This is a genomic window from Klebsiella sp. 10982, from assembly GCF_048589245.1.
GTDB classification, from domain to species: domain Bacteria; phylum Pseudomonadota; class Gammaproteobacteria; order Enterobacterales; family Enterobacteriaceae; genus Klebsiella; species Klebsiella quasivariicola.
Genome location: NZ_JBMAXV010000031.1, coordinates 1 through 56,123 on the forward strand (window position 1 = coordinate 1; position 56,123 = coordinate 56,123).

At 54.4% G+C, this 56,123-nt stretch carries 58 protein-coding genes and 3 tRNA genes (1 of these 61 running past the window's edge); 39 read left to right on the forward strand and 22 right to left on the reverse strand.

All coding sequences use genetic code 11. The features are described from left to right. The 3 genes from ACKLKD_RS20105 to ACKLKD_RS20115 all read right to left on the reverse strand — a co-directional run. A partial coding sequence (locus tag ACKLKD_RS20105) for a FimD/PapC N-terminal domain-containing protein (RefSeq protein WP_420061984.1) occupies positions 1-660 on the reverse strand: 660 nt, incomplete at its 3' end. A 49-nt stretch (positions 661-709) separates the two neighbouring features. Next, a complete protein-coding gene (locus ACKLKD_RS20110; RefSeq protein ID WP_025712599.1) occupies positions 710-1,390 on the reverse strand; it encodes a molecular chaperone in 681 nt (226 codons plus the stop codon). A gap of 50 nt (positions 1,391-1,440) precedes the next feature. Beyond that, complete coding sequence (locus ACKLKD_RS20115; RefSeq protein ID WP_025712600.1) at positions 1,441-1,983, reverse strand: fimbrial protein; 543 nt, start codon at positions 1,981-1,983, stop codon at positions 1,441-1,443. Positions 1,984-2,632: 649 nt separating this feature from the next. On the opposite strand from ACKLKD_RS20115, the gene ACKLKD_RS20120 reads away from it, so the two are divergent. After that, entirely contained in the window at positions 2,633-2,986 is a 354-nt protein-coding gene (locus ACKLKD_RS20120; RefSeq protein ID WP_025712601.1) for a DUF4156 domain-containing protein, read from the forward strand. 43 nt (positions 2,987-3,029) lie between these two features. Here the strand turns inward: ACKLKD_RS20120 and yjeJ are convergent, their stop codons facing one another. The 3 genes from yjeJ to ACKLKD_RS20135 are packed head-to-tail and all read right to left on the reverse strand — an operon-like array spanning position 3,030 to position 7,316. After that, positions 3,030-3,890 carry a YjeJ family protein gene (gene yjeJ / locus ACKLKD_RS20125; protein WP_025712602.1) on the reverse strand — a complete coding sequence of 287 codons (861 nt, stop codon included), beginning with the start codon at positions 3,888-3,890 and terminating at the stop codon, positions 3,030-3,032. 26 nt (positions 3,891-3,916) lie between these two features. After that, the gene (locus ACKLKD_RS20130) at positions 3,917-6,037 is read right to left on the reverse strand and encodes a peptidase domain-containing ABC transporter (RefSeq protein WP_080897633.1); all 2,121 of its coding nucleotides are present in this window, start codon (positions 6,035-6,037) and stop codon (positions 3,917-3,919) included. Continuing rightward, complete coding sequence (locus tag ACKLKD_RS20135) at positions 6,030-7,316, reverse strand: HlyD family secretion protein (protein WP_087805743.1); 1,287 nt, start codon at positions 7,314-7,316, stop codon at positions 6,030-6,032. The genes ACKLKD_RS20130 and ACKLKD_RS20135 overlap by 8 nt, the downstream gene beginning before the upstream one ends. Before the next feature lie 378 nt (positions 7,317-7,694). On the opposite strand from ACKLKD_RS20135, the gene ACKLKD_RS20140 reads away from it, so the two are divergent. Next, the gene (locus ACKLKD_RS20140) at positions 7,695-8,270 is read left to right on the forward strand and encodes a winged helix-turn-helix domain-containing protein (RefSeq protein WP_025712605.1); all 576 of its coding nucleotides are present in this window, start codon (positions 7,695-7,697) and stop codon (positions 8,268-8,270) included. A gap of 159 nt (positions 8,271-8,429) precedes the next feature. On the opposite strand, the gene epmB is transcribed toward ACKLKD_RS20140, so the two are convergent. Continuing rightward, positions 8,430-9,458, reverse strand: a complete 1,029-nt coding sequence (gene epmB / locus ACKLKD_RS20145; RefSeq protein WP_042929404.1) for an EF-P beta-lysylation protein EpmB — start codon at positions 9,456-9,458, stop codon at positions 8,430-8,432. A gap of 41 nt (positions 9,459-9,499) precedes the next feature. Between epmB and efp the strand changes: the two genes are divergently transcribed. The 4 genes from efp to sugE all read left to right on the forward strand — a co-directional run bounded on the left by efp (position 9,500) and on the right by sugE (position 11,037). Continuing rightward, positions 9,500-10,066, forward strand: a complete 567-nt coding sequence (gene efp, locus ACKLKD_RS20150; RefSeq protein ID WP_004206421.1) for an elongation factor P — start codon at positions 9,500-9,502, stop codon at positions 10,064-10,066. A gap of 73 nt (positions 10,067-10,139) precedes the next feature. Beyond that, positions 10,140-10,271 carry an entericidin A/B family lipoprotein gene (locus ACKLKD_RS20155; protein WP_002885511.1) on the forward strand — a complete coding sequence of 44 codons (132 nt, stop codon included), beginning with the start codon at positions 10,140-10,142 and terminating at the stop codon, positions 10,269-10,271. Between the two features lie 158 nt (positions 10,272-10,429). Next, complete coding sequence (ecnB, locus tag ACKLKD_RS20160) at positions 10,430-10,576, forward strand: lipoprotein toxin entericidin B (RefSeq protein ID WP_002885518.1); 147 nt, start codon at positions 10,430-10,432, stop codon at positions 10,574-10,576. 143 nt (positions 10,577-10,719) lie between these two features. Next, positions 10,720-11,037: a quaternary ammonium compound efflux SMR transporter SugE gene (gene sugE, locus ACKLKD_RS20165; protein WP_025712608.1), complete on the forward strand. Its 318-nt coding sequence runs from the start codon at positions 10,720-10,722 to the stop codon at positions 11,035-11,037. On the opposite strand, the gene ACKLKD_RS20170 is transcribed toward sugE, so the two are convergent. The 5 genes from ACKLKD_RS20170 to frdA form a co-directional block, all read right to left on the reverse strand. Continuing rightward, positions 11,034-11,567, reverse strand: coding sequence for a lipocalin family protein (locus tag ACKLKD_RS20170; RefSeq protein ID WP_025712609.1), 534 nt, complete (start codon positions 11,565-11,567; stop codon positions 11,034-11,036). The two genes, sugE and ACKLKD_RS20170, sit on opposite strands and share 4 nt — an antisense overlap. A 113-nt stretch (positions 11,568-11,680) precedes the next feature. Next, complete coding sequence (gene frdD / locus ACKLKD_RS20175) at positions 11,681-12,040, reverse strand: fumarate reductase subunit FrdD (RefSeq protein ID WP_002885526.1); 360 nt, start codon at positions 12,038-12,040, stop codon at positions 11,681-11,683. Between the two features lie 10 nt (positions 12,041-12,050). Next, entirely contained in the window at positions 12,051-12,446 is a 396-nt protein-coding gene (gene frdC / locus ACKLKD_RS20180) for a fumarate reductase subunit FrdC (RefSeq protein ID WP_002885530.1), read from the reverse strand. 10 nt (positions 12,447-12,456) lie between these two features. After that, positions 12,457-13,191 (reverse strand): fumarate reductase iron-sulfur protein, encoded by a 735-nt coding sequence (gene frdB / locus ACKLKD_RS20185; RefSeq protein ID WP_004177729.1) that lies wholly within the window; start codon positions 13,189-13,191, stop codon positions 12,457-12,459. Next, positions 13,184-14,974: a fumarate reductase (quinol) flavoprotein subunit gene (gene frdA, locus ACKLKD_RS20190; RefSeq protein WP_025712610.1), complete on the reverse strand. Its 1,791-nt coding sequence runs from the start codon at positions 14,972-14,974 to the stop codon at positions 13,184-13,186. Before frdA ends, frdB begins: the two co-directional genes overlap by 8 nt. Before the next feature lie 275 nt (positions 14,975-15,249). Here frdA and epmA point away from each other — a divergent pair, with 275 nt between their 5' ends. Both epmA and yjeM read left to right on the forward strand, forming a co-directional pair. Further along, positions 15,250-16,227, forward strand: coding sequence for an elongation factor P--(R)-beta-lysine ligase (epmA, locus tag ACKLKD_RS20195; RefSeq protein ID WP_025712611.1), 978 nt, complete (start codon positions 15,250-15,252; stop codon positions 16,225-16,227). A gap of 184 nt (positions 16,228-16,411) precedes the next feature. Beyond that, positions 16,412-17,914: a glutamate/gamma-aminobutyrate family transporter YjeM gene (gene yjeM, locus ACKLKD_RS20200; RefSeq protein ID WP_025712612.1), complete on the forward strand. Its 1,503-nt coding sequence runs from the start codon at positions 16,412-16,414 to the stop codon at positions 17,912-17,914. A 37-nt stretch (positions 17,915-17,951) separates the two neighbouring features. On the opposite strand, the gene mscM is transcribed toward yjeM, so the two are convergent. From mscM to rsgA, 3 genes are all read right to left on the reverse strand, one after another. Further along, entirely contained in the window at positions 17,952-21,281 is a 3,330-nt protein-coding gene (gene mscM / locus ACKLKD_RS20205; RefSeq protein ID WP_080897630.1) for a miniconductance mechanosensitive channel MscM, read from the reverse strand. A gap of 23 nt (positions 21,282-21,304) precedes the next feature. Further along, the gene (gene asd / locus ACKLKD_RS20210) at positions 21,305-22,267 is read right to left on the reverse strand and encodes an archaetidylserine decarboxylase (protein ID WP_080897629.1); all 963 of its coding nucleotides are present in this window, start codon (positions 22,265-22,267) and stop codon (positions 21,305-21,307) included. A 160-nt stretch (positions 22,268-22,427) separates the two neighbouring features. Further along, positions 22,428-23,489, reverse strand: coding sequence for a small ribosomal subunit biogenesis GTPase RsgA (rsgA, locus tag ACKLKD_RS20215; RefSeq protein WP_025712614.1), 1,062 nt, complete (start codon positions 23,487-23,489; stop codon positions 22,428-22,430). Between the two features lie 94 nt (positions 23,490-23,583). On the opposite strand from rsgA, the gene orn reads away from it, so the two are divergent. Further along, positions 23,584-24,129 (forward strand): oligoribonuclease, encoded by a 546-nt coding sequence (gene orn / locus ACKLKD_RS20220; RefSeq protein WP_002885538.1) that lies wholly within the window; start codon positions 23,584-23,586, stop codon positions 24,127-24,129. A 43-nt stretch (positions 24,130-24,172) separates the two neighbouring features. Here the strand turns inward: orn and ACKLKD_RS20225 are convergent, their stop codons facing one another. After that, complete coding sequence (locus ACKLKD_RS20225) at positions 24,173-24,904, reverse strand: transporter substrate-binding domain-containing protein (RefSeq protein WP_025712615.1); 732 nt, start codon at positions 24,902-24,904, stop codon at positions 24,173-24,175. A 294-nt stretch (positions 24,905-25,198) separates the two neighbouring features. Here ACKLKD_RS20225 and ACKLKD_RS20230 point away from each other — a divergent pair. The 3 genes from ACKLKD_RS20230 (at position 25,199) to ACKLKD_RS20240 (ending at position 25,566) form a co-directional block, all read left to right on the forward strand. Next, positions 25,199-25,274, forward strand: a tRNA-Gly gene (locus ACKLKD_RS20230). Between the two features lie 68 nt (positions 25,275-25,342). Next, positions 25,343-25,418 (forward strand) — tRNA-Gly (locus ACKLKD_RS20235). A gap of 72 nt (positions 25,419-25,490) precedes the next feature. Next, positions 25,491-25,566, forward strand: a tRNA-Gly gene (locus ACKLKD_RS20240). A 270-nt stretch (positions 25,567-25,836) separates the two neighbouring features. Here the strand turns inward: ACKLKD_RS20240 and queG are convergent. Then, positions 25,837-26,976, reverse strand: coding sequence for a tRNA epoxyqueuosine(34) reductase QueG (gene queG / locus ACKLKD_RS20245; RefSeq protein WP_025712616.1), 1,140 nt, complete (start codon positions 26,974-26,976; stop codon positions 25,837-25,839). Positions 26,977-26,989: 13 nt separating this feature from the next. Here queG and nnr point away from each other — a divergent pair, with 13 nt between their 5' ends. The 9 genes from nnr to hflC all read left to right on the forward strand — a co-directional run bounded on the left by nnr (position 26,990) and on the right by hflC (position 37,232). After that, positions 26,990-28,501, forward strand: a complete 1,512-nt coding sequence (gene nnr / locus ACKLKD_RS20250) for a bifunctional ADP-dependent NAD(P)H-hydrate dehydratase/NAD(P)H-hydrate epimerase (protein WP_025712617.1) — start codon at positions 26,990-26,992, stop codon at positions 28,499-28,501. After that, positions 28,494-28,955, forward strand: coding sequence for a tRNA (adenosine(37)-N6)-threonylcarbamoyltransferase complex ATPase subunit type 1 TsaE (gene tsaE / locus ACKLKD_RS20255; protein ID WP_025712618.1), 462 nt, complete (start codon positions 28,494-28,496; stop codon positions 28,953-28,955). Before nnr ends, tsaE begins: the two co-directional genes overlap by 8 nt. A gap of 16 nt (positions 28,956-28,971) precedes the next feature. Beyond that, positions 28,972-30,327, forward strand: coding sequence for an N-acetylmuramoyl-L-alanine amidase AmiB (gene amiB / locus ACKLKD_RS20260; protein ID WP_025712619.1), 1,356 nt, complete (start codon positions 28,972-28,974; stop codon positions 30,325-30,327). Between the two features lie 10 nt (positions 30,328-30,337). Next, a complete protein-coding gene (mutL, locus tag ACKLKD_RS20265; RefSeq protein ID WP_025712620.1) occupies positions 30,338-32,197 on the forward strand; it encodes a DNA mismatch repair endonuclease MutL in 1,860 nt (619 codons plus the stop codon). Beyond that, on the forward strand, positions 32,190-33,140 hold the full coding sequence (gene miaA, locus ACKLKD_RS20270) for a tRNA (adenosine(37)-N6)-dimethylallyltransferase MiaA (RefSeq protein ID WP_002885652.1): 951 nt from the start codon (positions 32,190-32,192) through the stop codon (positions 33,138-33,140). The genes mutL and miaA overlap by 8 nt, the downstream gene beginning before the upstream one ends. A gap of 92 nt (positions 33,141-33,232) precedes the next feature. Next, positions 33,233-33,541, forward strand: a complete 309-nt coding sequence (hfq, locus tag ACKLKD_RS20275) for an RNA chaperone Hfq (protein ID WP_002885659.1) — start codon at positions 33,233-33,235, stop codon at positions 33,539-33,541. A 75-nt stretch (positions 33,542-33,616) separates the two neighbouring features. Beyond that, on the forward strand, positions 33,617-34,897 hold the full coding sequence (hflX, locus tag ACKLKD_RS20280) for a ribosome rescue GTPase HflX (RefSeq protein ID WP_004146725.1): 1,281 nt from the start codon (positions 33,617-33,619) through the stop codon (positions 34,895-34,897). Positions 34,898-34,962: 65 nt separating this feature from the next. After that, positions 34,963-36,225 carry an FtsH protease activity modulator HflK gene (gene hflK / locus ACKLKD_RS20285; RefSeq protein ID WP_025712621.1) on the forward strand — a complete coding sequence of 421 codons (1,263 nt, stop codon included), beginning with the start codon at positions 34,963-34,965 and terminating at the stop codon, positions 36,223-36,225. 2 nt (positions 36,226-36,227) lie between these two features. Then, on the forward strand, positions 36,228-37,232 hold the full coding sequence (gene hflC / locus ACKLKD_RS20290; RefSeq protein ID WP_025712622.1) for a protease modulator HflC: 1,005 nt from the start codon (positions 36,228-36,230) through the stop codon (positions 37,230-37,232). Between the two features lie 81 nt (positions 37,233-37,313). On the opposite strand, the gene ACKLKD_RS20295 is transcribed toward hflC, so the two are convergent. Further along, on the reverse strand, positions 37,314-37,604 hold the full coding sequence (locus tag ACKLKD_RS20295) for a hypothetical protein (protein ID WP_025712623.1): 291 nt from the start codon (positions 37,602-37,604) through the stop codon (positions 37,314-37,316). A 223-nt stretch (positions 37,605-37,827) separates the two neighbouring features. Between ACKLKD_RS20295 and ACKLKD_RS20300 the strand changes: the two genes are divergently transcribed. The 12 genes from ACKLKD_RS20300 to ACKLKD_RS20355 all read left to right on the forward strand — a co-directional run bounded on the left by ACKLKD_RS20300 (position 37,828) and on the right by ACKLKD_RS20355 (position 49,207). Further along, on the forward strand, positions 37,828-38,025 hold the full coding sequence (locus tag ACKLKD_RS20300; protein WP_002885664.1) for a DUF2065 domain-containing protein: 198 nt from the start codon (positions 37,828-37,830) through the stop codon (positions 38,023-38,025). Between the two features lie 102 nt (positions 38,026-38,127). Continuing rightward, complete coding sequence (locus ACKLKD_RS20305) at positions 38,128-39,426, forward strand: adenylosuccinate synthase (RefSeq protein WP_025712624.1); 1,299 nt, start codon at positions 38,128-38,130, stop codon at positions 39,424-39,426. A 150-nt stretch (positions 39,427-39,576) separates the two neighbouring features. Then, positions 39,577-40,002, forward strand: a complete 426-nt coding sequence (nsrR, locus tag ACKLKD_RS20310) for a nitric oxide-sensing transcriptional repressor NsrR (RefSeq protein ID WP_025712625.1) — start codon at positions 39,577-39,579, stop codon at positions 40,000-40,002. 36 nt (positions 40,003-40,038) lie between these two features. Beyond that, positions 40,039-42,471: a ribonuclease R gene (rnr, locus tag ACKLKD_RS20315; RefSeq protein WP_025712626.1), complete on the forward strand. Its 2,433-nt coding sequence runs from the start codon at positions 40,039-40,041 to the stop codon at positions 42,469-42,471. Positions 42,472-42,551: 80 nt separating this feature from the next. Beyond that, positions 42,552-43,283 carry a 23S rRNA (guanosine(2251)-2'-O)-methyltransferase RlmB gene (gene rlmB / locus ACKLKD_RS20320; protein WP_002885669.1) on the forward strand — a complete coding sequence of 244 codons (732 nt, stop codon included), beginning with the start codon at positions 42,552-42,554 and terminating at the stop codon, positions 43,281-43,283. Positions 43,284-43,407: 124 nt separating this feature from the next. Then, positions 43,408-43,812 (forward strand): DUF2170 family protein, encoded by a 405-nt coding sequence (locus tag ACKLKD_RS20325; RefSeq protein WP_025712627.1) that lies wholly within the window; start codon positions 43,408-43,410, stop codon positions 43,810-43,812. 15 nt (positions 43,813-43,827) lie between these two features. Next, the gene (locus ACKLKD_RS20330) at positions 43,828-44,526 is read left to right on the forward strand and encodes a PspA/IM30 family protein (RefSeq protein WP_025712628.1); all 699 of its coding nucleotides are present in this window, start codon (positions 43,828-43,830) and stop codon (positions 44,524-44,526) included. Between the two features lie 53 nt (positions 44,527-44,579). Continuing rightward, a complete protein-coding gene (locus tag ACKLKD_RS20335; RefSeq protein WP_025712629.1) occupies positions 44,580-45,239 on the forward strand; it encodes a YjfK family protein in 660 nt (219 codons plus the stop codon). 17 nt (positions 45,240-45,256) lie between these two features. Further along, a complete protein-coding gene (locus ACKLKD_RS20340) occupies positions 45,257-45,655 on the forward strand; it encodes a DUF350 domain-containing protein (RefSeq protein WP_025712630.1) in 399 nt (132 codons plus the stop codon). Positions 45,656-45,664: 9 nt separating this feature from the next. Next, a complete protein-coding gene (locus ACKLKD_RS20345; RefSeq protein WP_025712631.1) occupies positions 45,665-46,315 on the forward strand; it encodes a DUF1190 domain-containing protein in 651 nt (216 codons plus the stop codon). Between the two features lie 3 nt (positions 46,316-46,318). Next, the gene (locus tag ACKLKD_RS20350; protein WP_087805745.1) at positions 46,319-47,485 is read left to right on the forward strand and encodes a glutathionylspermidine synthase family protein; all 1,167 of its coding nucleotides are present in this window, start codon (positions 46,319-46,321) and stop codon (positions 47,483-47,485) included. 84 nt (positions 47,486-47,569) lie between these two features. Further along, the gene (locus tag ACKLKD_RS20355; protein WP_087805747.1) at positions 47,570-49,207 is read left to right on the forward strand and encodes an isovaleryl-CoA dehydrogenase; all 1,638 of its coding nucleotides are present in this window, start codon (positions 47,570-47,572) and stop codon (positions 49,205-49,207) included. Here ACKLKD_RS20355 and yjfN read toward each other — a convergent pair. Beyond that, a complete protein-coding gene (gene yjfN, locus ACKLKD_RS20360; protein WP_008807186.1) occupies positions 49,198-49,473 on the reverse strand; it encodes a DUF1471 family protease activator YjfN in 276 nt (91 codons plus the stop codon). The genes ACKLKD_RS20355 and yjfN overlap by 10 nt on opposite strands. Before the next feature lie 137 nt (positions 49,474-49,610). Beyond that, positions 49,611-49,919 (reverse strand): biofilm peroxide resistance protein BsmA, encoded by a 309-nt coding sequence (gene bsmA / locus ACKLKD_RS20365; protein ID WP_025712634.1) that lies wholly within the window; start codon positions 49,917-49,919, stop codon positions 49,611-49,613. A 209-nt stretch (positions 49,920-50,128) separates the two neighbouring features. On the opposite strand from bsmA, the gene yjfP reads away from it, so the two are divergent. Then, positions 50,129-50,845: an esterase gene (gene yjfP, locus ACKLKD_RS20370; RefSeq protein ID WP_080897628.1), complete on the forward strand. Its 717-nt coding sequence runs from the start codon at positions 50,129-50,131 to the stop codon at positions 50,843-50,845. On the opposite strand, the gene ulaR is transcribed toward yjfP, so the two are convergent. Beyond that, entirely contained in the window at positions 50,842-51,597 is a 756-nt protein-coding gene (ulaR, locus tag ACKLKD_RS20375) for an HTH-type transcriptional regulator UlaR (RefSeq protein ID WP_004177697.1), read from the reverse strand. The two genes, yjfP and ulaR, sit on opposite strands and share 4 nt — an antisense overlap. Positions 51,598-51,704: 107 nt before the next feature. Then, positions 51,705-52,769 (reverse strand): L-ascorbate 6-phosphate lactonase, encoded by a 1,065-nt coding sequence (gene ulaG / locus ACKLKD_RS20380; RefSeq protein ID WP_080924686.1) that lies wholly within the window; start codon positions 52,767-52,769, stop codon positions 51,705-51,707. A 364-nt stretch (positions 52,770-53,133) separates the two neighbouring features. Between ulaG and ulaA the strand changes: the two genes are divergently transcribed. The 5 genes in view from ulaA to ACKLKD_RS20405 are tightly spaced (at most 13 nt apart) and all read left to right on the forward strand, a layout consistent with a single transcriptional unit that may run on beyond the window. After that, positions 53,134-54,534: a PTS ascorbate transporter subunit IIC gene (gene ulaA, locus ACKLKD_RS20385; protein WP_025712637.1), complete on the forward strand. Its 1,401-nt coding sequence runs from the start codon at positions 53,134-53,136 to the stop codon at positions 54,532-54,534. A 12-nt stretch (positions 54,535-54,546) separates the two neighbouring features. Continuing rightward, on the forward strand, positions 54,547-54,852 hold the full coding sequence (gene ulaB, locus ACKLKD_RS20390; RefSeq protein ID WP_001577590.1) for a PTS ascorbate transporter subunit IIB: 306 nt from the start codon (positions 54,547-54,549) through the stop codon (positions 54,850-54,852). A gap of 9 nt (positions 54,853-54,861) precedes the next feature. Continuing rightward, positions 54,862-55,329, forward strand: a complete 468-nt coding sequence (gene ulaC, locus ACKLKD_RS20395; RefSeq protein ID WP_008807180.1) for a PTS ascorbate transporter subunit IIA — start codon at positions 54,862-54,864, stop codon at positions 55,327-55,329. A gap of 13 nt (positions 55,330-55,342) precedes the next feature. Continuing rightward, positions 55,343-55,993, forward strand: a complete 651-nt coding sequence (gene ulaD, locus ACKLKD_RS20400; RefSeq protein WP_008807179.1) for a 3-keto-L-gulonate-6-phosphate decarboxylase UlaD — start codon at positions 55,343-55,345, stop codon at positions 55,991-55,993. Between the two features lie 9 nt (positions 55,994-56,002). After that, positions 56,003-56,123, forward strand: the start of a protein-coding gene (locus tag ACKLKD_RS20405; protein ID WP_080924685.1) for an L-ribulose-5-phosphate 3-epimerase. It continues 734 nt past the right edge of the window; 121 of the gene's 855 nt are visible here — the first part of the coding sequence; the start codon lies at positions 56,003-56,005; the stop codon falls past the right edge of the window.

Sequence of the window (56,123 nt, forward strand, 5' to 3'; positions counted from 1 at the left end):
GTTTTTAATACGCCATGGTCCGATATTTAAGCCTGGTAGTAAGTTGACACTATGGTTCTCTTGATCTGATAATCCGTTATCCCGTGCATAGCTACTGGTTCCATTATATCTATAATTTAAATAGAACGCGTTAATACCATTGTCAAATTCATCAGGTGAAACATACCCACGAACCGTTGAGGATACTGCGGCCTGCGGAACACTTAACTCAAGCTTCTGTAAGTTAAAGTTAAAATCAACAGAGGCTTCTGGAATGGAACTGATAATGACGCAACCATTAGCGTTTGTTTTTAATGAAGAGATTGCTTTTACCTTAATACCATAACCACTTAATTCCTCTGTTGATAAGCATGGGTATAGTTTAAGCTCTTCTCCCGCCTCGTTAAGATAGCTTGCTTTTTGTTCTGCCGTAGAAAAGAAATCAACATCTTTGGTATCGACGACGGTACCATTGATGATAATGTCAACCCGGTATTTCCCAGGGGCCTGAGAATTTGCCACTTCAAAAGCCGAAAGGTCCGGACTCACGTCTGAACCGTTTAGATCGGTAAGAAATGCTGGGTTAAAAAATTCTCTTGCATGTAGCTCAGAAGATATGGCTAACACGCCGATACTTATAAGAGCTAAACAGCATGGAGATAATTTGAATTTTTTAATCATTACCTCGTCCTTGGGTTTTATATAATTATATTTTATGCATCAAGCTCAACTAGAAACTGCTTTGATAAAGGTCGCTTTGGCCACCCATGTCATTGATGATTTTCCATTCTACTTTCCCACCGCTACCTGCAGGCAATGAGTAACTTGCTGAGGAGAATGGTGCAACGAAGTTTTTATCTTTCATGACTATTGATTGACCATTCACCTTGATAAACATGAAATTAATGTAAAAAGCTGACGGGTTTTTGACGATAATCTGATTGCCATTTTTTGACCATGATAATTCTTTAGCATGGTTTACTGGCACGTCATCGCTTAGTCCTTTCGGGCGGAAAATGAGCTTAAGTCTGGTACGAACTGCAATTTGCAACGTATTACGATCGGCATCTGTCGTACTGGCTGGGATTGACGTCGTATTAAAAAAGAAAAGTGACTCACGATCGGCAGGCAAAACGCCATCAAGCTTAAAGATCCTGACAACATTTTTTTGTTTACCTTCCAGACGGAAGAGTGGGGGAGTAACTAAAAAGTGAGTCCCAGCATTATTATTATTTTCAATCCACGACTTAATTAGATAAGGAGTACTGTCCAGGTTATCAAGGGATACGCTCGCCTCCTTTTTACCTTCTGCATAAATTATACGAGTCGTTCCGACCTGTACTCCTGCGTAGCAGGCGAGAGAGGTAGAAAAAAGGAGTATAATGGATAGCAATGAATTTAAGATTCGCATAATGCACCATATATAAAAATGCCTCTCATATAAATGAGAGGCATTGATAATTAGTAAGTTACCAGCAGGGTCGCAACGCCATTTGCAGTACCAGCGTCAACGGTGCTTTCAACTTGTGCATAAGTTGCTTTAAATGCAACATCTGCGGCGCCAGCTGTCAGCGGAATTGCAGCAGATTTCTCACCCAGTTTCAGGTGATTGTTGTTGGAATCCATCAGCTGGATGGCAACACCTTTTGCAACACCAGTGTTACCATAACCGGTCAGTTTCAGGTAGTCATTCAGCCCATTGTAATAGTCGCCGTCAAAAGTCACATAAGCGTCGGTTTTGGTAGTCGGGCAACCTGACAGGGAGATAGTGATCGCAGCCAGACCAGAACCGTTACCTGCAGTGGAACCGACGCCAGAGAATGCAGATTTTGGTACAGAGCCGAGAGTAACCTGACCGGTAGAAGAACCAGTATTTTGTACATCGACAGTACATGCGCCATCAGTAATGTCACCGATAAAGTTAATGGTGCCATCGTTAGCGCTAGCATTGAATGCTACAAGGCCGCTTGCGGCGATCAGTGCTGCGATAATACGTTTATTCATTTGAAAATTCCTTATTTCATTTCTAGATGATAGTTTTAAAAACCAGTTAACTTCTAAAAGCGCAGGAGTTTTAAGCATACTGATACAACACACACTTATTTCCCTTTGCCTGCAGTGGACCTTCGCGTTGGCGAGTGTTCCACAGCGCAACGAAAGTAATGCACAATGGGTGAGGTCACGTAATGAATTTGATGTGACTTTTACTACGTGAGAGTGTGAAATTTATCGAATTTATTTGTTCATAGAATACAATGCTTTGATTTATTATTGATGAGGTGGTTTTATTTTGTTTGTATCATTTTATTGATGTATCTTTATTCGCTCAAGAAAGAATAAAATATTTTTGTCATGAACATTAAAAAACAAAGATTATGTGAGTTCTTAATATTTGGTGTTTTGGAAAAAATTCAAAATGCCAGTTTTTAGAGAAATAATATGTTTTACAGTGGGTTATAGCACGAAAAGTATGCCAGGTATCAAGCGATATCGCCTATCTTTATGCTCAGATGGCTGCCATACACTGCGACAGGTGTCCGGAAGGCACACACCGCTCTTTACGATAGATTAATAATTTCAATTTGATCATCTTTTTAGTATAAGTTGTAGATGTGAGGCTAGTGTGCCCAACTAAATGATTATGGGGAGCAACATGCAGGTGAAATATTTTGCAGTGATAATTGGGGCTTCGCTACTGCTGGCAGGATGCAGTTCGAGCAGTGATTTGACCGCAGGAGGGGAGGCGGTACGCTTCGTGCAGGAGAAACCAGGTACTGAATGCCAGTTGTTAGGTACCGCGACGGGGAAACAAAGCAACTGGCTCTCTGGGCAAAACGGTGATGAGGGTGGCTCGATGCGGGGGGCTGCAAATGCCCTGCGAAATCACGCTGCCGCGATGGGGGGGAACGTGATTTATGGGGTGAGCAGCCCAACTCAAGGGCTACTTTCCAGTTTCGTACCTACGGATAGTGAGATGAATGGTCAGGTTTATAAGTGCCCAGACTAATCGTTTCGATTTGGCTCTCCTTCTTCGAAGGAGAGCTTTTCCCTTAAATCTCAAGTTTTGCCTGTTGCTCAATAAAAAATGTCTTTAATGGATGCAGACAGGCTTCCAAACTATCCATGTTGCCAACAGTCGGAATAACTTTACTGAATATCTCGCACAAGGAATACTTTTCATTTACTACCCTTAATTTTGGACACTGTTCATTGATGCGTATAGTGATACTATTTTCTGCTTCAGAAGGATGAACTGCATTCGTTTTAATTACGGCTCCGGAGAGAATTTTTTTACCATTTTCGGTTTCATAACAATAAAGTACCGCGAGATGGTGAGAAAATAGATTCTGTTTCCATAATTCGTGTTCAAAATATTCATAGTTAAAACGAGTATCTTCCATAATTTGCACTGCATACAGCATCACAAAATCTGTAGTGGAATCTATAAGGTTGAGAAAATCTTCGGCATCAGCGTGTAAAAATGCCTGGCGTATTGCAAGTAGAAGTACCTCCGCTTGCGTGTCATCAATTGTGATAATTTCAATTTGCTCTGATTGAAGCATGGCGATCAGCGTTGAGTCCGATTTTCCTGGTTTGAGCGTTAATGACGCGATTCTTCTCTCAGGTTCAGGCATCTGTACTTCGTTAGTATCTATTTCTGGAATGTTTTTTATACAAATCTCTGCCTGCTCATGCAGCTGATCCCGATAGGTTTCACCATGTTCTAACAATCGATGAGCTACCCTGTGTAATTGATTTCTTAAAATAATTAACAAATCAGCTAATGTCGTATATTGTAAATAATATGTTCGACATGTGTTGTCTTCTTTTTTGATTTTCAGCGCCAGAGCAAGAAAATTATCATTTTGCTTTATGATTGCGGTGTTAAAACCTAGCACAGTACTTATCATATGGTTATCCTTTTCCATTATTAAGTTTATGATGCTTGCTTTCCATACTGAGAAAGATCAATTATCCGGTCTGCAGACGCTATCGTTGAAGGACGATGCGCGACAATGACTCGGGTTATGCTTAGACTAGCAATAGATTGGTTTATGGCAGCTTCATTCTTCAAATCAAGATGACTAGTTGCTTCATCCATAAACAAAATACTCGGTTTGCGGTAAAGCGCTCTGGCAATCAAGAGTCTTTGTTTTTGGCCGCCTGAAATCCCCAGTCCTAACTCACCTATCATTGTTTCATAACCCATTGGCATTTTCATGATTTCATCATGAATATTACTGCGTCGGGCACACTCAACAATTAACTCTTCATCCGCATTATCTTCAAATCCGCTGATGTTATCGCTAATTGACCCTGAAAAAAGACGATCTTCTTGTAGGACGCATGCAGTCCCCAAACGGTAGTTATTAAGCCCTATTTTATAAATGTCAAGATTATCGGCAATTACTTCACCTGACGTTGGAGATAACAAACCACACATCACTTTCAGTAAAGTCGTTTTACCGACACCTGAAGGTCCAACAAGCGCAATAGATTCTCCTGGCTCAACCTGCAGGTTAAAGTTAGAAAAAATAGGTTGCGAGAACGGGTCATATTGATAACTGAGATTTTTGATCTCCAGCTTCACTCCACTATTCTCATCGAAAACTCGACGTGCTGGGAGCTCTTTCTCGGGTTCGCTGAAAACAATCTCAGATAGTCTCTCGTTATGTAATGATAACATTCGCAGTTGCATAAAGAGATCTATCAAGTTAGATGCTCTTTGAGAAAACTGCCCACGATAAGAGTTAAACGCCATAAACATACCTAACGTCATGTTGTTATCAATCACCATAATGGCGCCTAACCATAGGATAGCAACTTGATCTATAGATGATATGAAGGTGTTTATGCCACTGAACATCATATCAAAGCGAGTTTGTTTAATTCCTGCATTACATGCATCAATGTTAATATTAAGCCAATGCTGCGAACGGCGCTCTTTTAAATTAAGAGCTTTAATCGTTGATATTCCATAAAGTGACTCCATGAAATGAGAGCTCGAGCGGGCTCCTTTAATGACTTGCTCTTCTGCTACCCGACGGTAAAAACGGTATGTCGCCAGGCGCATAATGGCGTAGCAAAGCGTAAATCCGACAACCACCCATACTAGCCAGCCGCCGTAAAGAGTTAACATAATTAACAGACCAATTGTCATGATCGAGTCAATGATGCCACTGACAATACTGTTAGTGAACGTTGATCGGATAGTATCCAATGAAGTAAAACGTGACTGGATATCACCAAGATGCCGTTTTTCAAAAAAGGATAACGGCAAACTTGTCAAGTGATCAAACAATGTCGTTTTCCATTGAATATTGGTCAGAGTATTGAGAGTCAGTGAGGTCCATGCCCTTAGCATACTGACAAAGGTACGGAAGAGAGTGAAAAAGACCAGTCCTATACAAATGACGGATAACAGACTCTGGTCATGGGCCATGATGACATGGTCTGTGACAAGTTGGGTACCAATAGGGAGTAAAAGGCCAATGGCTTCGATTACGACAGAGAATGCGAAGATTTTAATTAATGCAGATTTTAATCCGACAATGTTTCGCATCAGGTCTAATAAACGTAAGCGTGCTTTTGCCTTTTCTTGTTGAAAGTTCTGATCGGGCCAAAGTTCCAGAGCCACGCCGGTGAAATTATTAGACATCTCCTGCAAACCAATTATACGTTTACCCAAAGCAGGATCATGCACAACATAGCTAGATTTTCGTACTTTCGTTAGAACGACATAATGATTCATTCCCCAATGGAGAATACAAGGGAGCTTTAGCTGCTTTATTTCATCTAAATCTAATGAAAGCGCGCGATTTTTAAGGCCTGCACGCTCGGCCGTTTTGCTTAAATGCAGCAGTGAAGCGCCTTGCGATGGGCTGCCGAAGCGTTGGCGGAAATTAAATAAATCTATATCTAATCCATAGTGCCCGCAGATCATTGCCAGGCTAGCAATACCACATTCCGCTGATTCTGATTGTAAAATTACCGGTGTTTTCTTAATCAGAGAAAAATTTAACTTTGCAATAATCGTTTCAAAGAGTTTTTTATTCATTAATTGGGCCGCTCACACTTTGAGAAATTTTATAAAACGGAGTAAACATCCACATATATAACGGACGTTCTTCAAGAAAAACAACAGCTTCAGCTTTTAATCCATTAGATAAGTACAATGTTTTTCCATTGTAACTAAAGGATTTTTGCTTGATTTTTACAATCGTTTTATATAGTGCGAGCTCTTGTTGATTAGTGCCATTATTGACGTTAGTATATTCTGACATTTCCTGTCGTGAAGCAGGCATAGATGATATCGATATTACCTCTCCTGGAAATTGACCAAATTTATCTGCAGGAAAGGCATCGTAACGGATGTTGATAGTATCCCCAGGTTTTACGTATGGAATACTATTATTTGGCAACCATAAAATGAGATAGTACTCCACATTACCTGTAGGCTTTATTTGTGCCAAACTACTTCCATTATCAACCATTTGCCCTTTGGTTACGGCTAGCGATTCGATTCTTCCATCCGTTGTAGCCTTGATGATGACATTGCCTTTTGCATCGGATTCAACAAGTTGATTTTTATAATCATTAATTTGATTTTGTTGGTTTGATATTTGATTATCAAAATCTGCCGCCTTGGTGACTTTATCACTAGTGAACTGGGTTATCTGAGATTCCAGTTGCATTTTTTGGCTTACCAGAGATTGATACGCACTTTGCTGTTGAAAATAAAGTGAGTGCTGATAGTTGTACTGATCTTTTGTAATTAGACCTTCTTTCAGATACTTATCATAACTTGAAAGATTCTGATGCATTTTATTCAACCCTGCCTGCGTGTTGGCAAGCATTGAGGTTGTTTCGCTAAGAGACTTTTTAATCGTATTTAGTTGTGTGTCTAATGCATTCAATGTTTCATCTTTGTTGCGAATTAGTTTTGTAATAATGCTCTCTGCATTAGTGATCTTTTCATTTATGACGGCTGTCTGAGCAAGACTCACATTACCGTTAGTGGTGTTACGGGAAATATCTATTTCATATAATTTTAGACCTTTTTTGACTATATCGCCGACCTTAACATATTGATTTAAGACAAAGCCTTGCTGCGGTGCAAAGACATTAACGGAATGCGGTAGTGTAATGACTTCCCCTCGCACATCTATACGTTGGGTGAATGTACATAGGATAAGGGTCGAGATGAGTGCGATAAGAAAACAACTTGACAGAATTACGATAAGCCACACAGGCATACCTGCCAGTAATAATGCTTTTCCTTTCCAGTGTAATTTCTTATATTCAATCGCTTCCTTGCGATAGAGCTTTCGTGCCATGAGCTTCCACTTTTGTTATTGATTCGAAGATAATTTTCTGACAGCAAGAGAAAATTATATGATGTTTGTAACATGTCCGCCGGACTTTACATCTTGGCGGACGTTGTATTAATTTACTGTTTTTAACTATGAAGTGCATATGAATTATGCATAAATTTACATTTCTTTTGTATTGAATGAGATTAGATCGTAAAATGACGTGAGCTTGTGAAGCTCTTATCATGGGCGTATATATTTTTCAGATTTATATTTTTAATGGGTAACATTGGGATTCTGAAGAAGATTAGTTTTTTATATGGATTGGCGCATCTGTTTTTTTCTGTGAATTATACGAGAATAATTGGTTTCTCCGATAAATAAAGAATATGGAAATGCTTTATGACATTTAATTCATACATCATTAATGATGAGGTTATTTTTAATATGGACGTGAATGAGCTTCAGCCAGTAGCGGGGAAAGACCATGAAGCCATTACGTTAAATACCCCCACAGCCCGATGTTTACAACTACTTTTAGAAAGTAATGGAAACATTATTTCCCGAGATGAATTTTTATCCGCTGTGTGGAAAGAGCGTGGTGTCGTTGTTTCGCAAAATACTTTTTATCAAAATATCTCCTTACTAAGGAAATCGTTGCTCAGAGCGGGACTGACTCAGGATGTTGTTGTTACGGTGAGACAACGTGGCTTCGTCATTGCTACCGGAACCGTAATCCGACAAGTTACACTGCAGAACGAGTTCAATAGTGCTCAACCGTTAAGTACCGACGCAAGCATGCGAATAATAAATGATAAATATATAGCCAAAATCGATGATGCTGAAGTACAAAATAGCGTAAAGAAAACTTTCAGGATCAATGGATTAACATCACTACAACTATCATTGTGGACCTTTGTTATTGTAGCCGTAATGGCTATAATCAATATAGTTTTTTTATGTGTTAGGTATATTTGATTTTTATTGAAGTATAGCTAAATTATGTTGGATAAATGAATGCTCCTTATCATTTATCGTCATGTGTATCTTTTTATATCCAGCCTCCAGTATTCTTGGAGGCTGGGTATGTTGTTCGGTTTTAGAAGAAGGCTACTGCTGTATACTGATTCGGAAGCATTAACGCTGCTTCAGGCCCAAATCCAGCGGTGTCTTGCTGGGTTCGCCGCCGATCTCTCGCGCCAGCTTCGGCACCATATAGCCGGAGATAAGGGTCAATAGCTCACGCATGATTTCACGTGCTTCATCATCGCTGACCATAAAGTGTGCCGCCCCCTGTACCCGGTCCAGCACGTGCAGGTAGTAGGGCATCACGCCGGCGTCGAACAGCGCATTGCTGAGGTCGGCCAGCGCTTGCGCGTTGTCGTTCACCCCGCGCAGCAGCACGCTCTGGTTGAGCAACGTGACGCCCGCCTGACGCAGCATGGCCATCGACGCGCGAAACTCATCGTCAATTTCATTCGCGTGATTGACGTGGTTAACCAGAATTACCTGCAGCGACGAACGCTGGAAGCGGCTGGCCAGCGTCTCGGTGATGCGTGCCGGGATCACAATCGGCAAGCGGCTGTGAATACGCAGGCGCTTAACGTGCGGAATGGCTTCCAACTGGGTCATTAGCCAGTCGAGTTCATGATCCTTCGCCATCAGCGGATCGCCGCCAGAGAAGATGATTTCATCGAGTTGTGGATGCGCCGCAATGTAATTCATCGCCGTTTGCCAGTTGCGCCTGGTGCCCTGATTTTCGGCATACGGGAAGTGGCGGCGGAAACAATAACGGCAATTGACTGCACAACCGCCTTTCACCAGCAACAGGGCCCGGTTGCGATATTTGTGCAACAGACCGGGCACCACGCTGTGTTGTTCTTCCAGCGGATCGGTGGAGTAACCGGGGGCAACGATAAACTCTTCCTCGGCGGTAAGTACCTGACGAAGCAGCGGATCGTTAGGGTTACCTTTCTCCATGCGGGCGATAAACGCGCGCGGGACACGCAGCGGGAACAGGCGTCTGGCCTCGCGTCCGGCCAGTAGTTTTTCATCAGCGTCTACATTTAAAAGACGCAGCAGTTCATCAGGACTGGTCACAACATTGGCAAGTTGCGTTATCCAATCTTCTCTGGATGGGGTATTTAGGGTTACAATATGCGCCATTTTGTGGCTTAGCTACCAGTTAAACAATTTCAGAGGGCCTTATGGCGACTTACTATAGCAACGATTTTCGTGCTGGTCTTAAAATCATGTTAGATGGCGAACCTTATGCGGTAGAAGCCAGCGAATTCGTTAAACCAGGTAAAGGCCAGGCGTTTGCACGCGTTAAGCTGCGCCGCCTGCTGACCGGTACCCGTGTTGAGAAAACCTTCAAATCTACCGATTCCGCAGAAGGCGCGGACGTTGTCGATATGAACCTGACTTATCTGTACAACGACGGTGAGTTCTGGCACTTCATGAACAACGAAACTTTCGAGCAGCTGTCTGCTGACGCGAAAGCAATCGGTGACAACGCTAAGTGGCTGCTGGATCAGGCTGAGTGCATCGTGACCCTGTGGAACGGCCAGCCGATCGCGGTCACCCCGCCGAACTTCGTTGAGCTGGAAATCGTGGAAACCGATCCAGGTCTGAAAGGCGACACCGCGGGTACCGGCGGTAAACCAGCGACCCTGTCCACCGGCGCGGTGGTTAAGGTTCCGCTGTTCGTTCAGATTGGCGAAGTGATCAAAGTGGATACTCGCTCTGGCGAATACGTATCCCGCGTGAAGTAATTTCGCGTCATGATGACCGGCGCAGCCTCCGTGCTGCGCCGCTCTTTACGCACAGGTACGACGAACACGAGACATGAAGCGCAGCGTAAAACTTCTGGTGTTACTGTTTCTGAGCAGCGCGTTACTGGCTGGCTGCAACACCGCCCGCGGAGTGGGTGAAGATATTCAGGGCCTGGGCCACGCCATCTCTCACGCCGTGAGCTAAATTTCCTTCCGTTTTGCTAGTGGCGGTTGCCTCCTGGCGCGCCAGCTTCCTCCACGAATATTCCTTTTCTCTTAAAAATCGCAAAGATCCCTTCATCTTTGGACGGTTTGTCTATGCTTATAGAGCATGAAAACAAAACTGACACTAAGGATGACATTATGGTGAAAAAAACGATTGCAGCGTTCTTTACGGTTTTGGTCCTCTCTTCGGCACTGACCGCTTGTAACACCACACGTGGCGTTGGTGAGGATATTTCAGACGGCGGCAACGCAATCTCTGGCGCGGCAACCAAAGCTCAGCAATAAACGCCGTCGACGGTACGGTTATACGCCGTACCGTTCTTCACTTCCCCCATTCTGTTGGCTATACTCATCACGACTTTTCATACACCTTGCGGGACGACCCGTAAGCGTTTCTCATCCGGGGACGGCCCCAGCAAAGGAGCCTTATGTCCTGGATAGTCTTGTTTATCGCTGGCCTGCTGGAAGTGGTCTGGGCCGTCGGCCTGAAATATACCCATGGCTTTAGCCGCCTGGTTCCCAGCGTTATCACCATCGTGGCGATGGTGGCCAGCATGGCGCTGCTCTCATGGGCGATGAAAACCCTGCCGGTTGGTACCGCCTACGCGGTCTGGACCGGGATCGGCGCCGTGGGCGCCGCCGTGACCGGTATCGTCCTGTTAGGGGAATCGGCCAGCGCCATGCGTATTGCGAGCCTCGCCTGCATCGTGGTTGGCATTATTGGCCTGAAGCTCAGTGCCCACTAGTTGTAGCGCTGATTGACCCAGACCAGTTTGCTGACATCAAAGCCCTGTCGGGTGGCAATATCCAGCATTTGCTGCCTGACCTCGGGGGCGATGGTCGGCGCCCGGGCCAGCAGCCAGAGATAATCGCGATCGGGGCCGCAGACCAGCGCGTAACGATACTCCTTATCCAGCGCAATGACGTTATAGCTGCCGTAGAAAGGGCCGAAGAAGGAAATCTTCAGCGCGGCGCGGCTGGGCTCCCCGGTAAAGTAGGCCACCCCGTCCGTTTTCTGCCACATGCCGCGGTCGGGGTTATAGCCTTTATTGGTCACGTCCAGACCGCCGTCATCACGGGGGTGCCAGGCGATCGTGACCTTTTCCAGCCCACTCTCAAAAGGGTGGTCAAAGCGGGCGATTTCATACCAGGTACCCAGATAGCGCTGAACATCGAAGGGGCTGACTACGGTGACGCCCGGCGGCGGGGTGGGAGAGCTGCAGGCGACAGACAGGAACGAGACGGCAATCGCGGTCATTATCGGCAGGATACGCATGGCATGCTCCTTGCTGGCTTTTAAGCTAAGTGTAGAGTCCGGCAGGGAAAAGGCGGCAAGATTTTTCTATGAAGCGAGCCCGGTAGCAGAAATGCAGCCGGGCTCTTGCAGGATCAGATAAACAGTACGCCAACGAGAGTGATAACGCTGAGGATTGCGGCCAGGCCGTAGAAGACCCACTTACCGTTTGGTACATGGATTTTCAGGTCGTGCATGGCGTGATGAATACGATGCAGCCCACACCACAGCGGCAGCACTATCATCAGAAAGATGAATGCGCGGCCGATGAAGCTTTGGGCAAAGGCCAGTACGCGCTCATAGCTGAAGGCGTCGGCCGGGGCGAGCCCGAGTGGCAACAGGATGCCCACCAGCAGCACCATCACCGGCGCGACAATCGCGCCCCACATGCCGCCTGCGCCAAACAGCCCCCAGAATACGGGTTCATCGGAACGTTTCGGGTTGGGATTAATCATCTGAGTCTCCTTACCAGAACAGGGCAACAAACAGGATCACCACCGTGACCACCGCCGTTACCACCCAGAGCCCTTTAATGACCGGCTCTGGCCCCATTTTTTCGCCTTTGATAATGACGTTGGCGGCTTTCGGCGCCAGCTCAAACCAGGTTTTGGTGTGCAGCAGCGCCGCCGCCAGGGTGATCAGGTTGAGGATCACCACTACCGGGTTTTGCAGGAATCCGATATATCCCGCCCAGCTTTCGGCGCCGTGCTTGAGGGCAAACAGCCCGTAAATCAGCACAATGCTAAACCATACCGTCGGTACCGCCGTGCCTTCCCGCACCATGTAGAAGCGATAAAACGGCAGCTTTTTCCACCAGGTGGAGGTCATCGGCCGCACGTAGGGTTTGCGTTTCGTCGTCATAATGCACTCCTTAGCGTGGTTTCAGGGTGGCGATAAGAAAGTCTTTCGAGCTTTCCACCTTGCCCTGCTGGATCGCGGCCGCCGGATCGACGTGCTTCGGACACACTTCCGAGCAGTAGCCCACGAAAGTACAGGTCCAGACGCCGTTCTGGCCGTTAAGCTGCGCCATACGTTCCTTTTTACCGTGGTCGCGGCTGTCTTCGTTATAGCGGTGGGCGAGGGTGATCGCCGCCGGGCCGATAAATTCCGGATTCAGGCCGAACTGCGGACAGGCGGCATAGCACAGCCCGCAGTTGATGCAGCCGGAGAACTGATGGTATTTCGCCATCTGGGCCGGCGTCTGTTTGTTAGGCCCCTGGTCCGGTGTGCGGTTGTTGCCGATGATATAGGGCTTAATGGCCTCCAGACTTTCGATAAAGTGGGTCATATCCACCACCAGATCGCGCTCGATAGGGAAGTTGGCCAGCGCCTCAACTTTGATGCCTTTGGTGTAATCGCGCAGAAACGTTTTACAGGCCAGCTTTGGCACCTTGTTGACCATCATGCCGCAGGAGCCGCAAATTGCCATTCGGCAGGACCAACGGTAGCTCAGGTCTGGCGCCAGGTTGTCTTTAATGTAGCCCAGCGCGTCCAGCAGCGAGGTCTGCTCATCATAGGGCACGTCATAGAATGCGCTGTGCGGTGCGGTGTCGACCTCCGGATTGTAGCGCACCACTTCGACTTTCAGGTTTTTCATCTCAGCCATGGGTGGTCTCCTTCTTCTCAGCCGCTTCCGCCTCTGCGCCATAGACTCGTTTTGCCGGCGGCAGCGTGGTGATCTTCACATCGCCATATTCCAGACGGGTCGTGCCATCGGCCTCGCGGAAGGCGAGGGTGTGCTTGAGGAAGTTGACGTCGTCACGCTCGGTACAGCCTTCATCCAGACGCTGGTGCGCACCGCGCGATTCTTTACGAGCGATGGCCGAGTGCGCCATACATTCAGCAACGTTTAAACCATGTCCCAGTTCAATGGTGTAAAGCAGATCGGTATTGAATACGCTGGAGTTGTCGGTAATGCGCACGCGCTTAAAGCGCTCCTGCAATTCGGCCAGCTTGTCGATGGTTTTCTGCATTAACTCCGGCGTGCGGTAGATGCCGCAACCTTCCTCCATCGACAGTCCCATTTCGTCGCGGATTTTCGCCCAGTTTTCATTACCTTCCCGGTTGACGAGATCTTTCAGGCGCTGCTCCACATCGGCAGCCTGCGCATCGAGCGCGGAGCCGTTTGCTTCGCCCGCCTGAGCGGCGCGTTGCATGGCCTGCTCCCCGGCCAGGCGGCCGAAGACCACCAGTTCGGCCAGCGAGTTGGAGCCCAGACGGTTGGCGCCGTGCAGACCGACGGACGAACACTCGCCCACGGCAAACAGGCCTTTGATCCGGGTTTCGCACTGCTGATCGGTTTCAATACCGCCCATGGTGTAGTGCGCGGTCGGACGCACCGGAATCGGCTCTTTCACCGGATCGACGCCGACGTAGGCTTTCGCTAGTTCACAGATAAACGGCAGACGCTCCAGCAGTTTTTTCTCGCCGAGGTGGCGCAGATCGAGGTAGACCACATCGCCGCGCGGCGTCGGGATGGTGTTCCCTTTCCGCCACTCGTGCCAGAAAGCCTGGGACACTTTGTCGCGTGGACCCAGCTCCATATATTTGTTCTTCGGCTCACCGAGCGGGGTTTCCGGGCCCATGCCGTAATCCTGCAGATAGCGGTAGCCGTTTTTGTTGACCAGAATCCCGCCTTCACCGCGGCAGCCCTCGGTCATGAGGATCCCGGAGCCCGGCAGGCCGGTCGGGTGATACTGAACGAATTCCATGTCGCGCAGCGGCACGCCGTGACCCAGCGCCATACCCATTCCGTCACCGGTGACGATCCCGCCGTTGGTGTTGTAGCGATAGACGCGTCCGGCGCCGCCAGTGGCCAGCACCACCGCGTTGGCACGGATCTGCACCAGGGTGCCTTCCATCATATTCATCGCCACCAGGCCGCGGGCCTGCCCGTCATCGACCAGCAGATCGAGGACGAAATGTTCATCAAAGCGCTGAATTTGGGGAAACTGAAGGGAGGTCTGGAAGAGGGTATGCAGCATGTGGAAGCCGGTTTTATCGGCGGCAAACCAGGTGCGCTCGATTTTCATGCCTCCGAAGCGCCTGACGTTGACGCTGCCGTCGGGGCGGCGGCTCCATGGGCATCCCCACTGTTCCAGCTGGGTCATTTCCGTTGGGCAGTGGTGCACGAAGTAATCGACGACATCCTGTTCGCACAGCCAGTCGCCACCGGCGACGGTGTCGTGAAAATGGTACTCAAAGCTATCGTGATCCTGGGCAACGGCTGCGGACCCCCCTTCTGCAGCGACCGTATGGCTGCGCATCGGATAGACTTTAGAAATCAGGGCGATTTTAGCGTTGGGGTTGGCCTGAGCGGCGGCGATAGCGGCACGAAGGCCTGCCCCGCCGGCGCCAATTACGGCGAGATCGGCTTGAAAAGTTTGCACGACATTCCTCCAGTTTTAGTGTATTTCGCCGCCGGGCTGGCGAAAAAGTATCACTGCTCCTTTATAGGTACAGAAGTATAGCCGTAGGGTCAGTATGGAAAATTGACGTGTTCGATTTTTTTATCGATATGTGCGGTTATTTATCAGTGATGTTTATACCTTTAGGTTAACGATAGATTAATGGCATGTAATCCGCCGATGATTGCACAAAATTTGTTTCACTCGCCGGTTGCGAGTAGACTTCGTGCCCTTAATTTGCAATCGGAGAAAGTACCATGAGCGAGACGGCAACCTGGCAGCCGAGCGCACCCATTCCCAATCTGTTGAAACGCGCGGCGGTGATGGCGGAAATCCGCCGTTTCTTTACCGATCGCGGCGTGCTGGAGGTGGAGACGCCTTGCATGAGTCAGGCGACGGTAACGGATATTCATTTGTTCCCGTTCGAAACCCGTTTCGTCGGCCCGGGCCATTCCCAGGGACTTAATCTGTACCTGATGACCAGTCCGGAATACCACATGAAGCGCCTGCTGGCGGCGGGCTGCGGCCCGGTCTTCCAGCTGTGCCGCAGCTTTCGCAATGAAGAGATGGGGAGGCATCACAACCCGGAATTCACCATGCTGGAGTGGTATCGTCCGTGCTATGACATGTATCGCCTGATCAACGAGGTGGACGATCTGCTACAGCAGGTGCTGGAGTGCCAGCCGGCGGAAAGCCTCTCCTATCAGCAAGCGTTCCAGCGCCATCTGGATATTGATCCGCTCTCTGCCGATAAGGCGCAGCTACGTGAAGTTGCGGCGAAACTGGATCTGAGCAATATCGCCGATACAGAAGAAGATCGCGACACGCTGCTGCAGCTGTTGTTTACCATGGGCGTGGAGCCGCACATCGGTAAAGATCGCCCGACGTTTATCTATCATTTCCCGGCCACCCAGGCCTCGTTAGCGCAGATCAGCCCGGAAGATCATCGGGTCGCTGAGCGCTTCGAGGTTTACTACAAAGGTATTGAGCTAGCGAACGGTTTCCACGAGCTGACCGACGCCCGTGAGCAGCGCCTGCGCTTTGAGCAGGACAACCGTAAACGCGCCGCGCGCGGCCTTCCGCAGCAGCCCATCGATAACAACCTGCTGGCGGCGCTGGAGGCGGGTCTGCCGGATTGCTCCGGCGTGGCGCTGGGCGTTGACCGTGTGGTCATGCTGGCGCTGGGCGCCGAAAGCATCGGCGAAGTGATCGCCTTTACGGTGGACCGCGCCTGATCGTTTTTTCACCTCCTTCTGCCTCGGTGTGGGGGGAGGTGACCGACCCGCCCTGAACCTGACCACATCGTCCCGGTTTTAGCCCGAATACCCACAATCTCCCTCTGTGCTTTTGCTACTATCCGCGCTCTTTTTATGAGGCCAGGCGTTGCTCGTCGGGCGATGCCCACGTTTGGATAGATTTATGCATCAACAACTCAAGAAGATGAGCCTGATTGGGCTGATTCTGATGATCTTCACTTCGGTTTTTGGCTTCGCCAACAGCCCGTCGGCGTTTTATCTGATGGGCTACAGCGCGATGCCGTTTTATCTTTTTTCCGCTCTCTTTTTCTTTATTCCGTTCGCGCTGATGATGGCGGAGATGGGCTCGGCCTACCGTCGGGAAGAGGGCGGGATCTATTCCTGGATGAACCACAGCGTCGGGCCGCGTTTTGCGTTCATCGGCACCTTTATGTGGTTTGCCTCGTACGTGGTGTGGATGGTGAGTACGGCGGCTAAAATCTGGGTGCCGTTATCCACCTTTTTGTTTGGCGCGGACAAAACGCAGACCTGGGCGCTGGGTGGCCTGACGCCGACGCAGACGGTCGGTATTCTGGCGGCCTGCTGGATGGCCGTGGTGACCTTTATTGCCGTCAAAGGGATTAATAAAATCGCCAAAATTACCGCCGTCGGCGGTATCGCGGTGATGGGGTTGAACCTGGTGCTGCTGCTGGTGAGCGGGGCGATCCTGCTGCTCAACGGCGGCCATTTCGCCCAGCCGCTAAACTTTACTCTTTCGCCTAATCCCGGGTATCAGTCGGGCATGGCGATGCTGTCGTTTGTGGTGTTTGCCATTTTCGCCTATGGCGGAATTGAGGCGGTTGGCGGCCTGGTGGATAAGACCGATAAACCGGAAAAGAACTTTGCCAAAGGGATTATCATCGCGGCGATCGTTATCTCGATCGGTTACTCGCTGGCGATCGTGCTGTGGGGCGTGAGCGCCAACTGGCAGCAAGTGCTTGGCGCGCGTTCGACCAACCTTGGCAACATCACCTATGTGCTGATGACCAGCCTCGGGACGACGCTGGGCCAGGCCCTGCACCTGACGCCAGCGGCGTCAGCCCTGACCGGGGTCTGGTTCGCCCGTATCACCGGGCTGTCGATGTTTCTCGCCTATACCGGCGCGTTCTTCACCCTCAGCTATTCACCCCTGAAAGCGATTATCCAGGGTACGCCAAAAGCGCTCTGGCCGTCGGTGATGACCCGTCTTAACGTCAACGGCATGCCCGCCGTGGCGATGTGGCTGCAGTGCCTGCTGGTCGGGGTGTTTATCGTACTGGTATCGTTCGGTGGGGATAGCGCTTCCGCGTTTTATAACAAGCTGACGCTGATGGCCAATGTCTCGATGACCTTGCCCTATCTGTTCCTGACCATCGCCTTCCCATTCTTCAAGGCGAAAGCGCATCTCGACCGGCCGTTCGTGATCTTCAAAAACCGCCAGTCGACGCTGCTGGCGACCGGCGTGGTGCTGCTGGTGGTGACCTTCGCCAATATCTTCACCATCATTCAGCCGGTGATTGACGGTGGTGACTGGAACAGTACGCTGTGGATGGTCGGCGGGCCGATCTTCTTCTCACTGCTGGCGTTGGGGATCTACGAACGCTACCGTCGGCGCATGGCGTCCGGCGCGCTGGTGATGGAGAGTTAAAGAACTTGCCCGGCGGTGTCGCCGGGCAGAGCATCACTTACAGGCTACCAGCCGTACGGCGGCTGGTTTTTCCTGCCGAGGTCATGGTTTTACTGCTTTGCCTGCCGTCGATACTTTCCAGACGCATCTGGAACGGAGGGAACGGCATATCAATGCCATGCTCGCGGAAGCCGGCGAGGATCAGCTGATGCATCTCATGGCGCAGCGGCATGCGGTGCCCCATCTCCGCGGCAAAAATACGCAGCTCGAAAATCTGGATCCCCTGCTGCAGGTCGACAAGAAACGCCTCTGGCGCCGGGGTATCGATGACCAGCGAGCAGCGATGCGCGGCGGCGATGAGAATTTTCGTGACCTCGTCGGTATCGGCGTCCACGGGCGCCGGCACCGTCAGCACCACGCGGGTGACCGAGTCCGATAGCGACCAGTTGATAAACTGTTCGGTAATGAACGCCTTGTTCGGCACGATAATCTCTTTCCGGTCCCAGTCGCTGATGGTAGTGGCGCGGGTATTGATGCGGGTGACGCTGCCCGTCAGGTCGCGAATGGTGACCGTATCGCCGATGCGGATCGGCTTCTCAAACAGGATAATCAGGCCGGAGATAAAGTTGGCGAAGATCTCCTGCAGGCCAAATCCGAGACCCACACCCAGCGCGGCGACCAGCCACTGCAGCTTCGACCACTCAATACCGATCATCGAGAAGCCCACCAGCCCGCCGACCAGCATCAGCAGATACTTAGTGATGGTGGTGATGGCGTAGCCGGTGCCGGGCGTTAAATCGAGATGCTGGAGGATCGCCAGTTCCAGCAGCGCGGGCAGGTTGCGTACCAGCTGAGTGGTGATGATCAGCACCAGAATGGCAATCAACACCGCGCCAAGCGTAATAGGCTCAAGGCTTTCCACCCCTTGTACCGTCGAGGTCACGTCCCACAGCGAGATATTCTCAAGGAAGCCAAACGCCGAGTGAATCTCCGACCACAGCACGATGACCGATAGCAGCGCGATCAGCATCAGCAGGGAGCGCACAAGCCGCAGCGACTGGGTACTGATGGCATCGAGGTCAACCTCGCTGACCTCCGTCTCCACCGACCCTTCCGGGCTGCTGACGTGAACGGGCTCATCTTCGCCGCGGGCGCGCTGAGCGAGAATTTCCGCGCGACGATGGCGGGCCCGGTCGAAGGCCAGCCGGCGGCGCTGGATCAGCATCCAGCGGCGGATGATGTGATAGACCACCAGCAGCAGGAACCAGATGGCGACCGAGGTTTCCAGACGCGCAAGCAGCGCCTGGGCGGTGGCGAGGTAGCCGACGGCGGCCGCCAGCATGGCCACCAGCGGGGCGCCAAGCATCAGGTTCCACAGCAGGCGGTTCACCATATTGTCGCCATTCCCCTCTTTATCCAGATAGAGCGGAATACCGGCGTGCTTAAGGCTCAGGGTGACCACCGCCAGCGCGCCGCAGATCAGCAGGAAGCACAGGCGGCCCAGCGAAGCGGAGAATTCGCGGTCGTTAAGATTATCGAACATGATCAGCGCCATAATCAGCGGCACAATCAGCCCGATGCTCATCAGGTAGTAGCGCATCGCCTTCGCCACGCGGCTACGCGGCCAGCCGAAGTGGGCGATAAACAGCCCGTTTGGCCGGGCGAAGGTGGCGCAGATCATCACCACCCACAGCAAAGGCACCGTCGCGGTGACTCCATCGCCAATCGCCACCGCCAGCGGGAACGGCCAGGCGGACTGCAGACCATAGCCGAGCGTCATCCACAGCACCGGCAGCGGCGAGGCCACCAGTATCGACCAGAAGACCGTGCGCAGCGTCAGCCAGAAGTGATCCTGGGTGACTTTCCCCACCCGGGCGCTGGAGCGCTCGAGAAAGCGGGTGAAATGGCGCCGCGAGCTGATGCTAAAGCCAACCAGCAGCAGGGCGGCAAACAGCGGCAGCAGGGTCTCTTTGCTGGTAAGCATCATCGCGCTGGCTTTACCCAGTTCGCTGATGGTATCCAGGGAGATCAGGCGCCGCAGATCCTGGACTATTTCCAGCGGCCAGGAGAAGCCGATGGGGCTGACGTCCGAAGTCCAGAACAGATAGCGGTGAGTCGCTTCGTTGATCTCTTTCAGCGCGTCTTCCAACTGGCCGTTGGCGACCTTCAGCTTGGTGAGCTCCAGCATCAGGGTATCACCGCCGCGCAGCAGCGAGTTCAATAGCTCGTTCTGCGTGCGCAGCTGCGCCTGCAGGATCTTGTTCTGCTCGCTGGTCAGCGGTTGGCCGTCGGCCTGACGGATCTGCCGCAGCTGCGGCTGCTTACTGAGTAAATCTTCAAAGCGCAGACGCTGCACGCGCAGCTGCGCCATTTCCGTATCCAGCTGCTGTGGGCGAGGGCGCTCCGGCAGTCGCGCTACCTGGGCGCGCAGGGCTTCGCCCAGCAGATTGGAGGAGCCCAGCCACTGCGACTGCTCACGCAGGGTGTTTAACGCCTGGCGCACCTGCAGCGTTTGATTCGTCGCCTGCCGCTGCTGAGAGGCCACCAGATCCATGCGCTGCGCCTGCTGGTTCAGCGCCTGTGAGAGCTCACGGTTGACCTTAAACTGGGCGGTGATGTCCGGCGGCAGGTTTTCACTGTTCTCCGCCAGCAGTTCGGTACTCTCCAGCGCCTTTTCCGCCTCCCGCTGGCGCTGGCTGTTTTGCAGATTGCGCAGCGCCTGCAGATAGGCATCCAGCTGCTCGCTCTGCTTTTGCGCCAGCTCGGAACGGGCGCGCGACAGCTCCTGGCGGTTGTTGGCGGAGAGCTGGGCGAGGTCGAGTTCATCCACCAGCGCCTTCAGACGCGCTGATTCCGCCTGCAGGGCAAGATTTTGCGCCTGGGCGAGAGCATTGTTGCCGGTTTGCGTGCCGATGCGGCGCTCAACCTCATTGAGCTGACGACGGGCATCGGTTTGCTGCTGCGGCAGCTGGTTCAGGGAGTCGGCGATTTCACGCGCGCGATCCTGCTCCTGCTGCGCCTGGCGGCTCGATTCCAGCAGCTGGCTGCTGACCTGCAGGATCTCCTGGTTCAGCGCATCGGCGGTCAGGCCGGTTGGCACCTGGCGCGGCTCTTCGCTCAGATTATTGAGCTGGGCACGCAGGCTTTGAAACAGTTTGGGGAAATTGTCGATAACGTCCTGATACTGACGGGCGCGCTCGAGGGATGATTTTCGCTCCTCAAGCGCGTTCAGCGCGGACTGCAGAACTTCAACGGTTTCAGGCTGGGCGGGCTTTGCCGCCTTCGCCTGTTCCAGTTCCTGGGTTATCTGTTTAGCATCCGGGGCTGTCGCAGCGTACGCCCCGAAACTGAGGCTCAAGGCCAACAGGAAAGTGTATATCAGGCGCACGGCATAACCCTTTTGCTGAAGAATTAACCTTGGTCTTGTTTATCGTCAACCAGCGGGCTGGCGCGATGTTCGGCTTGGATCTCTTCTTCCGATAATGGTGCAGGTTCAGCGGTGGTGGTTGCCTCCATAGCGGTTGCCAGCGGTTGACCGATTTTGGTCACGGACAGGCTTTGCAGCGTATCGACCAGCTTCACCTGGCCCGGGGCAAACAGGTTGATCACGGTGGAACCCAGTTTGAAGCGGCCCATCTCCTGGCCTTTCAGCAAGGCGACAGAGCCTTCGCTGTCGCCCGCGGGCCAGGTCCAGCGTTTAATAATGCCTTCGCGCGGCGGGGTCACGGTGCCGGACCACACGGTTTCAATGCTGCCGACGATGGTTGCGCCCACCAGAATTTGCGCCATCGGGCCAAACTCAGTATCAAACAGGCAGATGACGCGCTCGTTACGGGCGAACAGGTTCGGGACGTTCTGCGCCGTCAAATGGTTAACCGAGAACAGGTCGCCAGGAACGTAGATCATTTCGCGCAGGATGCCGTTGCACGGCATGTGTACGCGGTGATAATCGCGCGGCGACAGATAGGTGGTGGCAAAGCTGCCGTTACGGAAGAGGTCGGCCATCTGATAGTTGCCGGCCAGCAGGGCTTCCAGGCTGTAGTCATGGCCCTTGGCCTGCAGGATTTTATCGTCCTCAATGGCGCCAAGCTGGCTGATCACGCCGTCGGCCGGCATCACCAGCACGTTGGGATCGGTATTCAGCGGACGAACGTCGTCGCGCAGCGGGCGCACAAAGAAATCGTTGAAGGTGCGATAAGCTGCGGTATCCGGTTTCTGCGCCTCTTTCATATCGACCTTGTAGTATTTCACGAACAGATCGATGACCAGCTTCGTCAGCCAACCTGCGCGTTTGCTCGCACCCCAGCCTGCGAGGCGGGTGAGCCACAGTTTAGGCAGAATGTATTGCAGTGAAAGTTTAAGATCGTTTAACACAGTAGCCTCCAGGCCATGATATGTCGTTCCTGACCCCACCCGCGGGCGGGGACCTGAAAAAAGGGGACGATTCTATACGTAAAACTCGCTAAATGGCAGCCGCGTTAGTCGCACTTTGACCGCGTCCTGGCAGAGCCTGATGTGATGCCCAGCTTAATGATCAGTCATCGGACGAGGAAAAGTTTTTACGCGTTTTTACCTGTACCTGCGCCATGCTTTCCAGGATGCGATGGTAGTTCTCAAAACGGCTTTCGGCGATCTTGCCGTTCTCTACCGCTTCGCGCAGCGCACAGCCAGGATCGGTATCGTGTTTACAGTCGCGATACTTGCAACGGCCTAAATAATCATGGAATTCGACAAAGCCATTGGTGATTTGTTCCGCTTCCAGATGCCACAGGCCGAATTCACGAACGCCCGGCGAATCAATCACATCGCCGCCGTGCGGGAAGTGGTAGAGGCGCGCTGCGGTGGTGGTGTGCTGGCCTAAGCCGGAAACGTCCGAAACATCATTGGTGAGGATCTGATCCTCGTTCAACCCGAGCAGGGCGTTCAGCAGGCTCGATTTACCGACCCCGGACTGCCCGGCGAAGATGCTGATACGGTCGGTCAGGGCCGCTTCCAGCGGCTTAAGGCCGTCCTGAGTACGACTGGAAACCAGCAGCACGCGGTAACCGATATTGCGGTAGATGTCCATTTGCTCATTGACGAAGCGCAGGCCATCGTCATCCAGCAGATCGATTTTATTCAGGACGATCAACGGCTCGATATCCTGCGCTTCGCAGGCCACCAGATAACGATCGATAATATTCAGCGACAACTCTGGCAGGATCGCGGAAACCACCACGATCTGATCGATATTGGCGGCGATAGGCTTCACGCCGTCGTAAAAATCCGGACGCGTCAGGACGGAGGCGCGATCGTGAACCGCCTCGACGATCCCTTTAACGTTTACGCCATCGGCGGCGTCTTTACCCGGCCGCCAGACCACGCGGTCGCCGGTCACCAGCGAGCGGATCGTCCGGCGGATATTGCAGCGATGCACGCTGCCGTCAGCGGATTCGACGTCGGCATGCATGCCAAAGCGACTGATGACAATACCTTCGGACGTTTCGCCAAACAGGTTGTCATCGTAGTCGGCCTTCTCCGCAGTGGTTTTCAGACGGCGCTGGTGGTTGGCTTTGACGCGGCGCTGCTGGCCTTTGGAGAGTTTATTTTTACTCAATCGAACTGGCTCCTGGTCGCCCTGATGGGGCAAAACCTCTATGATACACGCTATTTTAGATGAATATAGTCACGCAAGAAGGGTGGAAAATAGCATGAGTGCAAATGAAAACAACCTCATTTGGATCGATCTTGAGATGACAGGGCTGGATCCGGAGCGCGATCGCATTATCGAAATCGCCACCCTGGTGACCGATGCCAACCTGAACATTTTGGCTGAGGGGCCGACCATCGCGGTACATCAGTCGGACGCTCAACTGGCATTAATGGACGAGTGGAATGTACGGACGCATACCGGCAGCGGGCTGGTGGATCGCGTAAAGGCCAGCACCGTCAGCGAGCACGATGCCGAACTGGCGACTATTGAGTTTCTTAAGCAGTGGGTGCCGGCAGGCAAATCGCCGATCTGCGGCAACAGCATCGGCCAGGATCGTCGCTTCCTGTTTAAGTACATGCCGCAACTGGAAGCCTATTTTCACTACCGCTACCTGGACGTCAGCACCCTGAAAGAGCTGGCGCGCCGCTGGAAGCCGGAAATTCTCGACGGCTTTAAAAAACAGGGTACCCATCAGGCGATGGACGATATCCGTGAGTCGGTCGCCGAGCTGGCTTACTATCGCGAGCATTTTATTAAGCTGTAAACCGCAACCGGGCCCGGTGTGCGGCCCGGTTTGCTTTCCCGCGCTATTTAAACCACTTTTGCTGCATCTGCTGGAAGTCAGGCGTCGCCATGACCGCGGTCAGGGCATCGTTGATGGCATTCAGCAGCTCCGGGTCGTCTTTGCGCACTGCAATTGCATACTGTTTCCCATAATAAGCCGGGTCAGTGGCCCGCTCATCCATGATGGCGTAGTCAGGGTTCTCTTGTTGCCAGGCGTCGAGCGTGGCGAAGTCGCCCATGACGCCGGTTATTTCGCCAGCTTTCAGCGCGGCTAAAGCGCTGGCGACGTCGTCGTAAGGGATCGCCTGCACGGCCTTCTGCTTATCGCGCAGATAGTGCTGATGCAGCGTGCCTTTCACCACGCCGATTTTTTTGGCTTTCAGATCGGCAAAGGTATGGGCGACATCTTTATTGACGATCACCACCCCGGAGAGCGCCTGACGATAGGGGCGGCTAAAGGCGACCTGCTTCTCGCGCATCGGGATCACTTCCATGCCGGCAATCACCGCATCAAACTTCTTAAAGCGTAAAGCAGGGATCAGAGTATCGAAACGCTGCGCTGTGAACTGGCACTGCGCCTGCATCTGCTGGCACAGGGCGTGCGCGAGATCGATATCGAAGCCGACGGGCTGATTTTTGCCGTTGGTGGTGACAAACGGTGGATTGGCCGTGGTGGTGCCAAAATGGAGCGTCTCGGCTGACGCGGTTCCGATGGCCAGCGTGCCCAGCAGCAGGACGGTGAGGACTTTTCTCATGCTAATTCCCTTTTTGGCGTCGTGGTGGCCTCGTTATACGTCGCGCCACCGCAATATGATGCGAGCGATTTTGCGTCATTCAGCCGGGCGGAAAAAGCGATTTTGCCCGTTGTGACGCTTATTTATACAATTCAGCGGCGTAGGTGGCGAGAAAGTGTCCACTTAAACAAAAAACGCAAAAAAGTGATGAACAGGGGGTTGCAGGGGCATCGAATTCTCGTATAATGCGCCTCCCGTAACGACGCAGAAATGCAAATTACGACGCCATCAAAATATGGCAAAAAATGCAGTAACGCGGGAATAGCTCAGTTGGTAGAGCACGACCTTGCCAAGGTCGGGGTCGCGAGTTCGAGTCTCGTTTCCCGCTCCAAAATTTGAAAGCACCATCCTTATCGAAGGATTTCAACTCGCAGATGCGAGACGAAAGCCGAAGATTAAGCGGGAATAGCTCAGTTGGTAGAGCACGACCTTGCCAAGGTCGGGGTCGCGAGTTCGAGTCTCGTTTCCCGCTCCAAAATTTGAAAGACACACCACACCAGTCGCAGTATTCAGGTTGCTACAGGGTAGCTTGAATGACGATGATTAAGCGGGAATAGCTCAGTTGGTAGAGCACGACCTTGCCAAGGTCGGGGTCGCGAGTTCGAGTCTCGTTTCCCGCTCCAAATTTTCTTCCATCTCTTATTTATCCACAGTGCAATCCAGCGCCGGGGATGATTTTCGTTTGGTCTGCAGAAATACTGTGAACAGAGTTATCCACAGGTTGTCGTTTCGTCTCTGATGACGTAAATGCTTCGCTTTGTAAATAGTATCTTGTTATCTAATTGAAATTTAACAATTAAATTTCATTTCAAAATGTTAATCCGATCACTTGACCTCGGTCTGCGCCTTGAAACGCAATGTGTTTTAGATTTTATTCACAGCCTGTGAATGAATCAGGCGTCCCGCGGCAAGCCTTTCTCTACCACCCTGACCAGACGTAATTTTTTTGGTAGCTGTACTTCGACGGCGTCGGCGCTCCGCTTTTTCATTTGCTGGGCAATCGCCCATTCAATGTGCTCGTCGAGAAGCGGGTGCTCACCCCGGCGACTCTCCAGCGCGCGAAGATGGGCTTCATCCCAGGGCGCATTGCCCAGCGCGACGGCGATATTGCGCAGCCAGCGCAGGTGGCCAATGCGACGAATGGCCGACCCTTCGGTTACCTTCAGAAACCACGCTTCGCTCCAGGCGAACAGCTCCACCAGCGGCGGGGCATGCAGCGCTTTGCGTGGGCTGAAATCCTCTTCATCGGTGAGCTGTGAGAAACGGTTCCACGGGCAGATGAGCTGGCAGTCGTCGCAGCCATAGATGCGGTTGCCGATAAGCGGACGGAACTCCTCGGGGATCGCGCCTTCCAGTTCGATGGTGAGATAAGAGATGCAGCGCCGGGCGTCGACGGTGTAGGGCTCAACGATGGCGCCGGTAGGACAGATGGTCATGCAGGCGACGCAGCGTCCGCACTCTTCCGCAACCGGGCTGTCGACCGGCAGGGGCAGGTCAATCAGCAGTTCGCCGAGGAAAAAGAACGATCCGGCGTCGCGACTTAAGATAAGTGAGTGCTTACCTGTCCAGCCAAGGCCCGCTTTTTCTGCGATTGGCCGTTCCAGGATAGGCGCGGAGTCGACAAAAGGTCTAAAATTGAGCGAAGCACACTGTTCCTGAATCTTCTCCCCCAGCTTTTTCAGGCGATTACGTAGCAGCTTATGATAATCACGCCCGAGGGCATAACGGCTGACGTAACCCAGCGCGGGATCTTTCAGGGTGCGGGCAAAGGCGGCGTTGGCGGGCAGATAGTTCATCCGCACGCTGATGACGCGTAACGTACCGGGCAGCAGCTCGTGGGGACGGGCGCGCATCATACCGTGACGCGCCATCCATTCCATTTCGCCGTGGTATTGTTTATCCAGCCATGCCTGCAGTTTGGGTTCACTGGCGCTGAGATCGGTATCGGCGATCCCCACCTGCTGGAACCCAAGCTCTGTGCCCCATTGTTTGATTTGTTGCGCTAACTGAACGAGATCGAGGGGCTGTGACATGATGGACCATACAATGACGAAAAACCCTGACAGTATACCATACAACATTTGGCCTGCGGAGGCGCTGCGCCTGGCCGAACGAGAGGCGGCGGACAGCCTGGGGCTGACGCTGTTCGAACTCATGCAGCGCGCGGGCGAGGCGGCCTTTCAGCTGGCCAGCCGCGCTTATCCCGCCAGCGCGCACTGGCTGATCCTCTGCGGACATGGCAATAACGGCGGCGACGGGTACGTCGTGGCGCGTCTGGCGCTGGCCGCGGGGCGGCGGGTAACATTGCTGGCGGTGGAGAGCGAGAGTCCGCTGCCGGAAGAGGCGCAGGCGGCGCGGGAGGCGTGGCTTAACGCCGGCGGTGTGATCCATGCGGCGACCATCCCATGGCCCGACGATATCTCCCTGATTATTGATGGCCTGCTCGGCACCGGCCTGCGCAGCGCGCCGCGCGATCCCGTCGCAGCGCTCATTCGCCAGGCGAACCACCATCCGGCACCGGTGGTGGCCCTGGATATCCCTTCCGGCCTGAACGCGCAGACCGGGGCGACACCAGGGGCGGTTATGCAGGCCGACCATACGCTGACCTTTATCGCCCTCAAGCCGGGGCTGCTGACCGGCAAGGCGCGGGATGTCGTCGGGCATCTCCATCATCATGCCCTCGGGCTTGAGCGCTGGCTTGCCGGGCAAAGTACTCCTCTGACGCGGTTTTGCGCCGCTCACCTTGCCGACTGGCTGCCGCCGCGGCGGGCCACCTCCCATAAGGGCGATCACGGCAAGCTCGTGATTATCGGTGGCGATCGCGGCACGGCAGGCGCTATTCGTATGTGCGGTGAAGCGGCCTTACGCACCGGTGCGGGGCTGGTGCGAGTACTCACTCACCGGGAGAACGTGGCGCCGATTGTCACCGCCCGGCCGGAATTAATGGTGGATGAGCTGACGCCGCAGACCCTGAAAGCCGCACTGGAGTGGGCGGATGTGGTGGCGATTGGCCCGGGCCTGGGGCAGAACGAGTGGGGGCGCAGCGCCCTGCGCACGGCGGAAAGTTTCAACAAACCAATGGTCTGGGACGCCGACGCGCTGAACCTGCTGGCATTCAATCCCGATAAACGTCACAATCGCGTGTTAACCCCGCATCCCGGCGAAGCGGCCCGTCTGCTGAACGTCAGCGTGGCAGAAATTGAAAGCGATCGCTTACATTCTGCGCAGCGTCTGGTAAAACGGTATGGTGGTGTGGTCGTGCTGAAAGGCGCGGGCACGGTAGTGGCCAGTGAAAGCGGGGCGATGGGCATTATCGACGCCGGCAACGCTGGGATGGCCAGCGGCGGGATGGGGGATGTGCTCACTGGCATCATCGCCGCATTGTTAGGACAGCACCTGACGCCGTATGATGCTGCCTGTGCCGGGTGCGTCGCCCATGGCGATGCCGCCGACCGGCTGGCCGCCCGCGTGGGTACCCGCGGCATGCTGGCAACCGATCTCTTTTCCACGCTCAGGCGTGTTGTTAACCCGGATGTGATTGACGTAGACCATGATTAACCGAGTGATTCCTTTACCCGATGAGCAGGCCACGCTGGCCCTTGGCGACCGCATCGCGCAGGCCTGTACCGGCGCCACCGTGATTTATCTGTATGGTGATTTAGGCGCGGGGAAAACCACCTTCAGCCGCGGCTTTTTACAGGCGCTCGGTCACCGCGGCAATGTCAAAAGCCCAACCTATACCCTGGTGGAGCCGTATACCCTCGACAAGCTGATGGTGTATCACTTCGATCTCTACCGACTGGCGGATCCTGAGGAGCTCGAATTTATGGGGATCCGTGATTATTTTGCCGACGATGCCATCTGCCTGGTGGAGTGGCCGCAGCAAGGCGCAGGTGTCCTGCCTGACCCGGACGTTGAAATTCACCTCGATTACCAGGCACAAGGGCGTGAGGCGCGCATTACCGCGGTCTCCTCACGGGGTGAGTCTTTACTGGCGCGTTTAGCCATCTAGCCTGAAGGATGACGGGATGAAGTATCGCATAACCACCTGGCTTGCCGCTGCGCTGATGCTGTCGAGTCTTCACGCCACTGCGGCGAGTTTATCCGATATCCAGGTCTCCAACGGTGACCAGCAGGCCCGTATTACTCTTAGCTTTGTCGGTGAACCGGAGTACTCCTTTACCCCGCAGGGCAAACGACTGGTGGCGCTGGATATCAAACAGACCGGCGTATTGCAGGGACTACCGCTGCAGTTTAGCGGCAGCAACCTGGTGAAGAGCATTCGCGCCGGCACGCCGCAGGATACGCAGACGCTGCGTTTGCTGGTGGATCTGACGGAAGATGGCAAAACGCGGGCGGTGAAGCAGCAGAACGGGGCGAATTACACGGTGGTCTTTACCATCAATGCCGACGCGCCGCCGCCGCCACCGCCGCCTCCCGTGGTGGTGAAACGGGCCGATCCGCCGCCGGTGATGTCTTCCCGTACGACGACGCCAGGGCGGAACCCGTTCAGTTCGTCGGCTCCTGAACGGCAGACGGTGATGACCACCTCTCAGCCGGCGATGACCAACAATCAGACCGTGGCTCGCCCGGCGGCCCGCACGGTGTCGGCGGATGATAAGGTCATTATCGCCATCGATGCCGGACACGGCGGCCAGGATCCGGGGGCGATTGGCCCGAACGGCACCAAAGAGAAAAACGTGACTATCGCCATCGCGCGCAAGCTGCGGGCGCTGCTGAGCGCCGACCCGCAGTTTAAGCCAGTGCTGACCCGCGACGGAGATTACTTTATTTCGGTGATGGGCCGCTCTGATGTGGCGCGTAAGCAAAACGCCAACTTCCTCGTTTCTATCCACGCCGACGCCGCGCCAAACCGCGATGCGACCGGCGCCTCGGTGTGGGTGCTCTCGAACCGTCGCGCCAACAGCGAAATGGCCGGCTGGCTCGAGCAGCATGAGAAACAGTCTGAACTGCTCGGCGGAGCGGGCGACGTGCTGGCGAACAGCCAGGCCGATCCCTACCTGAGCCAGGCGGTGCTGGATCTGCAGTTCGGTCATTCCCAGCGCGTCGGCTACGATGTAGCGACCAACGTGCTGAGCCAGCTGCAGCGCATTGGTAACCTGCATAAACGCCGTCCGGAGCATGCCAGCCTTGGCGTGCTGCGTTCGCCGGATATCCCGTCGATCCTCGTGGAAACGGGCTTTATCAGTAACAACGGCGAAGAGCGGCTGCTGGGGAGCGATGATTACCAGGAGCAGATCGCACAGGCGATTTACAACGGCCTGCGTAACTACTTTATGCAGCATCCGCTGCAGTCGGCGCCTCGTGGGGAGGCGGCGCAAACCGCCAGCGCTGCGGCGCCGGGCGGGATGTTGATTAACTAAGGAGCAGGGGATGCCGATTCAGGTTCTACCGCCGCAGCTCGCCAACCAGATTGCCGCCGGCGAAGTGGTGGAACGACCCGCGTCGGTGGTGAAAGAGCTGGTTGAAAACAGCCTTGATGCCGGCGCCACGCGGATTGATATTGATATCGAACGCGGCGGCGCGAAGCTCATTCGCATCCGCGATAACGGCTGCGGCATCAAAAAAGACGAGCTGGCGCTGGCCCTGGCTCGCCATGCGACCAGTAAGATCGCCTCGCTTGACGATCTGGAGGCGATTATCAGCCTCGGCTTTCGCGGCGAAGCGCTGGCCAGTATCAGTTCGGTGGCGCGCTTAACGCTGACTTCGCGGACGGCGGAACAGCAGGAAGCCTGGCAGGCGTATGCCGAAGGCCGCGATCAGGCGGTGACGGTAAAGCCGGCGGCACACCCGGTCGGCACCACCCTGGAAGTCCTCGATCTGTTCTACAACACGCCAGCACGGCGCAAATTCATGCGCACCGAAAAAACCGAGTTCGGCCACATTGACGAGGTGGTGCGCCGCATTGCGCTGGCGCGTTTCGACGTCACCATTAACCTCAGTCATAACGGCAAGGTGATGCGCCAGTACCGGGCAGTGGCGCAGGATGGCCAGCGGGAGCGGCGGCTGGGAACCATTTGCGGCGCCGCTTTTCTCGAACACGCGCTGGCGATCGAGTGGCAGCATGGCGATTTGACCTTGCGTGGCTGGGTTGCCGATCCGCTCCATACCACTTCGGCGCTGGCGGAAATTCAGTATTGCTACGTTAACGGGCGGATGATGCGCGACCGGCTGATCAACCATGCTATCCGCCAGGCCTGTGAAGACAAGCTGGGAGCCGATCAGCAGCCGGCGTTTGTGCTGTATCTGGAGATCGATCCCCATCAGGTAGATGTGAACGTCCATCCGGCCAAGCACGAGGTGCGATTCCATCAGTCGCGCCTGGTGCACGACTTTATCTACCAGGGCGTACTAAGCGTACTGCAGCAGCAGCTTGACGCGCCGCTGGCGGAAAAAGACGACCCGCCGGCGCCACGCCAGATGCCGGAGAATCGTATCGCCGCAGGAGGCAATCATTTTGCGCGTCCGTCGGAAGCGCGTGAACCGGCCACCCGATTCAGCAATACATCGTCGCGTGAGCCTGCCGCCTCCAGCGGCAAACCGGGCGGTGCGAGCTGGCCGCACGCGCAGCCGGGTTACCAGAAGCAGCAAGGCGCGCTTTATCGTCAGTTGCTCGACACGCCCGCCGCGCCGCAGCCAGTGGTACAGACGCCGACCACGACAGAGCTGGCCGGCCACAGCCAGAGCTTTGGCAGAGTGCTGACGATTGTCGGCGGCGATTGTGCGCTGCTGGAGCGCGAGGGCGGTCTGGCGCTATTGTCATTGGCTGTAGCCGAGCGCTGGCTACGCCAGGCGCAGTTAACGCCGGGGGTGGAAGCGGTATGTGCCCAGCCGCTGCTGATCCCGCTGCGGTTAAAAGTCACGGAAGGGGAAAAACAGGCGCTGGCCGCCGCGCAGCCGGCGCTAACGCAGCTGGGGATCGAGCTCCATGCCGATGCTCTGCACGTGACGGTGCGCGCGGTCCCTTTACCCTTAAGACAACAAAATTTACAAATCTTGATTCCTGAACTGATAGGCTACCTGGCGCAGCAAAACGCATTCGACGTCGGCAACATCGCACACTGGATGGCGCGTAATCTGACGAGCGAACAGGCGTCATGGAATATGGCGCAGGCGATTGCGCTGCTGGCGGACGTCGAACGTCTTTGCCCGCAGCTGGTGAAAACGCCGCCGGGTGGCCTGTTACAACCTGTAGATCTCCATTCGGCGATGAATGCCCTGAAAGATGAATGATGTAACCGAGGCGAGCCTGCCCAAGGCAATTTTTTTAATGGGCCCGACGGCCTCCGGCAAAACCGCGCTGGCGATAGCCTTACGTAAAGTTTTGCCAGTAGAGTTGATTAGTGTTGATTCCGCCCTCATTTATCGGGGAATGGATATTGGCACTGCCAAACCGGATGCCGCGGAGCTTAGCGCTGCGCCGCACCGGCTGCTGGATATTTTGGATCCTGCAGAAGCCTATTCCGCGGCTGATTTTCGCCGCGATGCGCTGGCGGCGATGGCGGACATTGTCGCCGCCGGGCGAATTCCGCTGTTGGTCGGCGGAACAATGTTGTATTTCAAAGCGTTGCTGGAAGGATTGTCGCCCTTACCGTCGGCTGACCCAGAGGTCAGAGCGCGGATTGAGCAGCAGGCCGCAGAGCAGGGGTGGAACGCGTTACATCAGCAATTACAGGAGATCGATCCCGTGGCTGCTGCGCGTATTCATCCAAATGATCCGCAAAGGCTTTCCCGGGCACTGGAAGTTTTTTTCATTTCGGGTAAAACTTTAACGGAACTGACGCAAACGTCAGGAGACGCTCTGCCATATCAGGTGCATCAGTTCGCCATCGCCCCGGCGAGCCGTGAACTGCTCCATCAACGCATAGAACAGCGTTTTCATCAGATGTTAGCTTCAGGTTTTGAAGCAGAAGTACGGGCGCTTTTTGCCCGCGGAGATTTGCATACGGATATGCCTTCCATCCGTTGTGTCGGATACCGCCAGATGTGGTCATATCTCAATGGCGAGATCCCGTATGATGAGATGGTTTATCGAGGTGTTTGCGCCACGAGACAGTTAGCCAAACGTCAGGTCACCTGGCTGCGCGGTTGGGAAGGTGTGCACTGGTTAGACAGTGAACAACCTGAACAAGCGCTCAACAAAGTATTACAGGTTGTTGGTGCGAGCCAGAACTGAACGTGTACAATTAAACGGTATCGTGCGTAATTTTTTTTGAGAATCGAAAGGTTCTGAGTACAAAACAAGCATACATATAAGGAAAAGAGAGAATGGCTAAGGGGCAATCTTTACAAGATCCGTTCCTGAACGCTTTGCGTCGGGAACGCGTTCCGGTTTCTATTTATTTGGTGAATGGTATCAAGCTGCAAGGGCAAATTGAGTCTTTCGATCAGTTCGTGATCCTGTTGAAGAACACGGTCAGCCAGATGGTCTATAAGCACGCAATTTCTACTGTTGTCCCGTCTCGCCCGGTGTCTCACCACAGCAATAATGCTGGCGGCGGTTCCAGTAACTATCACCACGGTGGTAGCGCGCAGGGCTCTTCTGCGCCGCAACAAGACAGCGACGACGCCGAATAAGGCCAGTGCTGTTTTTCCACGCCGGGGAGCCAGGTTTTCTGTGTTCCCCGCTGGTATTTTATAAGGGGTTTACGCTTGTTTGACCGTTATGACGCCGGTGAGCAGGCGGTACTGGTACACATCTATTTTTCGCAAGACAAAGATATGGAAGATCTCCAGGAGTTTGAAACTCTGGCCTCTTCCGCCGGTGTCGAAGCAATGCAGGTGATTACCGGTAGCCGTAAAGCACCGCACCCGAAGTATTTTGTTGGTGAAGGTAAGGCAGTCGAAATTGCGGAAGCCGTTAAAGCGACCGGCGCCTCGGTCGTGCTCTTCGATCATGCCCTGAGTCCGGCGCAAGAACGCAACCTGGAGCGCCTGTGCGAATGCCGGGTTATCGATCGCACCGGTCTTATTTTAGATATTTTCGCCCAGCGCGCGCGCACCCATGAAGGGAAACTGCAGGTCGAGCTGGCGCAGCTGCGCCATATGGCGACCCGCCTTGTCCGCGGCTGGACCCACCTTGAAAGACAAAAGGGCGGTATTGGTTTGCGTGGCCCGGGTGAAACTCAGCTCGAAACCGACCGTCGTTTATTGCGTAACCGCATCATGCAGATCCTGTCGCGGCTGGAAAAAGTCGAGAAACAGCGTGAGCAGGGGCGGCGGTCGCGCGCGAAAGCCGATATTCCAACCGTGTCGCTGGTGGGCTACACCAACGCCGGAAAATCAACGCTCTTTAACCAGATCACCGCCGCTGAGGTCTATGCCGCGAACCAGTTGTTCGCCACCCTCGACCCGACGCTGCGCCGCATTGACGTCCCTGACGTCGGCGAAACGGTGCTGGCCGATACCGTCGGTTTTATTCGCCATCTGCCGCACGATCTGGTGGCCGCGTTTAAAGCGACGTTGCAGGAGACGCGTCAGGCGACGCTGCTGCTGCATGTGATTGACGCGGCGGATGTTCGCGTGCAGGAAAATATTGATGCGGTAAATACGGTTCTCGCTGAGATTGAGGCCGATGAGATCCCAGCGCTGCTGGTGATGAACAAAATCGACATGCTTGACGATTTTGAACCGCGCATCGATCGTGACGATGAAAATAAACCCATTCGGGTCTGGCTTTCAGCCCAGACCGGGGTGGGCGTACCACTGCTTTTTCAGGCGTTAACAGAGCGTCTTTCCGGTGAAGTGGCCCAGCATACGCTGCGCTTACCGCCGAAAGAAGGGCGACTGAGAAGCCGCTTCTATCAGCTTCAGGCGATAGAAAAAGAGTGGATGGAGGATGACGGCAGCGTGAGTCTGCAGGTGCGCATGCCGATCGTTGACTGGCGGCGCCTCTGTAAGCAAGAGCCAACGCTTGTTGACTATGTGGTTTGATCTTGCAACTTGCCTGAAGATATTGACCCCTGTGGGGATATCAAAAACAAATATGGAGCATATACATGGCGTGGAATCAGCCCGGTAATAACGGACAGGACCGCGACCCGTGGGGGAGCAGCAAACCTGGCGGCAACTCTGAGGGAAATGGCAACAAAGGTGGTCGCGAGCAGGGGCCACCGGATCTGGATGATATCTTCCGCAAGTTAAGTAAAAAACTTGGCGGGCTCGGCGGCGGCAAGGGCGGACTGGGCGGTGGTAATAGCGCACAGGGACCTCGTGGACCGATGGGCGGGCGTATTGTCGGCATCGTTGCCGCGGCAGCAGTAATTATCTGGGCGGCCAGCGGTTTCTATACCATTAAAGAAGCCGAACGCGGCGTGGTCACTCGTTTTGGCAAGTTTAGCCATCTGGTTGAACCGGGCCTGAACTGGAAGCCGACTTTTATCGATAACGTTCAGGCGGTGAACGTGGAGTCGGTACGCGAACTGGCGGCTTCCGGCGTTATGCTGACCTCTGACGAAAACGTGGTGCGCGTTGAGATGAACGTGCAGTACCGCGTCACCGATCCGGAGCGCTATCTGTTTAGCGTCACCAGCGCGGATGACAGCCTGCGTCAGGCCACCGACAGCGCGTTGCGCGGCGTGATCGGCAAATACACCATGGATCGCATCCTGACCGAAGGTCGTACCGTGATCCGTAGCGATACCCAGCGCGAGCTGGAAGAGACGATTCGCCCGTACAACATGGGTATCACTCTGCTGGACGTCAACTTCCAGACGGCGCGTCCGCCGGAAGAGGTGAAGGCCGCGTTTGACGATGCTATTGCCGCGCGTGAGAACGAACAGCAGTACATCCGTGAAGCGGAAGCGTATACCAACGAAGTTCAGCCGCGGGCGAATGGTCAGGCGCAGCGTATCCTCGAAGAGGCACGCGCCTATAAGACCCAGACCGTTCTGGAAGCCCAGGGTGAAGTGGCTCGCTTTGCGAAGATCCTGCCGGAATACAAAGCCGCGCCGGAAATTACCCGCGAGCGTCTGTACATCGAAACCATGGAAAAAGTGCTGAGCCACACCCGTAAAGTGCTGGTCAATGACAGCAAAAACGGCAATCTGATGGTTCTGCCGCTGGACCAGATGCTGAAAGGCGCCGCTGCGCCGGCAGCAAAGAGCGATAGCAGTGACGCCAGCGATCTGCTGCGCCTGCCGCCAGCATCCAGCTCAAGCAGCGCCAGCAACTCATCAACCTCGAGCTCAACCGGGGGTAGCATTATGGACCAACGCCGCGCTAACGCGCAGCGTAACGACTACCAGCGTCAGGGGGAATAACGATGCGTAAATCTGTTATCGCGATCATTGTCATCGTGCTGGTAGTGCTCTACATGTCAGTCTTTGTCGTAAAAGAAGGCGAGCGCGGTATTACGCTGCGTTTTGGTAAAGTCCTGCGCGACGACGAGAACAAGCCGCTGGTGTATGCGCCGGGCCTGCACTTCAAGATCCCGTTTATCGAATCGGTGAAGATGCTGGATGCGCGCATTCAGACCATGGATAACCAGGCCGATCGTTTCGTCACTAAAGAGAAGAAAGACCTGATCGTCGACTCCTACATTAAATGGCGTATCAGCGACTTCAGCCGTTACTACCTGGCTACCGGCGGCGGCGACGTCTCTCAGGCCGAGGTGCTGCTGAAGCGTAAATTCTCGGACCGTCTGCGTTCTGAAATTGGTCGCCTGGATGTGAAAGACATCGTGACAGACTCCCGTGGTCGCCTGACCCTGGAAGTACGCGATGCGCTGAACTCAGGCTCGGCGGGTACGGATGACGAGGTTAGCACCCCGGCAGCTGACGACGCGATTGCCAAAGCGGCAGAGCGTGTAGAAGCCGAAACCAACGGTAAAGTGCAGGTAATCAACCCGAACAGTATGGCGGCGCTTGGTATCGAAGTTGTCGACGTACGTATCAAACAGATCAACCTGCCGGCGGAAGTGTCGGAAGCGATCTACAACCGTATGCGCGCGGAGCGTGAAGCGGTTGCTCGTCGCCACCGTTCACAGGGCCAGGAAGAGGCTGAGAAACTGCGCGCGACCGCGGACTATGAAGTCACCAAGACGCTGGCGGAAGCTGAGCGCCAGGGCCGTATCCTACGCGGTGAAGGTGATGCGGAATCGGCGAAGCTGTTTGCCGACGCGTTCAGCCAGGATCCAGGCTTCTATTCCTTTATCCGTAGCCTGCGTGCTTATGAGAAGAGCTTCCAGAGTAATCAGGACGTGATGGTCCTGAGTCCGGACAGCGACTTCTTCCGCTATATGCGTTCACCGGATTCGGCACGCAAATAAGCCGAGAAGGTGTAAATCTGAAGTACTAACGCGAAAAGGCGCCTGAAACAGGCGCCTTTTTTCATACTGCGGAGGCGTGAATTAGTTGCCCAGCAGTTTATTCAGCAGGCCACCGACTACCGGCAGGCTCGCCAGCGCACTTTCGATGGTGCCGCCGATGGTAGACCCGACGCTTTCGCCCAGGGTTTTGCCCAGGTCTGGCGCCAGGTCGGCCAGATTGATGGTGCCAATCAGCGGCAGGCTGATGCTCAGGGCATCGGTACCCATCGTCCATACGGAGGCGCCGACCTTGCTGCCTAAGGAAGCCAGGCCATCCTGTAACCAGCCTGCGCCGCTCACATTTTCGATTTCAAATGCGGTTAATTCTCTCATGATAATCTTCCTGATTATGTAGACGTACCGGGTTGTAGTACGCGATGGCATAGTTACAATTTAAAAAATATCCAGCAATACAATTAGTTGTGAATTTTGTTTCACCTTATCGTTTCATAATGAAGATGAAATACGGGACAATGTGAAATGAGGGAATGAATTCACCATGCTGGCTACCGACGCCCGCGAGAGCGGCAAGAATACTTTTCAATTAAGGTTGACGATGAACTCCACCATTTGGCTGGCGCTGGCGCTGGTTTTAGTACTCGAAGGGCTCGGCCCGCTACTCTATCCTCGCGCCTGGCGCAAAATGGTCGCCAGCCTGAGCCAGCTACCGGATAATTTATTGCGCCGTTTTGGCGGCGGACTTGTGGTTGCCGGGATTGTGATCTACTACATGTTGAGGAAATCGATTGGCTGATCAAAAAGTGGTCGGATTTGCCTTATTTTGGATGCAAAAAGTGCTGTAACTCTGAAAAAGCGATGGTAGAATCCATTTTTAAGCAAACGGTGATTTTGAAAAATGGGTAACAACGTCGTCGTACTGGGCACCCAATGGGGTGACGAAGGTAAAGGGAAGATCGTCGATCTCCTGACAGAACGGGCTAAATATGTTGTGCGCTACCAGGGTGGTCACAACGCCGGCCATACTCTCGTAATCAACGGTGAAAAAACCGTTCTCCATCTTATTCCATCAGGCATTCTGCGTGAAAACGTCACCAGCATTATCGGTAACGGCGTCGTGCTGTCTCCGGCTGCGCTGATGAAAGAGATGAAGGGCCTGGAAGACCGTGGTATCCCGGTTCGCGAGCGTCTGCTGCTCTCTGAAGCCTGCCCGCTTATCCTTGACTATCACGTGGCGCTGGACGTGGCACGTGAAAAAGCGCGCGGCGCGAAGGCGATCGGCACCACCGGTCGCGGCATCGGCCCGGCTTACGAAGATAAAGTCGCTCGTCGTGGTCTGCGCGTTGGCGATCTGTTCGATAAAGCGACTTTCGCCGATAAACTGAAAGAAGTGATGGAGTATCACAACTTCCAGCTGGTGAACTTCTATAAAGCAGAAGCGGTTGACTACCAGAAAGTGCTGGACGATGTGATGGCGATTGCCGACATCCTGACCGGCATGGTGGTTGACGTATCCGACCTGCTGGATCAGGCGCGTCAGCGTGGCGACTTCGTCATGTTCGAAGGCGCGCAGGGTACGCTGCTGGATATCGACCACGGTACCTATCCGTACGTGACCTCCTCTAACACCACCGCAGGTGGCGTGGCGACCGGCTCCGGCCTGGGTCCGCGTTATGTGGATTACGTCCTGGGTATCATTAAAGCGTATTCGACTCGCGTCGGTGCAGGTCCGTTCCCGACCGAGCTGTTTGATGAAACCGGCGAGTTCCTCTGCAAGCAGGGTAACGAGTTCGGCGCGACCACCGGCCGTCGTCGTCGTACCGGCTGGCTGGACGCGGTCGCAGTTCGTCGCGCAGTGCAGATTAACTCCCTGTCCGGCTTCTGCCTGACTAAACTGGACGTCCTCGACGGCCTGAAAGAAGTGAAAATCTGCGTCGGCTACCGTATGCCGGACGGCCGTGAAGTGACCACCACTCCGCTGGCTGCCGACAACTGGGAAGGTATCGAGCCTATCTACGAAACAATGCCGGGCTGGTCCGAAACCACCTTCGGCGTGAAAGAGCGCAGCGGCCTGCCGCAGGCAGCCCTGAACTACATCCAGCGTATTGAAGAGCTGACTGGCGTCCCGGTGGATATTATTTCTACCGGTCCAGACCGTACCGAGACCATGATTCTGCGCGACCCGTTCGACGCGTAATCACTCGCAAGGGGCGCCGTTCGGGCGCCCTTGTTTTTGCTGTTCGCCCGCCCCATTTCAAATAAATTAGCGGCCTGAGCGCTGGCTGGTTTATCATCAATAATAATGATGTCGCTCGACATACCCTGTTTTCTTTTCCCTGAGGTTTATGTGCAGTTAACGAGTTTCACCGATTACGGATTACGCGCGCTGATTTATATGGCGTCGCTGCCGGAAGGACGGATGACCAGCATCTCGGAAGTAACCGAGGTCTATGGCGTCTCCCGTAATCATATGGTTAAAATAATCAATCAGTTAAGCCGTGTGGGCTACGTGACTGCCGTGCGGGGGAAGAACGGGGGCATTCGCCTCGGCAAACCAGCAGGGCAGATCCGCGTCGGCGACGTGGTGCGCGACCTGGAACCTTTATCGCTGGTCAACTGCAGCAGCGAATTTTGCCACATTACACCAGCCTGTCGTCTGAAACAGGCGCTAGCTGAAGCCGCGCAGAGTTTTCTCAAGGAGCTGGATAACTATACGCTGGCTGATTTGGTTGAGAAGAATCAACCGCTTTATAAATTATTGCTGGTGGAGTGACGCCACTCTGCCGGAGATGACAACGGAGGAACCGATATGTCACAAGATCCATTCCAGGAACGCGAAGCTGAGAAGTACGCGAATCCTATCCCGAGCCGGGAATTTATCCTCGAACATTTAACCAAACGGGAAAAGCCTGCCAGCCGCGATGAGCTGGCCATCGAGTTAAATATCGAGGGTGAAGAGCAAACTGAAGCGCTACGTCGCCGCTTGCGCGCGATGGAGCGCGACGGTCAGCTGGTTTTCACCCGTCGCCAGTGCTATGCGCTGCCTGAGCGCCTTGATCTCCTTAAAGGAACCGTTATTGGCCACCGTGATGGCTATGGTTTTCTGCGCGTTGAAGGGCGCAAGGACGATCTGTATCTGTCGTCAGAACAGATGAAAACCTGTATTCACGGCGACCAGGTGCTGGCTCAGCCGCTGGGCGCGGACCGTAAGGGCCGCCGCGAAGCGCGCATCGTCCGCGTCCTGGTGCCGAAGACCAGCCAGATTGTTGGCCGCTACTTCACCGATGCCGGCGTCGGCTTCGTCGTCCCGGACGACAGCCGCCTGAGCTTCGATATCCTGATCCCGCCTGAAGACATAATGGGCGCGCGGATGGGCTACGTAGTAGTGGTCGAACTGACCCAGCGCCCGACCCGCCGCACCAAAGCGGTGGGGAAAATCGTCGAAGTGCTGGGCGACAACATGGGCACCGGCATGGCCGTCGATATGGCGCTGCGTACCCATGAAATTCCTTACGTCTGGCCGCCTGCGGTGGAAAAACAGGTTTCCGGTCTCAAAGAGCAGGTGCCGGAAGAAGCAAAGGTCGGGCGCGTCGATCTGCGTTCCCTGCCGTTGGTCACTATTGATGGCGAAGATGCCCGCGACTTCGATGACGCGGTGTACTGCGAGAAGAAACGCGGCGGCGGCTGGCGCCTGTGGGTAGCCATTGCCGACGTCAGCTACTATGTGCGCCCGGGGACGCCGCTGGATGCTGAAGCACGCAGCCGTGGTACCTCGGTCTACTTCCCGTCGCAGGTGGTACCGATGCTGCCGGAAGTGCTGTCTAACGGTCTATGCTCGCTGAACCCGCAGGTCGATCGCCTGTGCATGGTGTGCGAAATGACGATTTCGTCAAAAGGCCGTCTGACCGGCTATAAATTCTATGAAGCGGTGATGAGTTCACATGCTCGCCTGACCTACACCAAGGTCTGGCATATGCTGCAGGGTGACCAGGAGCTGCGTGAACACTACGCGCCGCTGGTGAAGCACATTGAAGAGCTGCATAACCTCTACAAGGTACTGGAGAGCGCCCGCGAAGAGCGCGGCGGTATCTCATTTGAAAGTGAAGAAGCTAAATTCATCTTTAATGCCGAACGCCGTATTGAGCGTATCGAACAGACTCAGCGTAACGATGCGCATAAGCTGATTGAAGAGTGCATGATCCTGGCGAACATCTCCGCCGCGCGCTTCGTTGAGAAGGCGCAGGAGCCGGCGCTGTTCCGTATCCATGATAAGCCAACCACTGAAGCGATTACCTCCTTCCGTACTGTGCTGGCTGAGCTGGGACTGGAGCTGCCTGGCGGCAACAAACCGGAGCCGCGTGATTATGCCGAATTGCTGACCTCCATCGCCGATCGCCCGGATGCGGAAATGCTGCAGACGATGCTCCTGCGCTCCATGAAGCAGGCGGTCTACGATCCGGAAAACCGCGGTCACTTTGGCCTGGCGCTGCAGTCCTACGCCCACTTCACCTCGCCGATTCGCCGCTACCCGGATCTGTCGCTGCACCGCGCCATTAAATATCTGCTGGCTAAAGAACAGGGCCACAAAGGAAATAGCACCGAGACCGGCGGCTGGCACTACAGCATGGAAGAGATGCTGCAGCTGGGCCAGCACTGTTCGATGACCGAGCGCCGCGCCGACGAAGCGACGCGCGAAGTGTCCGACTGGCTGAAATGCGACTTTATGCAGGATCAGGTAGGGAACACCTTCTCCGGTGTCATCGCCAGCGTGACCGGTTTTGGCTTCTTCGTCCGCCTGAACGATCTGTTTATCGACGGTCTGGTGCATGTTTCCAGCCTGGATAATGACTATTATCGTTTCGACCAGGTGGGCCAGCGTCTGATTGGCGAGTCCGGCGGTCAAACCTATCGCCTGGGCGACCGCGTGGAAGTTCGTGTGGAAGCCGTCAACATGGACGAGCGGAAAATCGACTTTACGCTGATCTCCAGCGAGCGTGCGCCGCGTAATGTCGGCAAAACGGCCCGTGAGAAAGCGAAAAAGAGCAGCTCAGGCAAACCGGGTGGTCGCCGCCGCCAGGTCGGAAAACAGGTAAACTTCGAGCCGGACAGTGCCTTCCGAAAAGAGAAGGACACGGCAAAGCCGAAGAAAGAGAAAAAAGCGAAAAAACCGTCCGCTAAAACGCAGAAAATCGCCGCCGCCACCAAAGCCAAGCGTGCGGCAAAGAAGAAGATCGCTGAGTGATTGACCTCCCTTCACCCTGAAATCTGCTGGCGCAGGATGGGGTGAAGGGGCGGATAACAGAACCTAAAACGAGTACATCAATGAGTGAAATGATTTACGGCATCCATGCGGTGCAGGCACTGCTGGAGCGCGCACCTGAGCGTTTTCAGGAAGTTTATATTCTGAAAGGCCGTGAGGATAAGCGCCTGCTGCCGCTGATCCATGCCCTGGAAGCGCAGGGCGTGGTGATTCAGCTGGCCAACCGTCAGTTTCTTGATGAGAAGAGCGAAGGCGCAGTGCACCAGGGGATCATTGCCCGCGTGAAGCCGGGGCGTCAGTACCAGGAGAACGATCTGCCGGATCTGCTGGCGCAACTCGATCAACCCTTCCTGCTGATCCTCGACGGTGTGACCGATCCGCACAATCTCGGCGCCTGTCTGCGCAGCGCCGACGCTGCCGGGGTGCACGCGGTAATTGTGCCGAAAGATCGTTCCGCGCAGCTGAATGCGACGGCGAAGAAAGTCGCCTGTGGCGCAGCGGAGAACGTTCCGCTGATCCGCGTCACCAACCTGGCGCGCACTATGCGCCTGCTGCAGGAAGAAAACGTCTGGATCGTCGGAACCGCTGGCGAAGCCGACCATACGCTATTCCAGAGCAAAATGACCGGGCCGATGGCGCTGGTGATGGGGGCGGAAGGTGAAGGTATGCGCCGCCTGACCCGCGAGCACTGCGATGAGCTGATCAGCATCCCGATGGCGGGCAGCGTCTCCTCGCTGAACGTCTCGGTCGCTACCGGCATCTGTTTGTTTGAAGCAGTACGCCAGCGCAGCTAAGGTATTTTTTTCAGAAAAAGCCATCTTAATTAAGATGGCTTTTTTTTACGTCTATTGCTAAAATAAACGGCAATATTGATATAAATTGTATTTATTATTTAATGCTTAATATATGGAATAATATATGGGATGGACTCCTCGAGCGCTCGCGAGTGCGCTCCAGCAGGCAGCTGAGTTAAATGTAAACATCGATGATAACGAGCATTCATTTATCATTATAATGAATGATTACGGCGATCTACGACTTAATGTATTATTTACCTCCCGACAAATAATTATTGAAACTATTATTTGTCCGCTGAGCACTATTCAGCGGCAGGACTTGTTTAACGCCTTCATTTTACGCCATCAAAAATTACTCCCTCTCTCCTCGGTCGCGATATCCCGTCTTAAGAATGATGAATATTATGTCGCGTTTGGCGCCCTGTCGCTCAATTCCTCGCTGGAAGATGTGGTGCTGGAGATCGCGACGCTGGCCGCTAATGCATTAGATCTTGCTGAGTTGATAGAACAATATACGAACGAATAACAAGGAACGCTATTGATGGGAATATTAAAGAGCCTGTTTACGCTGGGTAAATCCATGGTCTCGCAGGCCGGAGAGACCATTGAGGAAGCGCAGGGCGTCAGGATCCTCGAACAACATATTCGCGATGCAAAAAGCGCACTGGATAAAGCAGGCCAATCGCGTGTCGACCTGCTCGCACGGGTAAAACTAAGCAACGATAAACTGCAAGATCTGCGTGCGCGTAAAGACATGCTGGAAGCACGTGCCCTGGAGGCGCTGAATAAAAATGTCGCTGCGGATTTGATTAACGAAGTCGCTACAGAGATTGCCCGCCTGGAAAACGAGATTGCTGTAGAAAAGCGCGTGCTCGCTAACCTTGAATCCTCGCGCGATGGCGTTGAGCAGGCCGTTCATGCGACGGCTCAACGTATCGCCCAGTTTGAACAGCAGCTGGAAGTCGTTAAGGCGACGGAAGCCATGCAGCGGGCGCAGCAGGCGGTCACAACATCCACCCTCGGGGCGTCTTCTCGGGTCTCCACCGCGGCGGAGTCACTCCGGCGTTTGCAAACCCGTCAGGCGGAACGCCAGGCCAGACTGGATGCTGCTGCGCAACTGGAAAAGGTGGCGGATGGAAGCGATCTCGTTGAGAAGCTCGCGCAAGCCGGCATTGGTACAACCGACAAAAGCGCGGCTGAGGATGTACTGGCGCGTCTGCGTCGACAACAGAGCAAATGATTGCGGCTCCACGGTCAGTTTTGTCCTGATGGGCGAGTCTTTAAGGAGTGGTCATGGCCCATTTTTTTCAGCGTCTTTTTGCTAAAAAGAGTACGCCGGCTCCCGTATGCGGTCCGCTGGGGTTACATCTTAAAGCGGGTTTTACGCTGGAGACCCTGGCGTTTCGCCTGCTGGAGGATAACCTTCTGGTTGAGCTGCCGGGCGAGGCATATACCATTGCCGCGACCGGTCAAATTGATTTGGGGGGCGGTAGCCGGATTTATCGTTACTACACCAGCGGCGATGAGTTTCTGCAAATTAATACTACTGGCGGGGCGGATGTCGATGATATCGATGATATTAAGCTCTTTGTCTATGTCCAAAGCGATGGTATCAGCCAGGAAAAACACTGGCGTTCGGCAATCAGCCCAGCGAGTATTGGTACCCCGACATTTAGCTGGCGCCAGCAGCGTTGGCAGCGTTTTTTTAACGGCGGCGAGCCAGGGAACATTGCGCCAGTTTATATGCTGGAGAAAGTCGAAAATCAGCAGCATGCCGTATGGGAGGTTCATAATTTTACGATGGGCTATCAGCGGCAGGTAGCGGAAGAGATGTGGGAGTACCTGCTGCTAAACGGAGAAGAGTCGTTTAATGACCGGGGAGAATCTGAATGGCTCTTCTCATACGCGTTGGGAGTGGATATTCCACTCACCTCACTGGATATTATTGGGTAATTTCACGGAAGAAAAATATGCACGTTCTGAACTCATTACTGGCTTTTTGTACCTATTTTTTTATCGGTGCAGCGATGGTGATCTTGTTTCTTTTTATCTATTCAAAAATCACCCCACATAATGAATGGCAGCTGATAAAAAATAACAATATGTCGGCCTCGCTGGCGTTTAGCGGAACGCTGTTGGGATATGCTATTCCATTATCCAGCGCGGCGATAAACGCCGTCAGTATTGCTGATTATTTAGCCTGGGGTGTCATTGCCCTGGTAGTACAGCTGATTATCTATGGTGGAGTACGGCTATATATGCCGGCGCTAAGCGAAAAAATTATTAATCACAATATTGCTGCAGGCTTGTTTATGGGCTCTGCTGCGCTGGCCGGCGGGATTTTTAACGCCGCCTGCATGACATGGTAATGGACGATCATGGCTAAAAAACGTAAATCCAGATCCCGTAATACGGCACAAAATAACGCCCAGGCCACTCACGCTTCCCTCGCGCGGGTTAATCGCCAGGCGAGCGCGGTGCAGGCAAAGCGAAGCCGCTACAGCGGCAAATACCTGACGCTGGCTATTATGGGCGGCGCGGCGTTCTTTGCGCTTAAGGCCTGTAGCGATGATACGAATGCGGATAATGGCGGTGACGGCGTATTTTACTCTTCCGTCAATGATTGTGTTGATGGCGGTAACAGCGCCAGCGTCTGCGCTCACGGCTGGAACAATGCGAAGTCGAACTTTTATGCCCATGTCCCTAAGCAAATGAGCCAGGAAGGCTGTGAGTCGCAGTATGTCGACTGCTATTTTGACAGCATCGATCGGAGCTGGACGCCGATGATGAGCGGTTTTCTACTCAGCCGGGCAGTGCGTAAAGATCGCGATGAAGAATATGCCTATTACAATGGCGGCGCGTCCTATTCTTCCCGGGCTGTATGGCGAACATCGTCGGGCGCGTATGCCTGGCGTAGTGGTAAAAACGATATTGCCACCAGCCATACGCTGGCTGCGAAAAAAACGGCGACTGTTTCCCGCGGCGGCTACGGACGATCGTCCAGCGCGCGCGGCCATTGGGGAGGTTGAACGATGTTGCGACACGCTATTCCTGTTCGCAGGGATCTGGATCGGATTGCCGACGTACACGGTTTCGATTTTCATGTCATTGACAACGAGATCTACTGGGACGAGAGTCGAGCCTACCGCTTCACATTACGCCAGATAGAAGAGCAGATTGAAAAACCGACCGCCGAATTGCATCAAATGTGTCTCGAGGTCGTTGAGCGGGCGGTGAAGGACGAGCAGCTGTTGCAGCAGCTGGCGATCCCGCCGCTATACTGGGATGCGATTGCGGAAAGCTGGCGTCAGGGGGATCCTTCTCTCTATGGCCGTATGGATTTTGTATGGTGCGGTGCCGACGCTCCGCTTAAGTTGCTGGAATATAATGCGGATACGCCAACGTCACTGTACGAAGCTGCCTGGTTTCAATGGTTTTGGCTGACAGACGCCCGACACAGCGGGGCGATCCCGCGTGACGCCGACCAGTACAATGCCATTCAGGAACGGCTGATTGCCCGCTTTAGTGAACTTTACAGCCCGGAGCCGCTCTACTTTTGCTGTTGTGAAGGGAGTGATGAAGATCGCACGACGGTGCTTTATCTCCAGGACTGTGCGCAGCAGGCGGGTCAGGAAACGCGTTTTCTCTATGTTGAAGAGCTGGGACTCGGCGTCGGCGGTATGCTGACCGATTTGGATGACAACGTTATCCGTCGGGCGTTTAAGCTCTATCCCCTGGAATGGATGATGCGAGATGATAATGGCCCGCTGTTGTGTAAGCGGCGAGAGCGGTGGATCGAACCGTTATGGAAGAGTGTACTCAGCAACAAAGGGTTGATGCCGCTGCTATGGCGGTTCTTTCCCCGTCATCCTAATCTGCTACCCGCCTGGTTTGCCAATGAATCGCCACAGATCGCGCCGGGCGAGAGCTATGTGCGTAAACCGATCTTTTCACGTGAAGGCGGCAACGTCACCATCTTTAATGGCCAGCAGCAGATTATCGAACATGCTGATGGAGACTACGCGGAAGAGCCGATGATCTTTCAGGCCTTCCAGCCCTTGCCGCGCTTTGGTGACAGCTACACGCTGATTGGCAGCTGGATCGTGGATGATGAGGCTTGCGGGATGGGGATCCGGGAGGATAATACATTGATTACTAAAGATACTTCTCGTTTTATTCCTCACTATATAACCGGCTAAAGCTGCTTTTGTGATCTCCCTCCGTCGCCAGAGGCCGGGTTCTGGCCATACTTATGGCTATCGCCATTGATGGAGGGAGACACGATGCACTGGCAAACGCATACTGTTTTTAATCAACCCACCCCGCTGAATAACAGCAATCTGTTCCTGTCTGATACCGCCCTGCGTGAAGCGGTGGCTCGCGAAGGCGCTGGCTGGGATGGCGATTTGCTCGCCAGCATAGGCCAGCAGCTGGGGACCGCCGAATCGCTGGAGCTGGGACGCCTGGCCAACAGTAACCCGCCGGAGCTGCTGCGCTATGACGCCACCGGCGCCCGGCTGGACGACGTGCGCTTCCATCCCGCCTGGCACCTGCTGATGCAGGGGCTGTGCGCGAACCGGGTGCATAACCTCGCCTGGCAGGAAGGGGCCCGCGAAGGCGCTTTTGTCGCCCGTGCCGCCCGCTTTCTGCTCCATGCCCAGGTGGAGGCCGGGACCTTGTGCCCGATTACCATGACCTTCGCCGCAACGCCCCTGCTGCAGCAGGCTTTGCCCGCGCCTTTTCGTGACTGGCTGTCGCCGCTGCTTAGCGATCGTTACGATCCCCATCTTGCGCCGGGCGGCCAGAAGCGCGGCCTGCTGATTGGTATGGGGATGACCGAGAAGCAAGGGGGCTCCGATGTGCTGAGCAATACCACCCGCGCGGAGAAAACGGCGGAAGGATTTTACCGGCTGGTGGGACACAAGTGGTTCTTCTCGGTGCCGCAGAGCGACGCCCATCTGGTGCTGGCCCAGTCTCCGGCGGGGCTCTCATGCTTCTTTGTGCCGCGTCTGTTACCCGACGGGCAGCGCAACGGCGTGCGTCTTGAACGTTTAAAAGAGAAGCTCGGCAACCGCTCCAACGCCAGCAGCGAAGTGGAATTTTATGAGGCCTGTGGCTGGCTGGTGGGCGAAGAGGGCGACGGCGTGCGGCAGATCCTCAGGATGGGCGGCCTGACCCGCTTTGACTGCGCGCTGGGCAGCCATGCCCTGATGCGTCGCGCCTTCTCGGTGGCGCTGTATCACGCGCTACAGCGTCAGGCGTTTGGCAAAAACCTGGTCGATCAGCCGATGATGCACCAGTTGCTGGGGCAAATGGCGCTGCGTCTGGAGGGGCAAACCGCGTTTCTGTTTCGCCTGGCACGGGCCTGGGACCGTCGGGAGGATGCCCGGGAAAGCGCCTGGGCGCGCCTGTTTACGCCGGCGGCCAAGTTTGCCATCTGTAAGGCCGGCATCCCGTTTGTCGCTGAGGCGATGGAAGTGCTCGGCGGTATCGGCTATTGCGAGGAGAGCGAACTCCCGCGTCTTTACCGTGAGATGCCGGTCAACAGCATCTGGGAAGGCTCCGGCAACATTATGTGCCTCGATGTGATGCGGGTGCTCAGCAAGCAGCCGGCGGCGATGGAGCTGCTGGCGGCAGAGTGTGCCGAGGTGAAAGGACAGAACCGCCATCTGGACCGAGCATGGCGCCAGCTGCAGCAGCTGCTGAGACGGCCCGCCGAAGAGCAGGGCAGAGAGATCGCCCGGCTGGTCTATCATCTCGGTTCGGGGGCGCAGATGCTGCGCCACGCTTCGCCGCCGCTGGCTGAGGCCTGGTGCCGGATGATGCTCGACACCCGCGGCGGTATGCGTCTTGATGCCCCGACCCTCAATGACCTGCTGCTGCGGGCTATGGGGCGTGGGCGCCAGGCGCCTCAGGCATAGAGAATGGCCTGTACGCGCCAGCTGTCCGGCTGTTGTTCTTCATACATCTGAATAATGCGATACCAGGAGGCGCCTTGCTCGTCCGCTTTGCGGGCAATGGCGTGCTCCACATCCTGTTGGCTGCCGGAAAGATTAGTGACGGAGATCAGACCGATTTCATTCAAGCCAGTGACGCAATCCGCGCTGGCGAATTCGGCTGACTGCGCGGACGTATTGGCCGTCGCAGCGGTAAACAGCAGGCTGGGTAGGGTAAAAGATCGTTTCATCGTCAGCTCCATTTCACGTAGTCCCAAGGGCAGTCCGTTGCTAACGTCCTGCCAGGTGGCTGGCCGAACGTTATTATGCACAGGAGAACGTGAATGGACGCAAAGCTGTGTAAAGCAGATTTAAAGGCGCCGTCTCGTCATCGACGATAAAGGATCGCCTGCGAATACCACTGGCCGGGTACCATGGTGTCATCGATCATGATGATGACGTAGTAATCGGCTTTGGCCGCTTCTGCTTTGGCCTTCAACGCCGCTTCGACATCCATCGGCGAACCGTACATCAGCACACTCACCGTGGCCATTTTCTGCAGGCCAGCCGTCTGGTTGCGCTGGATCTCCTGCGGATGGTCGGTGGCGGGCGGCGGGGCTTCCGGCGTTCCCTGCAGGACACTACACCCGCTGAGGACAATAGCCAGTAACCACGGTGAAAACCTGCGCATAACCATATCTCGTTTCCTGATAGTGATAGTGTAGTGGTAGCCTTAACAGGATTTCCGGGGAATGTTCCCGAACTGTTATCTCTGACGCGATTTTCGAATGAAAATGTTGTGAAAGCGTAACCAGGTTCTCAACATTATGAATCGTAGCAAACTGGGTTGCCTGGTGAATAAGTTTTCCCATGACGCCTAACCACGATAGAGAAGGGAGACGATAAATGATTGCACTAGAAATGCGCAACCTTGACGGCAGTGAAATTTTGCATGCCTGCCCGCAGGAGAGTCTGAATAAACCCTTGCCCTGTATCGTTTTTTATCATGGCTTCACCTCGTCGAAGCTGGTCTACAGCTACTGTGCGGTGGCGCTGGCCGAGGCGGGGTTCCGGGTGATCATGCCGGACGCGCCGGAGCATGGGGCGCGCTATCAGGGCGATGAGGCCGGGCGGATGCAGCGCTTCTGGCCGATCCTGCAGCAGAATTTCAGGGAGTTCCCTGCGCTGCGCGAGGCCATTATGGCTGAAGGATGGCTGGAGGGGGAGCGGTTGGCGGTGGCGGGCGCGTCGATGGGAGGAATGACGGCGCTGGGCATCATGACACATCATCCCGAGTTGAACAGCGTCGCCTGTCTGATGGGGTCAGGCTATTTTCGTTCGCTGTCGCAAACCCTGTTCCCCTCGCCTGATTTTGATATCGATAGTCTCAACGAATGGGATGTCAGCCATCAGTTGTCGTCACTCGCCCGGCGGCCGCTGTTGCTCTGGCATGGTGACGCCGACGATGTCGTGCCGCCAGAAGAGACCTTCCGTCTTGAGCAGGCGCTCCGGCAAGGCGACCTTGCCGCCAGGTTGACCTGTGTCTGGCAAAAGGGCGTCCGCCATCGCATTACGCCAGAGGCGTTGGCCACGACGGTCGCCTTTTTTCAGCAGCACCTTTAAACGCGGATCACGCTGACGCCCTGATCCTCAAGCTGTTTGAGGATCGCGGCATCGGCCTGTTTGCCGGTGATCACTACATCAATTTGCCCGGCCTGGCTGAATAACATCCCGGCGCGTTCGCCGATCTTGCTGCTGTCGACCAGCACCGCCAGTTTGCCGACCACGTTGAGCATTTTCTGCTCGGCCATGGCGGTCAACATATCGGTTTTGTAGAGCCCTTCCGCGGTTAACCCTTTGCCGCTGGTGAACATCCAGTGTCCGGCATACAGGCTGTTTTCGCTACCGTGTGGACTGAGCGTGATGGCATGGCTGCGGTTGTACTGCCCGCCCATGATAATGACGCTGTCGTGCTCCTGGTCTATCAGATAGTTGGCCAGCGGCAGATAGTTGGTAATGATCTGCACCGGTTTGCCGCACAGCTCTCGCCCCAGCAGAAAAGCGGTGGATCCGCAGTTGATGACGATACTTTCCCCGGGCGCGATCAGCTGTGAAGCGGCGCGTGCAATACGCACTTTTTCATCCAGGTTTTGCGCCTGATGGATGTTCATCGGCGTCCAGCGGGGGCGCTGCTCGCTGATGGCTTCCGCACCATTGCGAACCTTTTTCAGTTTGCCGCTTTCGTCCAGTTTGTTGATATCACGTCGGGCGGTCGCAGGTGAAATCCCGAGCCGCGACATCACCTGCTCCACGGTAACAAACCCCGTTTGGGCGAGTAGATCCAACAAAATTTGGTGCCTTTGCGCTTCCGTCATGAGCAAATCCGATTAAAAGTGAACGGCAAAGATGATATTTGAAATCATGTGAAAATACTAACCCTGAAACGGGGTATTTCCGGCAGGCAGAGCCTGCCGGAGGTGGCTTACAGGAAGGATTTGAATGGCAGATCCGGCTCGATGGTAAAGCAGTCGTCAAAGCCGCGCGGGTAGTGATATTCGAAATTGTCTTTATCCAGCGGCCAGGTAAATTTACCGCCAACCTGCCAGATAAACGGCTTGAAGCCGTACTTCAGCCGATCTTTTTTCATCTCCCACAGGACGCGGATCTCTTGCGGATCGGCCTGAAAGTTTGACCAGATATCATGGTGGAACGGAATAACGACTTTCGCGTTAAGCGATTCCGCCATGCGCAGGATATCGGCGCTGGTCATTTTATCGGTGATCCCGCGTGGGTTCTCGCCATACGAGCCGAGGGCGACGTCAATGTGATGTTCGTTGCCGTGCTTCGCATAGTAGTTGGAGTAGTGGGAGTCGCCACTGTGGTAGAGATTGCCGCCTGGGGTTTTAAACAGATAGTTGACCGCGCGCTGGTTCATGCCATCCGGCAGTACGCCAGCGGCTTTTTGGTCCGCCGGAAGGGTGATCAGCGCGGTGCGATCGAACGCGTCGAGCGCATGGATCTCAATGTCTTTGATCTTCACCACATCGCCGGGCTTCATGACGATACAGCGCTCTTTCGGCACGCCCCAACCGATCCACAGATCGACGCAGGTTTTTGGCCCAATAAAGGGCACATCGGCCGGGCAGTTCTGCATGACGGCGGCAGCGACGTTAACGTCAATATGATCGTTGTGATCGTGGGTCGCCAGTACGGCGTCGATCTGGCGTATAGCGAACGGATCCAGCACGAACGGGGTGGTACGCAGGTTAGGCTGTAATTTTTTCACCCCTGCCATCCGCTGCATCTGGTGGCCGGTTTTCATTAGAGGATTACCGTGGCTTTGTTTGCCGGTGCCGCACCAGAAATCGACGCAGACGTTGGCTCCGCCTTCTGATTTTAACCAGATGCCGGTACAGCCCAGCCACCACATGGCGAAGGTGCCAGGCGCAACTTGCTCCTGCTCAATCTCCTCATTCAGCCAGCTGCCCCATTCCGGAAAGGTGTTCAGGATCCATGATTCACGGGTGATGGTCTGTACTTTACTCATCGTGGTCTTCCTCATGCATTTTCAAAAGTAATCAGTATTTGATTGGTTTTGATTTATGTTGTCACTGTGTTTTCAAAAATGCAATCCTGTTTTCCCGTGTTTGTGTGAAGCGTTACGCATAAACAGGCCTACCAGAGCCTGGCGTATATACAGGTTTTTTAATTTTATCTAACTGATTTAAAAATGTTTATTTATGTTTCTCTGTAAATGATTAGTTATAACCATGATGAAATAAGGATTATTGCGGCGTGCGTCACATTTAATCAAATTCAATCTTGTTGTGATTACTTTTGATTATTAGAGTGGGCAACGAGAAATGCTGAGCGTACAGCGCGTTCAGCGCCTTCACCATCGGGAGTGTGTTATGGCAATCCTCTACAACATCTTTACCGTTTTCTTTAATCAGGTGATGACCAATGCCCCGCTGCTGCTGGGTATCGTGACCTGCCTGGGCTATATCCTGCTGCGTAAAAGCGTTAGCGTGATTATCAAAGGCACCATCAAAACCATCATTGGTTTCATGCTGTTACAAGCCGGCTCCGGCATTCTCACCAGTACTTTTAAGCCGGTGGTGGCGAAAATGTCAGAGGTGTACGGCATCAATGGCGCGATTTCCGACACTTATGCCTCAATGATGGCGACCATTGACCGTATGGGTGAGGCGTACAGCTGGGTGGGATACGCGGTGCTCCTGGCGCTGGCGCTCAACATCTGTTACGTCCTGCTGCGCCGTATTACCGGTATCCGCACCATCATGCTCACCGGGCATATCATGTTTCAGCAGGCGGGGCTGATCGCGGTCTCATTCTTTATCTTTGGTTACGGGATGTGGACGACCATTATCTGCACCGCTGTGCTGGTCTCTCTGTACTGGGGAATCACCTCCAACATGATGTATAAGCCGACTCAGCTGGTCACCGACGGCTGCGGCTTCTCCATCGGTCACCAGCAGCAGTTTGCCTCGTGGATAGCCTACAAAGTGGCGCCTTATCTGGGCAAAAAAGAGGAGAGCGTCGAAGACCTTAAGCTCCCCGGCTGGCTGAATATCTTCCACGACAACATCGTCTCTACCGCCATTGTGATGACCATTTTCTTCGGCGCCATCCTGCTCTCCTTTGGCCTCGATGTCGTACAGGCGATGGCGGGGAAAACCCACTGGACGGTCTATATCCTGCAGACCGGTTTCTCCTTCGCGGTGGCCATTTTCATTATTACCCAAGGGGTGCGGATGTTCGTCGCCGAGCTGTCCGAAGCCTTCAACGGTATCTCGCAGCGCCTGATCCCCGGCGCGGTGCTGGCGATTGACTGTGCCGCAATCTATAGCTTTGCGCCGAACGCGGTGGTGTGGGGCTTTATGTGGGGCACCATCGGCCAGTTGATTGCCGTCGGCATTCTGGTTGGCGTCGGCTCATCCATTCTGATTATTCCGGGCTTTATCCCAATGTTCTTCTCCAACGCCACGATTGGCGTCTTTGCCAACCACTTCGGCGGCTGGCGCGCGGCGCTCAAGATCTGTCTGGTGATGGGCATGGTTGAAATCTTCGGCTGCGTCTGGGCGGTGAAGCTCACCGGTATGAGCGCCTGGATGGGGATGGCGGACTGGTCGATTCTCGCACCGCCGATGATGCAGGGCTTCGCCTCCATCGGACTGGCGTTTATGGCCGTCATCATCTTGATTGCACTCGCTTATATGTTCTTCGCCGGCCGCACGCTGCGTGCCGAGGAGGATGCGGAAAAACAACTGGCAGAGGCCTCTGCCCAATAAGGAGTTCTGATTATGACCGTACGTATTCTGGCTGTGTGTGGTAACGGGCAAGGAAGTTCCATGATCATGAAAATGAAGGTGGACCAGTTCCTGACGCAATCCAATATCGACCACACGGTAAATAGCTGCGCGGTAGGGGAATACAAAAGCGAACTGAACGGCGCGGATATCATCATCGCTTCAACTCATATCGCGGGTGAAATTACCGTCACTGGCAATAAATATGTGGTGGGCGTGCGCAATATGCTTTCGCCGGCGGATTTTGGCCCAAAACTGCTGGAGGTGATTAAAGCCCACTTCCCGCAGGATGTGAAATAAGGAGCGGCCATGAAACTCCATGATTCCCTGGCGCAGAACCACTCCATTCGCCTGCAGGCGGAAGCGGAGACCTGGCAGGAGGCGGTGAAAATCGGTGTCGATTTGCTGGTGGCCGCTGATGTGGTTGAACCCCGCTACTACCAGGCCATTCTCGACGGCGTCGCGCAGCACGGGCCCTATTTTGTTATCGCGCCGGGCCTGGCGATGCCTCATGGCCGGCCGGAAGAGGGCGTCAAGAAAACCGGCTTTGCGCTGGTAACGCTAAAAAAACCGCTGATTTTCAATCATGAAGATAACGATCCTGTCGACATTCTGATCACCATGGCGGCGGTTGACGCCACCACCCACCAGGAGGTGGGCATCATGCAGATCGTTAACCTGTTTGATGACGAAGCTAATTTCGACCGTTTACGCGCCTGCCGTAGCGAGCAGGAAGTGCTGGATTTAATCAAAAACGCCACCGCGGCGGCTGTTTAAAAGGAACATTATCATGTCATTACCTATGTTACAGGTCGCTCTGGACAATCAAACGCTGGCCAGCGCCTATGAAACGACCCGTCTGATTGCCGAAGAGGTGGATATCATTGAAGTGGGCACCATCCTCTGCGTCGGCGAAGGTGTACGCGCGGTGCGCGACCTGAAAGCGCTGTACCCGCATAAAATTGTGCTGGCGGACGCCAAAATCGCCGATGCCGGCAAAATCCTGTCGCGGATGTGCTTTGAAGCTAACGCCGACTGGGTGACCGTGATCTGCTGCGCCGATATCAATACTGCCAAAGGCGCGCTGGATGTCGCCAAAGAGTTTAACGGCGATGTACAAATTGAGCTGACCGGTTTCTGGACCTGGGAGCAGGCGCAGGCGTGGCGTGAAGCAGGCATTCAGCAAGTGGTCTATCACCGCAGCCGCGACGCGCAGGCGGCAGGCGTAGCGTGGAGTGAGGCGGATATCAGCGCGATTAAACGTCTGTCGGATATGGGCTTCAAAGTGACCGTGACCGGCGGTCTGGCGCTGGAAGACCTGCCGCTGTTCGCCGGGATCCCTATCCACGTCTTTATTGCCGGGCGCAGCATCCGCGATGCCGCCTCACCGGTGGAAGCGGCGCGTCAGTTTAAACGCTCTATTGCCCAGCTATGGGGTTAAGGAGCGGCTATGTTAGCGAAATCCATTCCGCTCGGTATCTATGAAAAAGCGCTCCCCGCCGGGGAGTGCTGGCTGGAGCGGCTGCAGCTGGCGAAAGCGCTGGGCTTCGATTTCGTTGAGATGTCTCTCG

Coding starts and splice junctions, on each gene's coding strand:
- orn (WP_002885538.1), top strand. CDS start 23,584: ATGAGTGCAAATGAAAACAACCTCATTTGGATCGATCTTGAGATGACA.
- queG (WP_025712616.1), bottom strand. CDS start 26,976: ATGTCACAGCCCCTCGATCTCGTTCAGTTAGCGCAACAAATCAAACAA.
- miaA (WP_002885652.1), top strand. CDS start 32,190: ATGAATGATGTAACCGAGGCGAGCCTGCCCAAGGCAATTTTTTTAATG.
- epmA (WP_025712611.1), top strand. CDS start 15,250: ATGAGCGAGACGGCAACCTGGCAGCCGAGCGCACCCATTCCCAATCTG.
- nnr (WP_025712617.1), top strand. CDS start 26,990: ATGACGAAAAACCCTGACAGTATACCATACAACATTTGGCCTGCGGAG.
- ulaA (WP_025712637.1), top strand. CDS start 53,134: ATGGCAATCCTCTACAACATCTTTACCGTTTTCTTTAATCAGGTGATG.
- ACKLKD_RS20115 (WP_025712600.1), bottom strand. CDS start 1,983: ATGAATAAACGTATTATCGCAGCACTGATCGCCGCAAGCGGCCTTGTA.
- rnr (WP_025712626.1), top strand. CDS start 40,039: ATGTCACAAGATCCATTCCAGGAACGCGAAGCTGAGAAGTACGCGAAT.
- amiB (WP_025712619.1), top strand. CDS start 28,972: ATGAAGTATCGCATAACCACCTGGCTTGCCGCTGCGCTGATGCTGTCG.
- ACKLKD_RS20155 (WP_002885511.1), top strand. CDS start 10,140: ATGAAGCGCAGCGTAAAACTTCTGGTGTTACTGTTTCTGAGCAGCGCG.
- frdC (WP_002885530.1), bottom strand. CDS start 12,446: ATGACGACGAAACGCAAACCCTACGTGCGGCCGATGACCTCCACCTGG.
- yjfN (WP_008807186.1), bottom strand. CDS start 49,473: ATGAAACGATCTTTTACCCTACCCAGCCTGCTGTTTACCGCTGCGACG.
- ACKLKD_RS20295 (WP_025712623.1), bottom strand. CDS start 37,604: ATGAGAGAATTAACCGCATTTGAAATCGAAAATGTGAGCGGCGCAGGC.
- hflK (WP_025712621.1), top strand. CDS start 34,963: ATGGCGTGGAATCAGCCCGGTAATAACGGACAGGACCGCGACCCGTGG.
- bsmA (WP_025712634.1), bottom strand. CDS start 49,919: ATGGTTATGCGCAGGTTTTCACCGTGGTTACTGGCTATTGTCCTCAGC.
- sugE (WP_025712608.1), top strand. CDS start 10,720: ATGTCCTGGATAGTCTTGTTTATCGCTGGCCTGCTGGAAGTGGTCTGG.
- ulaG (WP_080924686.1), bottom strand. CDS start 52,769: ATGAGTAAAGTACAGACCATCACCCGTGAATCATGGATCCTGAACACC.
- ACKLKD_RS20140 (WP_025712605.1), top strand. CDS start 7,695: ATGACATTTAATTCATACATCATTAATGATGAGGTTATTTTTAATATG.
- frdD (WP_002885526.1), bottom strand. CDS start 12,040: ATGATTAATCCCAACCCGAAACGTTCCGATGAACCCGTATTCTGGGGG.
- tsaE (WP_025712618.1), top strand. CDS start 28,494: ATGATTAACCGAGTGATTCCTTTACCCGATGAGCAGGCCACGCTGGCC.
- epmB (WP_042929404.1), bottom strand. CDS start 9,458: ATGGCGCATATTGTAACCCTAAATACCCCATCCAGAGAAGATTGGATA.
- ACKLKD_RS20335 (WP_025712629.1), top strand. CDS start 44,580: ATGGCCCATTTTTTTCAGCGTCTTTTTGCTAAAAAGAGTACGCCGGCT.
- yjeJ (WP_025712602.1), bottom strand. CDS start 3,890: ATGATAAGTACTGTGCTAGGTTTTAACACCGCAATCATAAAGCAAAAT.
- ACKLKD_RS20350 (WP_087805745.1), top strand. CDS start 46,319: ATGTTGCGACACGCTATTCCTGTTCGCAGGGATCTGGATCGGATTGCC.
- yjfP (WP_080897628.1), top strand. CDS start 50,129: ATGATTGCACTAGAAATGCGCAACCTTGACGGCAGTGAAATTTTGCAT.
- ACKLKD_RS20170 (WP_025712609.1), bottom strand. CDS start 11,567: ATGCGTATCCTGCCGATAATGACCGCGATTGCCGTCTCGTTCCTGTCT.
- ACKLKD_RS20330 (WP_025712628.1), top strand. CDS start 43,828: ATGGGAATATTAAAGAGCCTGTTTACGCTGGGTAAATCCATGGTCTCG.
- ecnB (WP_002885518.1), top strand. CDS start 10,430: ATGGTGAAAAAAACGATTGCAGCGTTCTTTACGGTTTTGGTCCTCTCT.
- hflC (WP_025712622.1), top strand. CDS start 36,228: ATGCGTAAATCTGTTATCGCGATCATTGTCATCGTGCTGGTAGTGCTC.
- ACKLKD_RS20340 (WP_025712630.1), top strand. CDS start 45,257: ATGCACGTTCTGAACTCATTACTGGCTTTTTGTACCTATTTTTTTATC.
- frdB (WP_004177729.1), bottom strand. CDS start 13,191: ATGGCTGAGATGAAAAACCTGAAAGTCGAAGTGGTGCGCTACAATCCG.
- ACKLKD_RS20130 (WP_080897633.1), bottom strand. CDS start 6,037: ATGAATAAAAAACTCTTTGAAACGATTATTGCAAAGTTAAATTTTTCT.
- ACKLKD_RS20355 (WP_087805747.1), top strand. CDS start 47,570: ATGCACTGGCAAACGCATACTGTTTTTAATCAACCCACCCCGCTGAAT.
- ACKLKD_RS20345 (WP_025712631.1), top strand. CDS start 45,665: ATGGCTAAAAAACGTAAATCCAGATCCCGTAATACGGCACAAAATAAC.
- ACKLKD_RS20225 (WP_025712615.1), bottom strand. CDS start 24,904: ATGAGAAAAGTCCTCACCGTCCTGCTGCTGGGCACGCTGGCCATCGGA.
- ACKLKD_RS20110 (WP_025712599.1), bottom strand. CDS start 1,390: ATGCGAATCTTAAATTCATTGCTATCCATTATACTCCTTTTTTCTACC.
- yjeM (WP_025712612.1), top strand. CDS start 16,412: ATGCATCAACAACTCAAGAAGATGAGCCTGATTGGGCTGATTCTGATG.
- mutL (WP_025712620.1), top strand. CDS start 30,338: ATGCCGATTCAGGTTCTACCGCCGCAGCTCGCCAACCAGATTGCCGCC.
- ACKLKD_RS20300 (WP_002885664.1), top strand. CDS start 37,828: ATGAACTCCACCATTTGGCTGGCGCTGGCGCTGGTTTTAGTACTCGAA.
- ulaD (WP_008807179.1), top strand. CDS start 55,343: ATGTCATTACCTATGTTACAGGTCGCTCTGGACAATCAAACGCTGGCC.
- rlmB (WP_002885669.1), top strand. CDS start 42,552: ATGAGTGAAATGATTTACGGCATCCATGCGGTGCAGGCACTGCTGGAG.
- ACKLKD_RS20325 (WP_025712627.1), top strand. CDS start 43,408: ATGGGATGGACTCCTCGAGCGCTCGCGAGTGCGCTCCAGCAGGCAGCT.
- ACKLKD_RS20305 (WP_025712624.1), top strand. CDS start 38,128: ATGGGTAACAACGTCGTCGTACTGGGCACCCAATGGGGTGACGAAGGT.
- ulaR (WP_004177697.1), bottom strand. CDS start 51,597: ATGACGGAAGCGCAAAGGCACCAAATTTTGTTGGATCTACTCGCCCAA.
- efp (WP_004206421.1), top strand. CDS start 9,500: ATGGCGACTTACTATAGCAACGATTTTCGTGCTGGTCTTAAAATCATG.
- ACKLKD_RS20135 (WP_087805743.1), bottom strand. CDS start 7,316: ATGGCACGAAAGCTCTATCGCAAGGAAGCGATTGAATATAAGAAATTA.
- ulaB (WP_001577590.1), top strand. CDS start 54,547: ATGACCGTACGTATTCTGGCTGTGTGTGGTAACGGGCAAGGAAGTTCC.
- ulaC (WP_008807180.1), top strand. CDS start 54,862: ATGAAACTCCATGATTCCCTGGCGCAGAACCACTCCATTCGCCTGCAG.
- hfq (WP_002885659.1), top strand. CDS start 33,233: ATGGCTAAGGGGCAATCTTTACAAGATCCGTTCCTGAACGCTTTGCGT.
- ACKLKD_RS20120 (WP_025712601.1), top strand. CDS start 2,633: ATGCAGGTGAAATATTTTGCAGTGATAATTGGGGCTTCGCTACTGCTG.